53 protein-coding genes are annotated in these 55,059 nt (G+C 43.9%); 31 read left to right on the top strand and 22 right to left on the bottom strand.

Annotated elements, in window-relative coordinates; translation table 11 throughout:
- Positions 1-47: 47 nt before the first annotated feature.
- Positions 48-593: a peptide deformylase gene (locus IM462_RS08280; protein WP_287700750.1), complete on the bottom strand. Its 546-nt coding sequence runs from the start codon at positions 591-593 to the stop codon at positions 48-50.
- An 84-nt stretch (positions 594-677) separates the two neighbouring features.
- Here IM462_RS08280 and dnaA point away from each other — a divergent pair, with 84 nt between their 5' ends.
- Positions 678-2,012 carry a chromosomal replication initiator protein DnaA gene (gene dnaA, locus IM462_RS08275; RefSeq protein ID WP_287700752.1) on the top strand — a complete coding sequence of 445 codons (1,335 nt, stop codon included), beginning with the start codon at positions 678-680 and terminating at the stop codon, positions 2,010-2,012.
- A 133-nt stretch (positions 2,013-2,145) separates the two neighbouring features.
- Here the strand turns inward: dnaA and IM462_RS08270 are convergent, their stop codons facing one another.
- On the bottom strand, positions 2,146-3,096 hold the full coding sequence (locus IM462_RS08270) for a heme o synthase (RefSeq protein ID WP_287700754.1): 951 nt from the start codon (positions 3,094-3,096) through the stop codon (positions 2,146-2,148).
- A 13-nt stretch (positions 3,097-3,109) separates the two neighbouring features.
- On the bottom strand, positions 3,110-4,030 hold the full coding sequence (locus tag IM462_RS08265) for a COX15/CtaA family protein (protein ID WP_287700756.1): 921 nt from the start codon (positions 4,028-4,030) through the stop codon (positions 3,110-3,112).
- A gap of 314 nt (positions 4,031-4,344) precedes the next feature.
- On the opposite strand from IM462_RS08265, the gene IM462_RS08260 reads away from it, so the two are divergent.
- The 3 genes from IM462_RS08260 to IM462_RS08250 all read left to right on the top strand — a co-directional run bounded on the left by IM462_RS08260 (position 4,345) and on the right by IM462_RS08250 (position 7,762).
- On the top strand, positions 4,345-5,310 hold the full coding sequence (locus IM462_RS08260; protein ID WP_110543284.1) for a cytochrome c oxidase subunit II: 966 nt from the start codon (positions 4,345-4,347) through the stop codon (positions 5,308-5,310).
- A 29-nt stretch (positions 5,311-5,339) separates the two neighbouring features.
- On the top strand, positions 5,340-7,016 hold the full coding sequence (gene ctaD, locus IM462_RS08255; protein ID WP_104397273.1) for a cytochrome c oxidase subunit I: 1,677 nt from the start codon (positions 5,340-5,342) through the stop codon (positions 7,014-7,016).
- A 122-nt stretch (positions 7,017-7,138) separates the two neighbouring features.
- Complete coding sequence (locus tag IM462_RS08250) at positions 7,139-7,762, top strand: cytochrome c oxidase subunit 3 (RefSeq protein ID WP_002738397.1); 624 nt, start codon at positions 7,139-7,141, stop codon at positions 7,760-7,762.
- A gap of 142 nt (positions 7,763-7,904) precedes the next feature.
- On the opposite strand, the gene IM462_RS08245 is transcribed toward IM462_RS08250, so the two are convergent.
- A complete protein-coding gene (locus IM462_RS08245; protein WP_149976611.1) occupies positions 7,905-8,267 on the bottom strand; it encodes an acyl carrier protein in 363 nt (120 codons plus the stop codon).
- Complete coding sequence (locus IM462_RS08240) at positions 8,245-10,044, bottom strand: acyl-CoA dehydrogenase family protein (RefSeq protein ID WP_287700760.1); 1,800 nt, start codon at positions 10,042-10,044, stop codon at positions 8,245-8,247. Before IM462_RS08240 ends, IM462_RS08245 begins: the two co-directional genes overlap by 23 nt.
- A 440-nt stretch (positions 10,045-10,484) precedes the next feature.
- Here IM462_RS08240 and IM462_RS08235 point away from each other — a divergent pair, with 440 nt between their 5' ends.
- Both IM462_RS08235 and IM462_RS08230 read left to right on the top strand, forming a co-directional pair.
- Entirely contained in the window at positions 10,485-11,612 is a 1,128-nt protein-coding gene (locus tag IM462_RS08235) for a DUF262 domain-containing protein (RefSeq protein WP_287715059.1), read from the top strand.
- A complete protein-coding gene (locus IM462_RS08230) occupies positions 11,612-12,268 on the top strand; it encodes an MAE_28990/MAE_18760 family HEPN-like nuclease (protein ID WP_287700764.1) in 657 nt (218 codons plus the stop codon). The genes IM462_RS08235 and IM462_RS08230 overlap by 1 nt, the downstream gene beginning before the upstream one ends.
- A 426-nt stretch (positions 12,269-12,694) precedes the next feature.
- On the opposite strand, the gene IM462_RS08225 is transcribed toward IM462_RS08230, so the two are convergent.
- A complete protein-coding gene (locus IM462_RS08225) occupies positions 12,695-12,943 on the bottom strand; it encodes a DUF29 family protein (protein ID WP_287700779.1) in 249 nt (82 codons plus the stop codon).
- A complete protein-coding gene (locus IM462_RS08220) occupies positions 12,883-13,125 on the bottom strand; it encodes a DUF29 family protein (protein WP_287700765.1) in 243 nt (80 codons plus the stop codon). Before IM462_RS08220 ends, IM462_RS08225 begins: the two co-directional genes overlap by 61 nt.
- Positions 13,126-13,514: 389 nt before the next feature.
- Between IM462_RS08220 and IM462_RS08215 the strand changes: the two genes are divergently transcribed.
- Positions 13,515-14,387: an FkbM family methyltransferase gene (locus IM462_RS08215; RefSeq protein ID WP_287700767.1), complete on the top strand. Its 873-nt coding sequence runs from the start codon at positions 13,515-13,517 to the stop codon at positions 14,385-14,387.
- Here the strand turns inward: IM462_RS08215 and IM462_RS08210 are convergent.
- Positions 14,373-14,507: a hypothetical protein gene (locus tag IM462_RS08210; RefSeq protein ID WP_272948742.1), complete on the bottom strand. Its 135-nt coding sequence runs from the start codon at positions 14,505-14,507 to the stop codon at positions 14,373-14,375. The two genes, IM462_RS08215 and IM462_RS08210, sit on opposite strands and share 15 nt — an antisense overlap.
- Before the next feature lie 429 nt (positions 14,508-14,936).
- Here IM462_RS08210 and IM462_RS08205 point away from each other — a divergent pair, with 429 nt between their 5' ends.
- The 3 genes from IM462_RS08205 (at position 14,937) to lpxC (ending at position 19,065) form a co-directional block, all read left to right on the top strand.
- Positions 14,937-15,815: an Hpt domain-containing protein gene (locus tag IM462_RS08205; protein ID WP_287715058.1), complete on the top strand. Its 879-nt coding sequence runs from the start codon at positions 14,937-14,939 to the stop codon at positions 15,813-15,815.
- Positions 15,816-16,086: 271 nt separating this feature from the next.
- Positions 16,087-18,174 (top strand): BamA/TamA family outer membrane protein, encoded by a 2,088-nt coding sequence (locus IM462_RS08200; RefSeq protein WP_287702994.1) that lies wholly within the window; start codon positions 16,087-16,089, stop codon positions 18,172-18,174.
- A gap of 78 nt (positions 18,175-18,252) precedes the next feature.
- Positions 18,253-19,065 (top strand): UDP-3-O-acyl-N-acetylglucosamine deacetylase, encoded by an 813-nt coding sequence (gene lpxC / locus IM462_RS08195; protein WP_287702992.1) that lies wholly within the window; start codon positions 18,253-18,255, stop codon positions 19,063-19,065.
- Here the strand turns inward: lpxC and IM462_RS08190 are convergent.
- Positions 19,046-19,273 (bottom strand): DUF2887 domain-containing protein, encoded by a 228-nt coding sequence (locus IM462_RS08190; RefSeq protein WP_287703000.1) that lies wholly within the window; start codon positions 19,271-19,273, stop codon positions 19,046-19,048. The two genes, lpxC and IM462_RS08190, sit on opposite strands and share 20 nt — an antisense overlap.
- Before the next feature lie 48 nt (positions 19,274-19,321).
- On the opposite strand from IM462_RS08190, the gene IM462_RS08185 reads away from it, so the two are divergent.
- Positions 19,322-19,519: a DNA-binding protein gene (locus IM462_RS08185; protein WP_287702990.1), complete on the top strand. Its 198-nt coding sequence runs from the start codon at positions 19,322-19,324 to the stop codon at positions 19,517-19,519.
- A gap of 17 nt (positions 19,520-19,536) precedes the next feature.
- Positions 19,537-19,902, top strand: a complete 366-nt coding sequence (locus tag IM462_RS08180; protein WP_230401049.1) for a type II toxin-antitoxin system death-on-curing family toxin — start codon at positions 19,537-19,539, stop codon at positions 19,900-19,902.
- A gap of 197 nt (positions 19,903-20,099) precedes the next feature.
- Here the strand turns inward: IM462_RS08180 and gatA are convergent, their stop codons facing one another.
- Positions 20,100-21,551 carry an Asp-tRNA(Asn)/Glu-tRNA(Gln) amidotransferase subunit GatA gene (gatA, locus tag IM462_RS08175; RefSeq protein ID WP_106909165.1) on the bottom strand — a complete coding sequence of 484 codons (1,452 nt, stop codon included), beginning with the start codon at positions 21,549-21,551 and terminating at the stop codon, positions 20,100-20,102.
- 135 nt (positions 21,552-21,686) lie between these two features.
- Here gatA and IM462_RS08170 point away from each other — a divergent pair, with 135 nt between their 5' ends.
- The 3 genes from IM462_RS08170 to hetL all read left to right on the top strand — a co-directional run bounded on the left by IM462_RS08170 (position 21,687) and on the right by hetL (position 23,973).
- Positions 21,687-22,697 (top strand): DUF6398 domain-containing protein, encoded by a 1,011-nt coding sequence (locus tag IM462_RS08170; protein ID WP_287702986.1) that lies wholly within the window; start codon positions 21,687-21,689, stop codon positions 22,695-22,697.
- 197 nt (positions 22,698-22,894) lie between these two features.
- Positions 22,895-23,257: an ArsR/SmtB family transcription factor gene (locus tag IM462_RS08165; RefSeq protein ID WP_016514338.1), complete on the top strand. Its 363-nt coding sequence runs from the start codon at positions 22,895-22,897 to the stop codon at positions 23,255-23,257.
- Positions 23,258-23,310: 53 nt separating this feature from the next.
- Entirely contained in the window at positions 23,311-23,973 is a 663-nt protein-coding gene (gene hetL / locus IM462_RS08160; protein ID WP_287702984.1) for a heterocyst differentiation pentapeptide repeat protein HetL, read from the top strand.
- A 365-nt stretch (positions 23,974-24,338) separates the two neighbouring features.
- Here the strand turns inward: hetL and IM462_RS08155 are convergent, their stop codons facing one another.
- The 3 genes from IM462_RS08155 to IM462_RS08145 form a co-directional block, all read right to left on the bottom strand.
- Complete coding sequence (locus tag IM462_RS08155; protein WP_008206475.1) at positions 24,339-24,476, bottom strand: photosystem II reaction center protein K; 138 nt, start codon at positions 24,474-24,476, stop codon at positions 24,339-24,341.
- A 50-nt stretch (positions 24,477-24,526) separates the two neighbouring features.
- The gene (gene tgt / locus IM462_RS08150) at positions 24,527-25,651 is read right to left on the bottom strand and encodes a tRNA guanosine(34) transglycosylase Tgt (RefSeq protein WP_287702982.1); all 1,125 of its coding nucleotides are present in this window, start codon (positions 25,649-25,651) and stop codon (positions 24,527-24,529) included.
- A gap of 80 nt (positions 25,652-25,731) precedes the next feature.
- Positions 25,732-26,193: a hypothetical protein gene (locus IM462_RS08145; RefSeq protein WP_287702980.1), complete on the bottom strand. Its 462-nt coding sequence runs from the start codon at positions 26,191-26,193 to the stop codon at positions 25,732-25,734.
- A 974-nt stretch (positions 26,194-27,167) separates the two neighbouring features.
- Between IM462_RS08145 and IM462_RS08140 the strand changes: the two genes are divergently transcribed.
- Together IM462_RS08140 and IM462_RS08135 are read left to right on the top strand one after the other, a co-directional pair.
- Entirely contained in the window at positions 27,168-28,808 is a 1,641-nt protein-coding gene (locus tag IM462_RS08140; RefSeq protein ID WP_287704480.1) for a DNA methyltransferase, read from the top strand.
- 179 nt (positions 28,809-28,987) lie between these two features.
- The gene (locus tag IM462_RS08135) at positions 28,988-29,830 is read left to right on the top strand and encodes an Rpn family recombination-promoting nuclease/putative transposase (RefSeq protein WP_287704478.1); all 843 of its coding nucleotides are present in this window, start codon (positions 28,988-28,990) and stop codon (positions 29,828-29,830) included.
- Positions 29,831-29,907: 77 nt separating this feature from the next.
- Here IM462_RS08135 and IM462_RS08130 read toward each other — a convergent pair whose 3' ends face one another.
- Entirely contained in the window at positions 29,908-30,462 is a 555-nt protein-coding gene (locus IM462_RS08130; RefSeq protein ID WP_287704476.1) for a Uma2 family endonuclease, read from the bottom strand.
- 207 nt (positions 30,463-30,669) lie between these two features.
- On the opposite strand from IM462_RS08130, the gene IM462_RS08125 reads away from it, so the two are divergent.
- From IM462_RS08125 to IM462_RS08085, 9 genes are all read left to right on the top strand, one after another.
- Positions 30,670-30,846, top strand: coding sequence for a DUF8621 family protein (locus IM462_RS08125; protein WP_002734354.1), 177 nt, complete (start codon positions 30,670-30,672; stop codon positions 30,844-30,846).
- Positions 30,843-31,901 (top strand): DUF3326 domain-containing protein, encoded by a 1,059-nt coding sequence (locus IM462_RS08120; protein WP_287704474.1) that lies wholly within the window; start codon positions 30,843-30,845, stop codon positions 31,899-31,901. The genes IM462_RS08125 and IM462_RS08120 overlap by 4 nt, the downstream gene beginning before the upstream one ends.
- On the top strand, positions 31,898-32,479 hold the full coding sequence (locus IM462_RS08115) for a CPBP family intramembrane glutamic endopeptidase (RefSeq protein WP_159248382.1): 582 nt from the start codon (positions 31,898-31,900) through the stop codon (positions 32,477-32,479). The genes IM462_RS08120 and IM462_RS08115 overlap by 4 nt, the downstream gene beginning before the upstream one ends.
- Positions 32,480-32,538: 59 nt before the next feature.
- Entirely contained in the window at positions 32,539-32,982 is a 444-nt protein-coding gene (locus IM462_RS08110; RefSeq protein WP_079206944.1) for a DUF3531 family protein, read from the top strand.
- A 201-nt stretch (positions 32,983-33,183) separates the two neighbouring features.
- Positions 33,184-35,538 (top strand): GH116 family glycosyl hydrolase, encoded by a 2,355-nt coding sequence (locus IM462_RS08105; RefSeq protein WP_287704470.1) that lies wholly within the window; start codon positions 33,184-33,186, stop codon positions 35,536-35,538.
- A 296-nt stretch (positions 35,539-35,834) separates the two neighbouring features.
- Positions 35,835-36,686 carry a hypothetical protein gene (locus IM462_RS08100; protein ID WP_287702771.1) on the top strand — a complete coding sequence of 284 codons (852 nt, stop codon included), beginning with the start codon at positions 35,835-35,837 and terminating at the stop codon, positions 36,684-36,686.
- The gene (locus IM462_RS08095; RefSeq protein ID WP_353737361.1) at positions 36,686-38,536 is read left to right on the top strand and encodes a VMAP-C domain-containing protein; all 1,851 of its coding nucleotides are present in this window, start codon (positions 36,686-36,688) and stop codon (positions 38,534-38,536) included. Before IM462_RS08100 ends, IM462_RS08095 begins: the two co-directional genes overlap by 1 nt.
- Positions 38,526-39,623 carry an AAA family ATPase gene (locus tag IM462_RS08090; protein WP_287702767.1) on the top strand — a complete coding sequence of 366 codons (1,098 nt, stop codon included), beginning with the start codon at positions 38,526-38,528 and terminating at the stop codon, positions 39,621-39,623. The genes IM462_RS08095 and IM462_RS08090 overlap by 11 nt, the downstream gene beginning before the upstream one ends.
- 8 nt (positions 39,624-39,631) lie before the next feature.
- The gene (locus IM462_RS08085) at positions 39,632-42,640 is read left to right on the top strand and encodes an SAV_2336 N-terminal domain-related protein (protein WP_287702765.1); all 3,009 of its coding nucleotides are present in this window, start codon (positions 39,632-39,634) and stop codon (positions 42,638-42,640) included.
- Between the two features lie 673 nt (positions 42,641-43,313).
- Here the strand turns inward: IM462_RS08085 and IM462_RS08080 are convergent.
- The 8 genes from IM462_RS08080 to IM462_RS08045 form a co-directional block, all read right to left on the bottom strand.
- Positions 43,314-43,733, bottom strand: coding sequence for a PIN domain-containing protein (locus tag IM462_RS08080; protein ID WP_004269015.1), 420 nt, complete (start codon positions 43,731-43,733; stop codon positions 43,314-43,316).
- A gap of 10 nt (positions 43,734-43,743) precedes the next feature.
- Entirely contained in the window at positions 43,744-43,998 is a 255-nt protein-coding gene (locus IM462_RS08075) for a hypothetical protein (protein WP_002782656.1), read from the bottom strand.
- A gap of 96 nt (positions 43,999-44,094) precedes the next feature.
- Entirely contained in the window at positions 44,095-44,334 is a 240-nt protein-coding gene (locus IM462_RS08070) for a hypothetical protein (protein WP_004163133.1), read from the bottom strand.
- Positions 44,335-44,409: 75 nt separating this feature from the next.
- Entirely contained in the window at positions 44,410-46,356 is a 1,947-nt protein-coding gene (locus IM462_RS08065; protein WP_287702760.1) for a pentapeptide repeat-containing protein, read from the bottom strand.
- A gap of 5 nt (positions 46,357-46,361) precedes the next feature.
- A complete protein-coding gene (locus IM462_RS08060; RefSeq protein WP_002732155.1) occupies positions 46,362-46,646 on the bottom strand; it encodes a DUF2103 domain-containing protein in 285 nt (94 codons plus the stop codon).
- 2 nt (positions 46,647-46,648) lie between these two features.
- A complete protein-coding gene (clpS, locus tag IM462_RS08055; RefSeq protein ID WP_002758084.1) occupies positions 46,649-46,942 on the bottom strand; it encodes an ATP-dependent Clp protease adapter ClpS in 294 nt (97 codons plus the stop codon).
- 55 nt (positions 46,943-46,997) lie between these two features.
- On the bottom strand, positions 46,998-48,131 hold the full coding sequence (locus IM462_RS08050) for a glycosyltransferase family 4 protein (protein WP_002775633.1): 1,134 nt from the start codon (positions 48,129-48,131) through the stop codon (positions 46,998-47,000).
- A gap of 95 nt (positions 48,132-48,226) precedes the next feature.
- Positions 48,227-48,889, bottom strand: a complete 663-nt coding sequence (locus IM462_RS08045) for a 4'-phosphopantetheinyl transferase family protein (RefSeq protein ID WP_287702757.1) — start codon at positions 48,887-48,889, stop codon at positions 48,227-48,229.
- A gap of 110 nt (positions 48,890-48,999) precedes the next feature.
- Between IM462_RS08045 and IM462_RS08040 the strand changes: the two genes are divergently transcribed.
- The 5 genes from IM462_RS08040 (at position 49,000) to IM462_RS08020 (ending at position 54,775) form a co-directional block, all read left to right on the top strand.
- Complete coding sequence (locus IM462_RS08040; RefSeq protein ID WP_287702756.1) at positions 49,000-49,941, top strand: serine hydrolase; 942 nt, start codon at positions 49,000-49,002, stop codon at positions 49,939-49,941.
- Between the two features lie 362 nt (positions 49,942-50,303).
- Entirely contained in the window at positions 50,304-51,653 is a 1,350-nt protein-coding gene (locus IM462_RS08035; RefSeq protein WP_287702754.1) for a ParA family protein, read from the top strand.
- Complete coding sequence (locus IM462_RS08030) at positions 51,654-52,352, top strand: ParB N-terminal domain-containing protein (RefSeq protein WP_287702752.1); 699 nt, start codon at positions 51,654-51,656, stop codon at positions 52,350-52,352.
- 130 nt (positions 52,353-52,482) lie between these two features.
- A complete protein-coding gene (locus tag IM462_RS08025; protein ID WP_287702750.1) occupies positions 52,483-53,175 on the top strand; it encodes a Uma2 family endonuclease in 693 nt (230 codons plus the stop codon).
- A gap of 175 nt (positions 53,176-53,350) precedes the next feature.
- Entirely contained in the window at positions 53,351-54,775 is a 1,425-nt protein-coding gene (locus IM462_RS08020) for an FAD-binding domain-containing protein (protein ID WP_287702748.1), read from the top strand.
- The last annotated feature ends 284 nt before the right edge of the window (positions 54,776-55,059 follow it).

Here is a 55,059-nt window from a genome sequence, read left to right as displayed (position 1 = left end):
CCACGAAAATGGTCAAAGAATTGAGAAAACAAAAGAGTTACCCAGTTTTAAGGCACTAGGCAAGGATGGTTTATGTCGCTTGCTGTTTTACGAGACCAGGTTACTCTATCAACTTTTAACCCGCAATTTGTTAAAGTGATGCGGGCGACAAAATCGCTGAAAACTTGACGAATTTCGCGACCATTGCGATCATAATAGGCCACCTCAATCCACTGATGACGGGGGACAAAACCGCGCCAATTGGGGACACTGAGGCAACCTTCCCAACCCTTGACCATTTCCTCGCTCACCTGCAAAATGCGCGGATTAATCATGGCAGTGGCTGGCATGATCGGAGCGTCGGGATAACGAGGATTGGGGTGAGAAGCAACGATAAACAGACGCAGAGACCGAGCAACTTGGGGGGCGGCGATTCCCACCCCGTGGGCAGCTTGTACGGTGGTAATCAGGGAATCGATCAAATTTTGACAGTCAGCATCGAGAAAATTATCGATCGCTGCTGCTTTTTGCTGTAGAATTGGGTTTCCTAATTGGGTGATTGTTAAAACTTGTGTCATCTGTATAAGGATTAATTGTTTACCTCTGAAAATCATTTTATCTTGAGCGGCAAAATCTCGCTAAACTGATAAGGTTTCCTTGCAGCAGCACTAGAGCAACTTTGTTAATCAAAATTAACCGTGGATAGCAGCGCCCAACAACTTTGGCATAATCTCCTAGAGCGTCTAAAATTACTATTAACCCGTCCCGCTTTCGAGACTTGGTTTCAAACGGCGACGGTTAAAGAATGGCAAAACGATCGCTTAGTAATTCAAGCTGCCAATCCTTTTATTCTTAACCATCTTCAGAAAAATTATCTGTCAACAATTGCTGAAGTAGTGGAGGATATCGTCGGTTATCCCGTCGAGATTCAACTAACGGCACAACAGGGGGATTTGATCGCTATTTTCCAGCCTCACACTAGCTTAGAATTAGAATTATCTCCCGGTAATCAACTTAACCCTAAATATAATTTTTCCCGTTTTGTTGTCGGGCCAACTAATCGCATGGCCCACGCAGCTGCCTTAGCGGTGGCGGAATTACCTGGACGCGAATTTAACCCGCTTTTTCTCTGTGGTGGGGTGGGGTTAGGTAAAACCCATTTAATGCAAGCGATCGGTCATTATCGTCTGGAATTATATCCCCAATCCAGGGTTTTTTATGTATCCACGGAACAATTTACGAATGATTTAATCACCGCTATCCGTCAAGATAGTATGGAAAGTTTTCGTAATCATTATCGTCATGCCGATATATTATTAGTGGATGATCTGCAATTTATTGAAGGAAAAGAATACACTCAAGAAGAATTTTTTCATACCTTTAATACCCTGCACGAAGCTGGAAAACAGGTGGTTTTAGCCTCCGATCGCCTGCCCAAACAGATTCCCAGTTTACAGGATCGTTTAATTTCTCGCTTTTCTATGGGATTAGTCGCCGATATCCAAGCACCAGATATCGAAACTCGTATGGCAATTTTACAAAAAAAGGCCGAGTACGAAAATCTGCGTCTCCCACGAGAAGTTATTGAATATATTGCCGTTAATTATACTTCTAATATTCGCGAATTAGAGGGGGCATTAATCCGGGCTACCACTTATATTTCTATCTCCGGATTGCCGATGACGGTAGAAAATATCGCGCCAGTTTTAAATCCACCAATGGCCAAAATTGCCACTTCTCCTGAGATTATTATGGCGGTAGTAGCGGAAAAGTTTCAACTCTCGATCGCCGATCTAAAAGGAAATTCCCGCCGACGAGAAATTAGTTTTGCCCGACAGATTGGGATGTATTTAATGCGTCAACACACGGATTTAAGCTTACCGCGCATTGGCGAAGAATTTGGCGGCAAAGATCACACCACCGTTATTTATAGCTGTGATAAAATCAACCTTTCCCAGCATCAAGATCGACAATTACAAGAAATCTTAGCCCAACTAATCGAGCGAATTAACTCCCTCAGTCGCAATCAGTAGTCGGGGCGAATTATGAATGATGAATTGGGGAGATGGGGTTTTTCAGTAAACAGTAATCAGTGAACTGAAAACTCACATCTGATAACTGATAACTGATAACTGATAACTGATAACTGATAACTGATAACTGAGATTAACTACAGGAGAATAAACTGGCAATTGTAGCGAGGAGACGAGAGGTCATGGGTAAACTATCGATCACCATAGCTGTACATAATAACATCATGTAAAGAATGGAATATTTAAACAGCGATCGAGCCATGTCCCGATCGAAAGGATTCTGTTTTAATCGCCAAGCTTTTTTCAGGAAAACAAACCCTAAAATTAAAGCCGCTACACCATAAACCACACCACAGGCAGCCAAGGGATAAATCAGGAGGAAAGTGAAAGGAACGACGATTAAAGTATAGAGCCAAATCTGATCGCTAGTGGCTTCTTCCCCTTTAACTACGGGCATCATCGGGATATCCACTTCGGCATAATCATCCTTGATCATTAAAGCTAAAGCCCAAAAATGGGGAGGAGTCCAGAGGAAAATAATGGCGAATAAAATCCAGGGAATCCAACCGAGATCGCCCGTTACTGCCGCCCAACCGACGAGAGGAGGAATCGAGCCAGCCGCGCCACCGATAACAATATTTTGGATACTATGACGCTTGAGCAGATGGGTATAAATCAGCATATAAAATGCGATGCCGGTCATTGCTAAAAATCCGCTCAAAGTATTGACAAAAAAGACAAAAAGTGCTAGGGAAAGAGAGGCTAAAACGAGGGCAAAAATGAGGGCGTGGAGGGGTTGCACGCGACCGGAGGGGATCGGACGGGCGCGAGTACGAAGCATGGTGTGATCGATGTCGCGATCATAGATGCAGTTTAAGGTTTGAGCGGCGGCGGCGGCGAGAGTGCCACCGAGGAGGGTAAGAAAGAGTAAGAGAGGGGAAACCTGACCTTTAGAGGCGATTTCCATAGAAGCGGCTGTAGTAATCAGCAGTAGAGGAATAATTCGCGGTTTGGTGAGTTGATAATAACTTTTAGCGACTTGTAAAAAATTATCGTGGTGGCGAAGGGCTTGAGTTCCAGTCATCGTGATTAAATCCTTAGAGATGGCTTATAGGTGCGAAAGAACGATCGCGAAGGGCAAAAGTGGTAAAAGCGACGAGGGTTGCCACCAATAGCGCACCGATGCTGTGGTGGGTAATGGTTAAGGGTTCCACCTGGAGATGCAGTTTCAGGGTGGCAACGCCCAAAAATACCTGTAGGGCGACTAATCCCCCGGCGCTAAAAGCTAGTTTTTTGAGGAGAGGATGGATAGCGGCAGCTCGCCAAGCGAAGAAAACTAGGGTTAACACCGAGATAGTGGCGGGAAAAACCCCGATAATGTGGCTATTCATCACCGTGCAGAGTTGGGAAACCGTTAAACACTGATGGGCAGCCCAACGGGAACCGACGAGACCGCCGAGGAGACATTGCAGATAAACTAGACCGGTGGCGACCATTCCCATCCAAGTTAGTTTCCCGACCGTACCTGTGCCACGGTAGGGAGTCAGACCGATAGCAATGACGATTAGGGTGGCAAAAAAGAGCAAAGCTGTGGCTAAATGGGCGGTTACGATGTCAAATCGCAGTAATTGGGTGACGGTTAATCCTCCCAGGACTCCTTGCAGGAGAATTAAAGCCAAGGCAGCGATCGCAGATGGCAACAGCCAAGGGGGAAGATGGCGACGATACCACCAAGACAGACCGACGAGAGCGATCGTACTAAACCCGATCAAAGAGGCATCGAGACGATGAAACCACTCCAGAAATACCTGTAGATTCATCTGCTGACTGGGAATCCATTGACCGTAACAGAGGGGCCAATCGGGACAAGCTAAACCGGCGTTCATAACTCTGGTGGCAGCGCCCACCACCATGAGGGCGAAAGTAGCGATCGCAATTTTCCAGACTAAGCGGCGCATCCACACCTGAATATTGCCGGTTTCTCTTAGGGGTGTCGGGTTAAAAACAGATTCGGTCATCGGTTTGCCTGTTCTCAAGGAGTCTGTCATCAAAGATCCTGGCTTGGTTTGCCAGTTAGTTATCACTGTGAATGAGTTTTTTTACGACAGGTAAAACCTTTTAGATATTCTTTAGATTTCTGGCCATTTCCGTTACATTTGTTTACATAAACTCAGAATAAGATATAAAAATTAGTTATTTAAAATACTTTCCCTGAAAACGATCCCAAAGAAAAGATAAAATTCTCAGAAGATGCTGGTTAAATTTCCCATCTATAGGGGAATCATGTTTTAGCCTTGAATAAGTAGCCACTATTGAAAATATTGAAAAGACCGTGAAAATTCCCAGCAGTATCCTGACGCTCGTACTCGGGATCACCTTAACCTTAATTAGTCTCTGGTATGGCCAAAATCATGGCTTAATGCCCGTGGCCGCTTCCGAAGATGCTCAGGAGATAGATAATATCTTTAATCTGATGATGACCATCGCCACGGGACTATTTTTAATAGTTGAAGGCGTGATTATCTATATAGTGATTCGCTTTCGCCGTAAACCGGGGGATCAAACCGACGGGCCGGCAGTGGAGGGCAATGTCCCCCTAGAAATCTTCTGGACAGCCATCCCGACGGTAATCGTTTTTATCCTTGCCGTCTATAGCTTCGAGATTTATAACAATATCGGCGGTCTCGATCCCTTGATTTCCAAGGGTGGCAAAGGAGAAATCGCCCACCACGGTCATCACCACGGCACGATGATGGCCATGGGCGGCGATCGCAGAGTAGCCCTAGGTATCGGCAATTCCTACGATGGTGAAGGAGTTCCCCCCCTAGTGGTCAATGTTAAAGGTATTCAATACGCTTGGATCTTCACCTATCCTGAAACCGGCATTGTTTCCGGGGAACTGCACGCTCCCGTCAATCGCCCCGTGCAACTGAATATGGAAGCGGGAGATGTGATCCATGCTTTCTGGGTTCCCCAATTGCGTCTAAAACAGGACGTTATCCCCGGACAGGAAACGGTGTTATCGTTCACATCCAACCAAATTGGTCAATATCCGATCATTTGTGCGGAACTTTGCGGGGCCTATCACGGCGGCATGAAATCTAGCTTTGTAGTTCACTCCCAAGGGGATTACGACCAATGGGTGCAGGATAACACGATCGCCGAAGTTGACAGCGATCGAACTGTAGCCATGACCACTAAAGATCGCTCTGATAGTCAATATTTGACCCCCTACACCGAAGAAATGGGCATAAACGGTGAAATCCTCGCCCAAGTTGCCCATCAGCAGCAAATGTAATTTTTCTTGTCATCTAAAATCTTGGCCTTATGACAGCATCAACGGAAATAACCACCCCAGCAACCGTTCCCGAGGTGATCCATCACCGCAAGTGGACGGATTACTTTACTTTCTGCACCGATCATAAAGTCATCGGTATTCAATATCTGGTGACTGCCTTTCTTTTCTTCTTTATTGGCGGTGCTTTCGCGGAAGTGCTGCGGACAGAATTAGCCACTCCCGACCCCGATTTCGTCTCCCCAGAACTATATAACCAATTCATGACCATGCACGGAACGATCATGATCTTTCTTTGGATCGTTCCGGTTGGGGCGGGTTTTGCCAATTATCTCATTCCCCTGATGATTGGGGCGGAAGATATGGCTTTTCCTCGTCTTAACGCTGTGGCTTTCTGGCTTAATCCCCCCGGCGGGCTGCTATTATTATCCAGTTTCTTTGTCGGCGCACCCCAGTCCGGTTGGACTTCCTACCCACCTTTAAGCTTAATTAGCGGCAAATGGGGCGAAGAATTGTGGATTTTGAGCCTTTTATTGATCGGGACTTCTTCGATTTTAGGCTCGATTAATTTCATCACCACGATCCTGAAAATGCGGATTCCTGAGATGGATTTGTACAGTATGCCGCTATTTTGTTGGGCAATGCTGGCCACCTCGACTCTGGTACTGCTTTCCACCCCCGTTCTCGCTTCTGCTCTCGTTCTCTTGTCCTTTGATTTAATCGCCGGCACGAGCTTTTTTAACCCTGCCGGCGGCGGCGATCCGGTGGTTTATCAGCATATGTTCTGGTTTTACTCCCATCCTGCCGTTTATATCATGATCTTGCCCTTTTTCGGCACGATATCGGAGATATTACCGGTTCACGCCCGCAAACCGATTTTTGGTTATCGAGCGATCGCCTATTCCAGTCTCACCATCTGTTTCTTGGGTTTAATCGTTTGGGCCCACCATATGTTCACCAGCGGCACCCCCGGCTGGTTACGGATGTTTTTCATGGCGGCAACCATGTTAATCGCCGTTCCCACGGGCATTAAAATCTTTAGTTGGTGTGCCACTCTTTGGGGGGGTAAACTGAGTCTCAATACGTCTTTATTATTTGGGATCGGTTTCCTGTCTTCCTTCCTCATCGGTGGTTTGACCGGGATTATGTTGGCTTCTGTTCCCTTCGATATCCACGTCCACGATACCTATTTTGTCGTCGGTCACTTCCATTATGTACTATTTGGTGGTACGGCAATGGCCCTGTTTTCTGCCGTTTACCATTGGTTCCCGAAAATGACCGGACGGATGTATAACGAGACTCTCGGTCGTATTCACTTTGTTCTCAGTTTTATCGGTTTGAATTTAACTTTCATGCCGATGCACGAATTGGGATTATTGGGTATGAACCGTCGTATTGCTCTGTATGATGTGCAGTTTCAGGATTTAAATGTTCTTAGTACCGCAGGAGCTTATATTCTCGGTATATCGAGTATTCCCTTCGCTATTAATATGGTCTGGAGTGCCTTTAAAGGTCAACCCGCCGGCCGTAATCCTTGGCGCGCTTTAACCCTAGAATGGCAAACCTCCTCTCCCCCAATTATCGAGAATTTCGAGGAAATGCCGATTCTTTGGTCCGGCCCCTACGATTACGGTATTGATATGGAAGAATCGGAAGCAGAGGAATCAGTACAAGATATCCTCGCTGAAGTGGGCGCCGAATCGCAATAATCAGTTATCAGTTATCAGTTATCAGTTATCAGTTCACTGATTGCTGTTTACCGAAAAAAAGCTTCCCACTTCCCACTGAAAAAAAGCTCCCCGTCTCCCGTGTAAACTAAGGACATTCAATCATGCAAGGTTCAACGCTCGAAGATTCTCAACTCTCTGTCAATTATCATCAGGAAACGGTGGAACACGGACATCATGGCCACCCAGATCATCGCTTATTCGGTGTGGTTTTGTTTCTAGTGGCGGAAAGTTCCATCTTTTTAGGCTTATTTGCCGCTTTCTTGTTCTACCGTACCATGTTACCCGTTTGGCCCCCCGCCGGCACGCCAGAATTAGAGTTAACCCTACCGACAATTAACACGATTATTCTGGTGTCCAGTAGTTTTGTTATGCACATAGGACAAAAGGCGATTAAACAAAACAATAATGCCGGTTTACAATTGTGGTTCGGTATTACTGCCCTGATGGGAATTATCTTCCTTTGTGGTCAAGGATACGAATATTATCACGCTGAATTCGGTCTGACAACTAATGTTTTCACCAGCGCTTTTTATGCCTTAACCGGATTCCACGGTCTCCACGTTACCTTCGGTTTAGTGCTGATTCTATCTGTCCTCTGGCGTTCTCGTCAAAAAGACCACTATTCTAGTCAATCTCACTTTGGTGTGGAAGCGGCAGAATTATACTGGCATTTCGTCGATGTGGTCTGGATTATCCTGTTTTTACTGGTGTATATCTTGAGATAATTTTTGTTATTTGGTAGGAGAAAAGGGCGATCGCTTGATCGCCCTTTTTTCTGTATTTCAATTTACAGCAGTTATCCTATAGGTTATACTTCATTTTTATGAGAAATGCCGTAACTGGTAACTGATCACTGATAACTGATAATTAACGACGACCGAATAAACTCCAACCTTTGCCACCACTAACGGCCGGTTCAGCTTTTTCAGCGACGGGAGCAACTTCTGCGGGGTTTTCCTCACCGGAAAGATTAGAAAGATCGTAGTTTTCTACTAGGAAAAGAGACGCTTTTTCAATAGTAGAATGATCCCAGAAAAGGGTGGAAGGTAACTCTTGACCGACCCAATCTTCTAGATCACCCACCATCGTTACCGCATCGATAGAATCTAAACCATAACGGGTTAAAGGTTCAGTCACATTAATCGTTTTTGCATCCAAAGATAACTGATCGGCTAACTGTTTAACTAACCAATTTTGTACGAGATTATTAAGATTGGAGTTGGAGTTCATGGGTTTTTTCCTCGGTAGTTTGTGAAGGGGCTAATTGAAAAGGCACGATCGAAAAATGTTGATTTTCTCGATATAATTTCAGCAATTCTTGGGCAACATTTTCTACATACACCTCAGATAGAGTGTAAGGCAGCGGCCGCAGAGTTCGCAGTAATCGGTGTAAACTCAACACCAACCATTCCCCCCGGGCAAAAAATTCACCCAAGATGGAACGATTATAAAGCCAAGTGTGTAAACAAGCAGAAGCGGCGTGTAAAGTACAGTATTTCTTGGCAATCTCGAACAATTCGGGTGATTGGTCGTGACCATACTCGAATTTCGATTGACTAATCTGTTCATCGTGAGCATTTAGTTCCTCTAAAACTAAATTACCCAACATCAACAGATTTTCTAATACTTCCGGGTCCACCTCCTGAGAATCTTTCAATCCTTCCAGCATATCAAGGGCAATCTCTAAACCCTGTAGGGAATCATCCATTCCCCGGCCAAATAATTCTAAATTATTGGGTTCAAAGGGAGGAACTGACTTTTCTAGGCTAAAAATCGCCTCTAAACGGGTTTTTAACGCCGACATGGTGCGCGAGTTGCGTTTAGCCCGATATTTGGTTAAAGGACGCAATTGTAGGATTAAAGCATGAAGATTGACGATCGAACTGCCGTCAAACATACTGATAATCGAATTATCCCGCAGTAGCTTCTGGAAGATGCCGAATTCGTGTTCTTCTCGCATATAAAAACGCGATCCCAAGACCACATAAACACTATTAACCATCTCCTCCAGACGGACGGTGACAAAATATTTTACCACCGAAGCCCAGACGCTAAACTGTTCGGGGATAATATGAAAACCTCTCGCGGCCGGAATCGTCTCGCAATCACAAATAAGGATGTCAAGGAAAGCATCCACGAGAGTGCGCCGGGGTTGGGGCAAATCCATCACAGTTTTGTTATAGATTACCCGATTAACGGCAAAACCGAGGGTAGTTCTTAAAGCGGTATCGGCTGCCCCGTGGGAAAAAGCAGCGCACAACATTCGGGTAATCTGGAAACCTTTCAGGGCTAATTCTAAACCGTCTCCCTCCTCGCGTAAACGCATGGAATCGGGGACGAAACAATCCTTAAAACCAATGCCACTCATATCCGAGGCCCGCACGCCATGGGTGTATATTTTCGGCAAATTATAGTATTTTTCGGGGTCTAATTGCCGTTTATCGACCATAAATAGGGTTAAACACTTTGGCCCGCCGTTAGCATCGGTTTTCGCCAAAATAAAGGAAACTCCAGAGATAGTCGCCCGGTTAATCGGCCATTTCTCTCCATTGAGAATATAACCTCCTTCCACCTTCGTCGCGGTCAGATCACCATTGATCAGATCGCTGCCGTGTTCCTTTTCCGAGTAACCCAGACACATCGCCCCATAGTCATCCATGATAAAACGGGCGAGCTTCTGTTTCTGTTCTGGGGTTCCCGCCATCCAGTTTAAAAACGACCAGAATAGGGTAGTAAAAGCGATGCCGATAGTTTGATCCCGTCGAGAAAGTACCCGCACAAAAGCGACAAATTCCTCAAAAGAGGTAAATTCACCGCCGCAATCGGTGGGAATGTAGTAGTGTTGGAGTTTCCAGTCGTATAACCAGCGAATTTCCTCGTGGGGAAATTCTTCGCTCTCGTCAATTTCGATCACCCGCTTGTAGGATAGAGGGTTATCGGGATTGAGAGGATCGCCTAAGTCTTTTTCCAGTGCTTCAGCAGTCCAGTATTGCTTAAGCTTTTTCATAGTGCCTCTAGGACAGATACAATGTGCTTTTCGTCAATGCCTTCGGTTAGAAGACCCGACCATGCACAAAAATTAATGACCATTCTAGACTTTTGGCCGTACAATGGCAACAATTCTTAATTTCCCCTTTACCTTAAATGTGCTAGAAACCCCCTGGGTGGGGTGCTAGACTACCCTCTGCGGTAATTATGCCCAAATTGAGGTGATTAAACCGCACAGTGCGGTATTAGGTTTTATTGAGGCGGTGTGAGACCGATGGGGATTGGGATAGTAGGATGGAGGAGGCTGCTAGACCGCAGGAAGGGGTATGATTAATAGTTATGCGGCTCGTTCCCTGTTCATACTTTTTCCTTGAATGTAATATTCAACTGGCAGATTACGATTAGAATGTTTAAGGTATAAGTTTTGCTTGCCATAGGGTTTAGAAGTCTAGGAGCAATATGATGATGGAATCAATAGATGAACGGATAGATGCCAAAATTGGTGAGGTTCGTACTGAATCTATCGATCTCAGCTTTGGAGAAATCATCAGTTTATATTCTCAAAATGAACTCATTATTCAACCGGAATATCAAAGGTTATTCCGATGGTCTAATCAACAAAAGTCTCGTTTAATAGAATCTATACTTCTTGAGTTGCCAATACCACAGATATTTACTATTGAGAACTCAGATGGGGTTTTGGAGTTAATTGATGGCTTACAACGCCTTAGCTCTGTGATTCAATTCATTGATGCCAATGTACTGAATTTCACTGATATAGATGGAGAAAAGCTGAAATCTCTAAAGTTAGAAGGTTGTGATCAGATTTCAGAACTTAATAATCTGACTTTTGAAGATTTATCATTGAGACTCAAGCTTAGGATTAAAAGATCCTCTGTAAGGACAGTAATTATTAAAAGGCAAAGTAATTCTTTTCTGCGTTATGAAATGTTCAAGAGGTTAAATACTGGGGGATCAATTCTAGCTCCACAGGAAATTCGCAACTGTTCTTCTAGGATGTTTGGTGAGCCAGGTATAAAGTTCTATAGGTTTCTCCAAGAAAGATCCTCCTATTCAAACTTTAAGACTTGCATAGATACATTGTCTCAATCAGAAAAAGAACAAAAGGGAGACGAAGAGCTTGTCTTAAGATTTTTTGCCGCAAAAAATGCTCAAGATCTCTTCCGGGGGAGTGTGAGAGATTGGTTAGACACATACATGGAAAATATATTATTTGAAGAAATACAATTTGATTATTCTACTGAAACACAAGACTTTAATAGATTATTTGATTACTTGAGCCAAATTCTTGGCAGTGGTGCTTTTGTTCGATATCGCGATCAATCACCAATTGGTGCTTTAGCTCCAGCTTATTTTGAAGCTGTTACAATTGGCGTGTTTAGGATACTAGAAAGATTAGAGAATCTGGATAATTCTTCTGTTAGGGATGAAATAATCAAAATTGTTCAGTCAAACAGCTTTAAGGATAATATTGGACCTGGAGCTAACTCCAGAACTAAGCTTTATAATAGAATTGGATGTATTCAAGAAGGTTTAAATAAACTCAGCTTGTGGAGTAATTTTTAATGAGCAACTGGGAGAATGAGATCGAGGCTGATCTCAACTGGAGAGAAGGAGAACTGGCTGCAATTAAAATTCAAATATTAACGACTGATAGGGTTAAGCATCCTGTAAGGTATGAAGCTCTCTTGAGAGCTATTACTACTTTGCTATATGCTCACTATGAAGGTTTTTGTAGATTTGCATGGCATTTATACCTCGATACAATTCAAAGGCAAAATATTAAACGCAATCAATGCCGTGAGGAGGTTATAAAGCTATCGCTAAGGAAGCGCTTTAAAGAACTTGGAGGTGATTTGTCAGCAGATGGAGTTTGGAGCTTTTTTTCCAACGAATTGCCAGCTTTAATTAATGAGAATATTGAATTCAATATTCGCTTAGAAGCAGATAGCAATTTAAAGCCTATGCTGCTTAAAAAGAACTCTACAGATGCTGGTTTATCATGCTCAATGGTGGATCAACATGAGCTTTTACTTAAGACATTAGTAAGCAGGAGAAATAATATAGCTCATGGGCAGAAAGAGATAATTCATGATCTGACTGAGTATAACAAGTATGAAAATGCGGCTTTGGAAGCTATGTATGAGCTAGGACTATCTGTAATTGATTGCTTAGATAATCGGAAGTATTTGAAACCATCAAATCCGCCTAGCTCATCATGAAATCTACGCATTTTAATCGCTGTAGGGTGCGTTCCCTAATGTGGCTCCTACTGCTGCACCGATAGTGATTAAACCGCTGACTCATATCATTTTTCAAAAGTGATGACAGACTTAGTTGATTATTCCAAAGTGCAATTCCTCTCTGAGAGCGGAATTGCACTTTCAGATGTTAATCACGACTATTGAAAATTGGTATCAATTTCTTTTTCAACCAGATTTTGGAATACCAGCTATTATACTAAATCCGTTGAGTATAGGCTACATATCAGGAGAGGCACTCATGCAAGAGGCACTCATGCAAAACTGAGAATAAATAATCAGTTTTTAATAACCGGATTTAGTATTAGTTGTTGAGCAACTGAAGTAAGGTGGGCATTGCCCACCCTATTGTTGTATGGATGTAAGTTGGATTGCAAGCTCCAGTTTTTAACCAGGGAACCAATCTTCATCAAGAATTTTCTCAATTGTCCAAGGACAGTCAACTGGTAAAGTTAATCCACTTTTGCGGCTCGCTTTTCCCAGAGCTTTTTGATAACAATAAACAAACCGTTCTAAGGCATGATTGTAGATTACCTTAGAGCGAAACAGCAAGCTCAATTCCAATCTGAAATTATCTATCTCGTCTGTCCAGTGGGGTAGGTAGTAAGGATGATTCCAGTAGGCGTAAAGTAGCAGGTGACTGAGGAGTTGAATAAGAAAAGAAAGCTTTCTGCTTTGTATTTGCGTTCATCCACCATTTCCTCTAATTCCTCGGCTAAAGTTTGCCAATCTAAAGTATTGCGATCAGGCGATCGCAGTTTTGCTGCTTGGTCTTGCAGCCAAGCTACATAGTCTTTTTCATATAGGGTTTCAGCCATTAATTTTACCTCTATACTAATCTTTTTTTATCCTATCAAAATATACATCTCATTGTATAGCTCAAGCACCAAGAAAATGCTCGTTATTGAAATATTACATCCCATCATGCAGTCAATAGACCTCTGGTAAAAATCAAAAATTGTTGTTAGGGTTAGTGCGATGCCGAAGGCACTGCGTAGCAGTACGCCATCGCTGTAGGGTGCGTTCCCTGATGTGGCTCCTACCGCTGCACCGATAGTGATTAAACCGCAAAGTGCGGTATTGGGTTTTATTGAGGGGGTGTTAGACCGATGGGGGTGGGATATTAGGACAGAGGGGGTGGCTCGACCGCAGAGAGCGCTATAATTAATATTTAGATGCCTCCATGGCTAACTTGAAGTGAGAGTATATGTTTAAAGAAACTACTTATTTGCATAAGTTCAGTTATTTTCTTGGATTGGTTCGAGAGATTGGTGACTGGAATTTCCTATACCGCTATGTAATACGAGGATTTTATAAAATAACCAAGCTCAACCAGAAAATGGTTCTATTTAATAATGTAGAAATGACTCTGCCCTATGATAGTCGATTCGGAACGGAAATTTTCCTCAAGGGAAGCAAGTTAGATTGGGGATCTGAAATTATCCTTCATCGGTTCTTAGATATTAATAAAGACTTTATTGATGTTGGGGCTAATATTGGTTATTATAGTTTACTGGCTGCTCCTTCATCTAATCAGGTTTATGCCTTTGAACCCGATCCGAGAATGGTTGAACACTTAAAGAGAAATCTTTCCCAGTTTCAAAATTGTCATATTCTAGAAGAAGCACTTTTTTCCGAGCCTGGCACTATGGATCTTAATTTGAACTCAATGCCTGAACTAAATTCGCTGGTTAGGTATAGTCCCCAAGAGAACAAGGTGACAGTCAAGGTAAATACTTTAGACAAATTGATGTCTGATTATCCGTTACTAAGTGTTTCCTGTATCAAAACAGATGCTGAAGGAGCAGACTTCGATATACTAATGGGTGGCAAAAATCTTCTCATTCGAGATCAGCCTTTGGTCTTGTCGGAAATTTATCCGACAAACAAGCTCCTTGAATTCCTTAAATCTATTGAATTTACCTGTTTTGCTTTCGTCAAATCTAAGGATGAGAATGGAGATAATTTCCAACCAAAATTCATCAAGATTGAAACAAAACCGATCAACTCTCGCATTAAAATGATTTTCTTAGTTCCTCCTAGGCTCTTGTCAAGGTTTGAAGAGCTAAAAGATGTCTAACACTTCGCCACCGCGGACGAAACAGAGCTTATTTCTAGGATAGCGATCATCATAGCTATAGGGTGCGTTCCTTGATGTGGCTCCTACTGCCGGACCGATAGATTTTGGGGAACGCACCATGCTCATTAAACATCTCCAAAAATTATAACCTGATCACAGCCTGCTTTGGGTCTATATACTAACTAAATAGTTCGATAGCTCAAATGTATATCTATCGTTGCTAATTCAATTTCACTGAAAAAATATCAGGGCTCTTCTCGACTTTGTGTGATAATTTTTGCTTATGGAATCTTGAAATGCTTATCGGGCAAGACGTTTAGGGCTATTTTAACGTTCGGCGATGACTTCGGCGTGAGATCAGTAGTTCGACAAGCTCACTAACACGAACGCTCAGTCGAGCCGAGGAAGAAACTATCAGTATAGACCTCGTTTCCACACATAAACCAGAAGAGCTGCCAGTTTTCCTAGCCATTGCCTCATAACTGATATATTTCCTGAAAAACTGGGCAATCTAGGACTAGACAGCATCGTGATAAAGGGGATAAGACTTTGGACTCTGCTAACGCTCAGAAAATTCTCGGCTATTTCATCGAAGAAGCAAAAGAACACCTGGAAACTTTGGAACAGGGGATTTTAGACTTAGGCAATCTCGTCAACAACAATGAACAGATGAACGAGATGTTTCGTGCCGTCCATTCCGTCAAGGGGGGGGCGGCCATGTTAGGTTATGGCAGTATCCAAAAAACTGCTCACCGTCTTGAGGATGCTCTTAAAATACTGAAAGAAAATCCTATAGAAGTCGATCAAAAATTAGAGTCTTTGTTCCTCAAGGGTTATGATCTGCTTCAGATATTGATCGATAAGCTGCAGAGTCCCTTGGGTTTGCAAGGCGAGGAAGCTGACGCTATCGTTAAAAACGGTGAAGCGACTTTTGCCGAATTACACGCCCATCTTCACTATCTTCTGGGCCAAGGAAAATCGACCCCAGCTATTGCGGCGGCCTCTTCTATTTCTATCAGCGTCAGAGATATCCTCAAACAGATGTTACAACTGTTCAAACAGCAAGAAACCAGCGCTTCCCGTCAGCAATTACAAAAATTAATTTTACCTCTGTCTAAATTGGCTTCAGAACAGCAACAATGGCAATATTTAGTTAAAAATGCCCAATCGGCCCTGGCTAACCCCAAACATTCCTATCGTACTCTCGCCCCAGTTATTATTAAGGAATTAAAACAAGCTAGTGATTTATTAGAATGGGGTCGCGGGGAAGAAATCACCGTCAGTCAAGAATTGCAATTATTAGCCACCGCCAAATTACCACAAATCCTGATTACCCTGGAACCAGAATTAGTAGCTAGTACCCTGCTGCAAATGTTCAATCGCCAACAGGTCTCGCAACTGGTACAGTTATTACAAACGAGACGTTAACAGCTGCCCCGGCGTAACTAATTGTGCGCCAACCGAGGTGGCAATAATCCTCGATGGTGAATTGGGATAGAGCCAAACCAGAAAAAGCTAAGATATGGCAAGATAAAAACTTAATGCTGACGGCTGACCAATATCAGACCTAAGGCAGCATCTCTTGAGTCACCGGTCAAGCCGGGATTTACTGAGAGTAAGCGATCTGCTAGAGTTTTAACGTTGGTTAAATTTCTCGGGCAGAGAAAACAAACAAAACCATAATGGTGTTACTGGGTGTGTGGAAGTGCTTAAAAATCTCAATTTTTCGAGGCGATACTCCTCGCTGGCCCTGCTGCTGGCTATTTTCGGATTATTTCACGGGACGGTCATGGCCCAAGAAGAACCCCCAGAGACGGTTTTTCCCCGCGTCGAGCAGCTAGTACAGTCTCCTCCTGCGACGGGAGAAACTACTCCACCCGTGGCACCGGCACCGGAAACCCCGACGGAAACCCCAACGGAAACCCCAACCCCTCCAGAAACTCCCCCAACCTCCCCACCAGCGCAGGCCGAGGAGTCGCGAGTTTTGGTGGCTGAAGTGGTAGTACAAGGGGCCGATCGAGAATTAGAAAATCTAGTTTATAATACCATTCGCACCCGACCCGGACGAAGCACGACTCGATCGCAACTACAAGAAGATATTAACGCCGTTTTTGCCACGGGATTTTTTGCCGATGTGCGTGCAGTTCCCCAAGATACGCCCCTAGGGGTGCGAGTTACCTTTGAGGTGCAACCTAACCCCGTTTTTCAGGGTGTACAGATTCAAATTGCCCCGGAAACCGTGGACAAATCGATTTTACCTGCCGGGGTGGTCGAGGAAATTTTCGCCAGTCAATACGGCAAAACCCTGAATTTGCGGGAATTACAGGCGGGGGTCAAAAAAATCAATGACTGGTACAGCAAAAACGGCTATGATCTAGCCCAGGTGATTGGTGCGCCGCAAGTCACTCCCGATGGTCGGGTGATTCTGGTCATTTCCGAAGGTTTAATCGAAAAAATTCAAGTACGTTATTTTAACGTCGAACAGGAACCGGTCAAGGCTAAAACCAGAGAATTTATCATTACTAGGGAAATGCGCCTAAAAGCGGGGGATATTTTCAACCGCAATACTGCCCAACAGGATTTACAGCGTGTTTTCGGTCTCGGTTTATTCGAGGATGTGCGTCTGTCTTTTTCCCCCGGCAGCGATCCAAGGGAGGTGATTGTTAACGTCGATGTGGTAGAAGGTAATACTGGTTCCCTGGCTGCTGGGGGCGGTATTAGCTCGAATGCGGGCTTATTCGGCACTGTCAGCTATCAACAGCGCAATTTTGGCGGTAATAACCAAACTTTAGGGGCAGAAGTCCAGTTAGGGGAACGGGAATTTTTATTTGATCTGAGTTTTTCCGATCCTTGGATTGCCACGGATAATTTCCGCACTTCCTACACGGTGAACGTTTTCCGGCGACAGTCGATTTCTCTGGTTTATGATGGGGAAGATTCCTCAATTCGGACTCTTAACGACAATGATAGTCCCCGTATCGTCCGGACGGGTGGCGGTATTACTTTTGTCCGTCCTTTGGCCCCTGATGTGTTTACGAAACCAAAATGGGTGGTTTCCCTAGGCTTTAACTATCAACAGGTACAGGTGCAAAATGCCAATGGTGACATCTCCCCTCTGTCTGCACCTCTCAACGGTTTTGGCAGTCAACAACTGTCCTTTAGTTCCTCTGGGATCGATGATCTACTTTCCCTAAATATTGGCGCTATTCAAGATTTTCGCGACAATCCCCTGCAACCCACCAGTGGTTCCTTCCTGCGTCTAGGTTTAGAACAAACTATCCCAGTCGGTTCTGGCAGTATTTTCGGCACTCGTGTTCGGGGTAGTTACAGTTACTTTATCCCCGTTCGCTTTATTAATTCCTTTAATCTCTTTGAAACCGATATTTTTAAAGGTCAGCAATCCCTCGCTTTTAATGTGCAAGCAGGGACAGTATTAGGCGATTTACCCCCCTACGATGCTTTTATTGTGGGGGGTAGTAACTCTGTACGGGGTTACGCCGAGGGAGAAGTGGGTAGCGGTCGCAGTTATTTCCAAGCGACGGCCGAATATCGTTTTCCCATTGTCGCCATTATCGGGGGGGCTTTATTTGTCGATTTCGGCACTACTGTTGGTTCCCAAGGGGATGTCCTCGGTCAACCCGGGATTGTCCGGGATTTACCCGGTACCGGTCTCGGTTACGGTTTGGGTGTTCGGGTACAATCTCCCGTCGGCCAAATTCGGGTTGACTACGGTTTTAATGTCGATGGTGGTTCTCGTCTCCATTTCGGTATCGGGGAACGATTCTAATCAGTTATCAGTTATCAGTTATCGATAAATTTAGTTCTTTTTGTTGTTCACTGATAAAAGCTTTATTACTTGATAATTATGGTTTCTACTATCTCTAAACAATTTGAATTATCGGGAATTGGACTGCATTCGGGGGAGATAACACGGGTGCGCGTCTGTGGGGCAAATCCAGGGGAAGGACGTTATTTTGTCCGCAGAGATCTAGCCAATCAACCGATTATTCCCGCTCTAGTTTCTTCGGTTTACCAAACGACTTTATCAACAGAATTGGGACAGGGAGAAGCAAAGGTTAGAACCGTTGAGCATTTATTAGCGGCCTTAACCGCTTTGGGGGTAGAGGATGCTCGCATTGAGGTGGATGGTGCGGAAATTCCTCTCCTTGATGGTTCGGCCAAAATCTGGGTGGCAGCGATCGAAAATGCCGGTTTAAATAACTCTTTTTCTCCATCAGATTTAACTATTTCTCAACCGATTTGGTTGTACGAAGGAGATGCTTTTGTAGCGGCGATTCCTTCCCCTGAATTACGTTTTACCTACGGCATCGATTTTACCTATAAACCGATCGGTAATCAATGGTATAGTTGGAGTCCTGATCAAGAAAGTTTTCGAGATGCGATCGCGGATGCCCGGACTTTCGGTTTTGCCGATCAAATTGAATATCTGCAAAAGGCTGGTTTAATTAAAGGAGGCAGTTTAGAAAATGCTTTGGTCTGCGATCAAAATCAATGGTTAAATCCTCCTTTACGCTTTGATAATGAGCCAGCAAGACATAAATTATTGGACTTAATTGGTGATTTGAGTTTACTGGGAACCATTCCCACCGCTCATTACATGGCTTTTAAAGCCAGTCATAAACTTCACGTTCAATTAGCTAAAGCAATTCAGGGTTAATTAGGGTTTGCGGCAAAAAGTTTTTCGTGGGGGTAGGGTGGAGGGATTCCCCTTCCCTTAATTCCTCGAGATAAAAACGTAAAATCCTGCCTGAGTTGATTAACTCCCCATAACGAGCAGTCTCTACGCTTTCCACTGAACGCCGAGGATAAATAACTACTCCCTGCCAGTTGTTGCTTAAGTCCGTTTGGTGGAGATAGAGGAAGATCTCACTGAGGTTATAATGTTAAATATTTAGACTATTGAGAGGTTTTTAATGGCTTCCATTACTGTTAATATCTCAGATGAGCAGTTTCGACGATTACAACAGTTAGCTCAGAACAGTCAAGTTTCCCCTGAAGACTTACTCAGTGCCAGCATAGAAGATTGGTTAGCTTGTCCTGAAAACGAATTTACTCAAGCATCAAGCTATGTACTCAAGAAAAACGCTGAACTTTATCGTCGTTTAGCATGATACGCTATCTAACATTAGTGGAAGTCCTCGATTTACATCATCAAATTATTCAACAGTCCCAAGGAGCTATGGGTATTCGTGACCTAGGTTCTTTAGAGTCTGCTATTGCTCAACCACGCATGACATTTGGCGGGCAGGATCTTTATCCGACAATTGTTGATAAAGCTTCAGCTTTGGGATTTTCAATTGTGATGAATCACCCATTTCTTGATGGCAACAAGCGCACTGGTCATGGGGCAATGGAAACATTTCTTGTGTTGAATGGACTGGAGATTAATGCTTTTGTAGATGAGCAAGAACGAGTCATTTTAGCTTTAGCCTCTGGTGAATTAGAACGTGTTGCCTTTACCAATTGGTTACGGCAAAACGTTGGAGCAAGCTAACACCGTGTTGGATTCGACCTTACCAAAGTGATTTATAAAAGCCAAAGTTTGGCGGCTGCCGCTCAACTTAGAATGGGATGACGAATTAACAGCTTTTTCGGTAACTTTTCCCCAATTAAGAGAAGACTTGAGACATTTTCAGTGTTGCTGATTTTTACTTGATGGCTACCGGCAAAAGATAGCCACCAGCAATTGTATCAATTTGTAAAAGATGGTTGACGTTTGTGCCAATCGGTGGCCTGTTCGTAGGCGTGGGCGACGTGAAATAATTGATCTTCGCGCAGCACATTACCCACTAATTGTAAACCAATCGGCAAACCTTGCCCATCAAAACCGCAGGGAAGACTTAACCCGGGTAAACCGGCTAAATTGACGGGAATAGTCATTAAATCCGATAAATACATACTCAGAGGGTCCGCCGTTTTTTCCCCAGCTTTAAAAGCTGTGGTCGGTGAAGTGGGAGAAACTAACACATCTACCGATTGAAAAGCTCGATCGAAATCCTCTTTGATCAAAGTCCTCACCTTTTGCGCTTTCAGGTAATAAGCATCATAATAACCCGCCGAGAGGGTATAGGTTCCCAACATAATCCGGCGCTTGACTTCCGCACCAAAACCCTTGGCGCGAGTCTTGGTGTACATATCAATCAAACTATCGGCATCTTCCCGAATACCGTATTTAACCCCATCGTAACGGGCTAAATTCGCCGATGCTTCCGAGGGGGCGATAATGTAGTAGGTGGGCAATCCGTAACGGAAACGGGGACAGGAAATCTCTTTAATTGTGGCACCGAGGGCCTTTAACTGCGCTAAAGCTTGATTAACTGCCTCGGCAACCACCTGATCCAAACCTTCCCCGAAAGTTTCCTTAATTACGCCAATTTTTAGCCCTTTTAAACTGGTTTTCAGGAATTGGCTATAGTCGGGAATCGGCAGATTGAGACTGGTGGAATCTTGGGGATCGTAACCTGCGATCGCTTGTAATAAAATCGCCGCATCTTCCACAGTACGACCAAAAGGACCAATCTGATCAAGAGAAGAAGCGTAAGCCACCAAACCAAAGCGAGAAACCAAGCCATAGGTCGGTTTTAGCCCAACAACGCCACAAAATGAAGCTGGTTGACGAATTGAGCCACCGGTATCCGATCCTAGGGCCACCACGCATTCTTGAGCGGCCACAGCCGCAGCCGAACCCCCGGAAGAGCCTCCAGGCACCCGGGATAAGTCCCAAGGATTAGCAGTAACGTGATAACCGGAGTTTTCGGTGGAACTCCCCATGGCAAACTCGTCTAAATTGGTTTTACCGACGATAACTGCCCCTAAATCTCGTAATTTTTGGGTAACGGTGGACTCGTAGGGGGGGACAAAATTCTCTAAAATCCGAGAAGCGCAGGTGGTGGGGATACCCTTGGTGCAGAGATTATCTTTTAGCGCGATGGGAATACCTGCTAACAGATGCAGAGATTCACCCCTGGCGATTTTCTCGTCCACTTTTCGGGCTTGTGCGAGGGCTAAATCCGGGGTTAAATGGAGAAAGCTTTTTACTTGTGGTTCGAGCGCTTCGATGCGAGCGAGAAATTCTGTAGCGATTTCGACGGCTGTTTTTTCTTTATTAACGAGTTGTTGATGCAGTTGACGAATCGAAGTCATGTTCAGTTACCGGTTACAACCACCGTCAGGAGCAAGCAACAACCCCGGACAGCAAAGACTATTTTAGCGTCAGTTTGGCCGTCGGTCAGCTAATCCCCTAAAATTAAAGGAAAGCCTCGGAGAAAAACTAGAGTTATGACTTTTAATATCCGACAATTAGATAATTTAGACTACGATGAAGCCGAACCCTTATTAGAAGATTATATTACTGGAGCGATCGAAGAATATATCAATTCGCCAGAAGGACAGGCCTATTATCAAGAAAAACAAGAAGGTGGTGGTTGGATTGCCACCTTTATCGAGTGTGGCTATCTCTATGAAAGTTATACCCTTGCTACCATGACTAAGGCAGATGTGCAGATCTTAATGGAGAAGATTTTACCACGCAAAATTACTGTCCTCGATCCGACGGAAACGGAAGATGCTATCCCTGAATTAATTAGTTTTTGGCAATTTCTAGGACGAGAATATAAATTAACTCAGGCTAAGGCTATTATTAAATATTTAGAGCAATTAGGAGATCGCTTTAGTCAACTGATGAACAATCCCAACAGTGGCGGTTTTATGAAAAATCTCCTGTTACAAGCGCATCAGCAGGGTTTTGATATCACCAGTCAGGAGGGTTTAACAGCTTTTCAAGAAAAATATAATGCTGAACAACGCGCCAAACAGCAAGCGGCAGCAATATTGAAACAAACGCCTCCAGTTGTTCCTAAATCGGAAAATGTTCCCAAGGCAATGCAGGCCAAATATCAAGAAATTATCGATATTACCGATAAATTTGCCGCTCAATATCTTAATGAAGAATACGCCCAACTTATTCGCCAATTAACCGCAACTTTAGCTCGTAAGCGTCCCTCTCCCCTAGAAAAAGGTAAGGCTAATTCCTGGGCTGCTGGCATTACTCACGCCCTAGGAATGGTCAATTTTCTCTTCGATCCTAGTCAAAATCCCCACATTTCGGCCACAGAACTTTATCAGGCTTTTGGGGTTGCTCAAAGTACAGGACAAGCTAAATCAAAACAAGTGAGAGATTTACTGAAGATGTCCTATCTTGACTCAGAATGGGCTTTACCAAGCAATTTGGAGAACCATCCTAGCACTACGGTCCGGCAGTTAATCAGTACCATGCTCGGTGATAATTAGGGTTTGCGGCAAAAAGTCTGTTGGTGGAGTTAGGAGGCACTCTTGCAGCAGTAGATTCCTGAATGACCCAATCTCGATCTAGTTTGCCGACTAGACTCTAGTTACCCTTCCAGTTAAACTATAGTAGTCAATAGTTATAAAGTTTTAAACGATCACCTATTGTCAGCCTTTTTAACTGGTCACTTTATTACCCACCTATGTTAGACAGTTTCTCCCCCCAAACCTCTAGCGTCGTCCTCGCTTCAGTGGCGGACTATTTCAAAGTCCTGTCGGAAGTCAGTCGCCTACAGATTCTCAGTTGCTTGCAATTAGGCGCGATGAATGGTAAAGAAATCGCTGAAGCTACCGGACTAGGTCAAGCCAATCTCTCCAAACACCTGAAAGCTTTAACCCAAGCGGGAATTATCTCGCGGCAACCCCAAGGAGTCAGCGTTTACTATCAAATTACCGACCCCGTGATCTATGATCTCTGTAAGGTGGTTTGCGATCGTATTAGTCAGCAAATGCGTCAACGGGCCAGAGAATTCGAGAGTCTGCCGGCTTTCCATCTCCCTAAATAAAGATTACCAAACCCTTGACATTTTGCCTCAATTATGATAGTGAAAAAATTTCCATGCTCCTAGAAGAACTTTGTCAACGCTATCGGGAGGGAGAAAGAGATTTTCGGGGGATTAATTTGCGGGAAGGCGACTTAACTAATATTATCCTCCCGGGAGTCAATTTTTGCCGTGCTGATCTGCGACAGGCGCGGTTAGGAAAAATACGCCTTGCGCGATCGCTGCTGAGAGAAGCGGATTTAAGTGAGGCGATTCTTTGGGGAGCAGATTTAAGTCAAGTGGACTTTTATCGAGCTTGTTTACGCGATGCGGACTTAAGCGGGGCTAATCTGATCGAAGCCAATTTAGAAGCCGCTTATTTAACCAAAGCCGTCTTAAACGGGGTTAATCTCAACAGTGCTAATCTCCAGCAGGCCCTATTAATCGATGCGGATTTTCGCTCCACTTCCGACCAACGCACGGACTTGGGCAAAACTAACTTTTGCGGAGCCGATCTCAACTATGCCAATCTGAGCGGCTCCCTGTTATATCGAGCTAATTTCGCCGATTGCCGACTTTGCCGGGTTAATTTTCGTGCTAGTCCCGAAAGAGACGGATTTATTACCGATCTCACCGGGGCCAGTTTCCGGGGTGCGGATCTCAGTTATGCCGATTTGCGCGGGGCAATTTTAGAAGATGTGGACTTGACTGATGCTGATTTAACTGGGACTTTGTTTTAATCTGGTAAGCTTTTTGCCGTGACCAGTAAACGGTAAACAGTGAAAAGATGTCATTTCACTTAAAACTCAAATCTGCTCACTGATAACTGCTCACTGATAACTGATAATTAAGGGTCGATTTATTTAAGGCTTGCTGAATAAATCTAAAAACCTTGTTGGATAAGACTTTTAGACTTTTTTTCCCTCAAAAAGTGCCAGCCATTGCGGGGATCGGGGGGAAAATTCTGGAACTTTTTCCCTGAAAATTAGGTAACTGACTACCTCAAAATCGGTAAAACCCCACACCCCACACCCGTTCGGCTGAGCTCACGGCCGAAGCCCACACCCCACACCCTGCCCCCAGGAAAAGCTTTTTGCCGCAAACCCTATTTAAAACCGACGGATGCTTGCCAAACAAAGGCCAGCAAGAGGAAAAATAGGGGAATCAGGGGCAAGACATCGACTAAGGGGTCGAAAATTTGGTATGCTTCCGGCAATTTGGCCAACAAAAGTGCAGTTTCCATCTCTCTATCTACCTTGACAAGAAAATTTTCAAACGTTTCCTGAAATTTTATCACGTTGGGGTAACATCTACGGCATCCTCAAGCCAAGGGGCAAAATCTTGGGCAAAAGTCCCCCCTAGGATAGATTGACGAATTTCACGCGTAAATCTGATTAATTCGGCGATATTGTGCAGAGATAAGAGAATATAACCCAACATTTCCCCCGATTTAATTAAATGATTCAGATAAGCACGGCTAAAGTGTTGACAGGTGTAACAGGGACAAGTCTCGTCTAAAGGGGCGAAATCCTCCTTAAAACGGGCATTTTTGAGGTTCCAACGCTCTCCCCGCACCAAAGCCGTGCCATGGCGACCAAAACGGGTAGGAATGACGCAATCAAACAGATCTATGCCACTAGCGATCGCCTTGGCCATTTCTCCATAGGTTCCCACTCCCATCAGGTAACGGGGTTTATTTTCGGGGAGTAAAGGGGCAGTTATCCGAACAATACGATGAATTAGGCTCGTTTCTTCCCCCACACTCACGCCACCGATAGCGTAACCGGGTAAATCGAGTTTTACTAAAGATTGCGCCGCCGCTGCCCGTAAATCCTCATAGATTCCCCCTTGGACTATGGCGAATAAAGCCTGTTCTTGGGGTCGTTGATGGGCCCCCAGACAGCGCTCTAACCAGCGATAGGTGCGTTCGATGGATGCTTTCATGGTCTCATGACTGACTCCCGTGGGGGGACATTCATCGAAGGCCATAATCACATCAGCACCGAGGGCATTTTGAATCTGAATCGATTTTTCTGGCGTAATTTCGATGATTCTACCGTCCCGGGGCGATCGAAAGGTGACTCCCGATTCTTTAATTTGCCGCAGTTGACTGAGGCTAAATACCTGAAATCCACCCGAATCTGTTAATATTGGCTGATTCCAAGCCATAAACTCGTGTAAACCTCCCGCTCTCTCGATAATACTTTCTCCTGGCTGCAGATGCAGGTGATAGGTATTAGCCAGAATCATTTGCGCCCCCGTGCTGGCGATTTGAGCGGGGGTCAAACCTTTCACCGTGGCCAAGGTTCCCACGGGCATAAAACGGGGTGTTTCTACCGGTCCGTGGGGAGTATGCCAAACCCCAACCCGCGCACCGGTTTGGGGACACCTGGCGGTTAATTCAAAGGAAAATCCCACTGTTTCAGTTATCAGTTATCAGTTATCAGTTATCAGTAACCAGTTATCAGTTATCAGTTATCAGTATTTTTGCTCACCGCCTAAAAGGGGCAATCGTTGTCGTCTTCGTCTTCAAACTGCACATCCCACTTAGCAGAAAGTACCTGAGTAACCATGGCTTCGAGGGTATCGGCATTGAAACGGGCTTTCATCTCGGGGTCTTGCAGTGGATTACTCAGGGGAATTAGCCGTAATTGCCGATTGTCTTGGATCAGATCAAAATAGGTTTCACCGTCGGGAGAGCGGGTTAAACGCAGACAATCGAAGCTATAGGTATTTAGATAAAGACTGTAGTTAGCAACTAGGGTGCTTTGCTGATAATCGGCGAAAACTTCCACTATCCATCCCTCCCCTTCACTCTGAATCACCCCCTCGAGACTATGGATGTAGCGAACTCGTCCGAGATCATCGAGGAGACGACGCATATCTTCTTTAGCGATTACCACGCCAGAATCAATAATACAGGGGGCGGGCAGGGGCTGTGAGGGCGGATGATAGTTCATAGGGATTGCCAGTAAAAAAATTTCCGTTAATAACCCACCGGAGGGGTTTCCACCGATTCCTGTTGCAATTTTTTTCGGGTTACGTCTCGATCTTAACCCAATCCGCTAGAACTTTTCACTGTTACTTAAGATTAAGACCGAAGATCGATGATTAATTTCTACTTACTAAATATTTACCTAAAATGTCGGCTTGAAGGAACCCTCGGTTTTACCCTATCCCTTGTGGGTATCTTTCTTAACAATTTTGTCAGTAAGCACTCCAACCCTTATCGTGACTTGATTTCAGTTTTTTCTTTGTCAGTAAGGGTGTCAACAAGGAATATTACAGATTGTTAACCGAGTCTTGAAAGCCTTGTGCTACAAAGGTTTGAAATGTTAAGAAAGATGTGACTAATGGACAGCTTATCAAGGGGGGCAGGGGGGATCGAACCTAAAATCCATTTTTAATTTAATTAAGTAGGTAGGCGTTAAAAGTTGTCAGACACCCCCCTTATCAAGGGGGGATTAAGGGGGGATCGGCACCCCCCTTATCAAGGGGGGCAGGGGGGATCGAACCTAAAATCCATTTTTAATTTAATTATAACCAGCTACTTAATTCCTCTTGACAAAATCCCAGCACTTGACATATACTTATTTATATAATGGGAATCCGTGCCTGCCTGCGACCCCCTCATTTTCAGGCTAAATAGACTTAGGAAAATTAAATTTATTTCCGTCTCCTGGTGAGACTATTGTGGGCTGCCTCTCAGTGCTTTTACCATTGGTACAATCATATTATTCTGCGGAGCGATTGCAGAGGATAATTTCTCTTGACAAAATCCCACTGTGGGGAAATATCTAGATTAAATTTTGGGCGCACATGATGCGCTTATTGTAATTAGTACAATAATATTATTCTCTGGAGCGATTGTATTCGTCCTCTTTAAGGGGGAATAATAATACAATTGAGAATGCAGTCAATCCCCTTAATCTCTATGGTCAATAAACTATACTACGGTGATAACCTAGAAGTGCTTCGGAAATATATCAAAGATGAATCGATCGATCTTTGTTATATCGATCCACCCTTTAATTCTAAACGCAATTACAACCAAATTTATAACAACTTAGGCAAGGAAGATCAAGCACAAGCACAAGCGTTTGTGGATACCTGGACATGGGATAATCACGCTAACGAAGCTTTAGAAGAAATTCAAAGCAACTATCAAGGTAAATTTACCGGTCAGACTATCGATTTAATTGACGGTTTAACCAAAGTTTTAGGTAAAGGCAGTCTTCTCGCTTATCTGGTGAGTATGACTCTGAGGATTGTGGAAATCCATCGAGTTTTAAAATCTACTGGTAGCTTTTATCTCCACTGCGATCCTACTGCTAGTCATTATTTAAAAATAGTTTTAGATACTGTTTTTTGCTCTCAGGGGGGTGATTATATTGCTGAAATTACTTGGGAAAGAACATCTGCTCATTCAGATTCCAAGACTTTTGCTAATACCACTGATGTTATTTTTTTATATTCCAAGCGAATTTTGATGTTTAATCAACAATTTAAGCCATATTCAGAAGAATATCTGAAAAAATATTATAAGCATCAAGATGGCAAAGGAAGATTTTTAGATAGAGATTTGACTGCTGGGGGACTGTCAGGTGGTGGTTATAACTATGATTGGAAGGGAATTAAAAAGCTGTGGAGATGTCCTATAGAAACAATGCAAAAATACGAAGAAAAAAATAAATTATATTACACAAGAAATGGTACTCCTAGATTAAAGCAGTATTTAGAAGAAATGCCTGGAGTACCACTGACAAATTTATGGAATGATATTCCTCCAATTAACTCACAAGCATCTGAAAGATTGGGTTATCCCACACAAAAACCGGAGGCATTGTTAGAAAGAATAATCAAAGCAAGTAGCAATAAAGGAGATGTAATTTTAGATGCCTATTGTGGGTGTGGAACGACGATCGCTGTAGCAGAGAGATTAGAAAGAAACTGGATTGGAATTGATATAACCTATCAGAGTATTAGCTTAATGTTAAAGCGATTAGAGGACTCCTTTGGTAAAAATGTTTTAGATAAAATTGAACTGAATGGTATTCCCAAAGATCTAGAATCAGCCAAAGCATTAGCCACTAAACCCGATGATCGTACCCGCAAAGAATTTGAGAAATGGGCGGTTTTAACCTATAGTAATAACCGGGCCGTGATTAATGACAAAAAAGGGGCAGATAAAGGAGTCGATGCTATTGCCTATTTTCAGGGAGATAAAGACAACCGGGAGAAAATTATTTTTCAAGTAAAATCCGGTAATGTCAAATCGGGAGACATCAGAGATCTACAGGGAACTATGACACTACAAGGGGCAGCCCTGGGTATATTTATCACCTTGAAACCCCCTAGCAAAGATATGATACAAACAGCCAAATCTGCGGGAATTTATCGCGGTCGTTATATGAGTCAAAGTGTGGATAAAATTGAGATTGTGACAGTACAAGAAATCCTTGAACAAAAAAAACGTCTCGATGTTATCCTCACCTTTGAAGTCCTGAAAGCTGCCGAAAAACAAAGGGAAACCCAAGGACAACAAATGAGTTTAGATATACCCTTCCCCGAATAAATCTCCTTTGTTTAAGTAGCTAGGTATTAAGTAGCTGGTTATAATTAAATTGAAGATAGATTTTGGGTTCGATCCCCCCTACCCCCCTTGATAAGAGGGGATTGAGGGGGGATTGAGGGGGAATAGGGTGATAATTTTGTTAAAATATAGGTCAGCCTTAACCTAGAATTGAATTGAAAATGTATGATTCTACCTGTAAATTTATCGCCCTTGAATATTCGAGAGACTTGGCCACTTGGTTACTGGGTAAACCCTTAGAATTAACAGAAATTAAACCCTCGGAATTATCCCTAGAGCCAATTAGAGCCGATACTTTAATCTTTTTGGAGTCGGAAGAATTAATCTTACATATCGAGTTCCAAACCGACCCTAAAGAAGATATTCCCTATAGAATGCTAGATTATGCCACCAGACTCTATCGACGCTATCCCCGTAAACCTATCCATCAAGTGGTTATTTATCTAAGGAAAAGTGACTCCCCCACAGTCCGACAGAATGATTATAAACAAGGGAAAACCTCTCATCAATTTGAAGTGATTAGACTTTGGGAACAACCCTCGGAACCCCTATTAAAGGCCCCCGGACTGTTTCCCTTTGCCATACTCGCTCAAGCTGAGAAACAAGAAAACTTACTGCGGCAAATTGCCCAAGAAATCGAGCAAATCAGCGATAGTCGAGAACAAAGTAATCTGGCCGCATCTACCGCAATTCTAGCCGGGTTAGTATTAGAGAAAGACATCATCCAACGATTATTGAGGAAAGACATCATGAAAGAATCCGTTATCTATCAAGAAATCTGGTCGGAAGGTTTACAAGAGGGACGACAAGAGGGACGACAAGAGGGAGAAGCTAACCTAGTTTTACGTCAATTAAATCGGCGTGTAGGGGACATTTCCCCCGAATTATTGCCCAATATCCGCAGTCTTGACCTAGAACAGTTAGAAAACTTGGGAGAAGCTTTGTTAGATTTTCAGTCACTACAAGATTTAGAAGAATGGCTGGAAAATTGCCGAGCTAGTTAGTACAAGTAAACTAAATGCTGTCTATCCATTGCCATGGAAGCAGCAAGCTCTCAACTCCCTTGAGAGTAGTTAACACTTTAATCTATTCCGCGGTAGAGATCGGCGATGGCTAACTCTAGGTTAATACTGGGCAGGATCACCCGATCGCCTGTCTCGTAAATAGTCGTTTCCCATATCCCCAGAGAATTACGACGACGGCATTCCACGCGCTGGATTTCTTGGGAAATTAATACATATTCTTCTAAAGTTTCTATCTGTTGATAATCTTGGAATTTTTCGCCCTTGTCAAAAGCGGCCGTACTGGGGGAAAGCACTTCCGCAATTAGTTTCGGATAGCGTTTCAGATAACGATCTTGGCGATCGCGCGGATCGCAGGTAACAAAAGCATCGGGATAGTAATAAAACTGATCTTGATAGTTAACCTTGACATTACCCGAGTAAAACCGACAGTCTGTAGAGTCGCCGAAATGCAGGTTAACCAGAGCGAGTAGATTAAGGGCAATGCGATCGTGATTATCCGTACCGCCGGCCATCGCATAAACCAAACCACGTCGGTATTCATGACGGATCTGACTCTGGCGCTCGATAGCGAGATATTCTTGGGGACTGATGTAGTTGGGAACTGCGATCATAATCTCTAGGGGAAAGCCTAGTATCAATTATAGTACGAGAATGGCTAAGGCTCTCCTATTCTTTGTGTGATCAGTTTAACTTATATGGCGGCGATCGATCTTTGTGTCCTTTGTCTCTTTGTGGTTCCTGACCCAGAGGGCTGATAAACCAGCGCAAGAGGGCAAAATCTTGATAAACTAAGGGGATAACTATCCCAGACAATCCCCATGACCACTCACTTTATTAGTGCCGAAATCGACCTACAGGAAACCCCGCAACAACTGCAGCAAGAAATCGAAAAAGAATTAGCCAAACGCGGTGAACCCTTGCGTTGGGCAATCACAGAAGTGGATACCGAGAATAATCAAGTCAAAGTCGAAGCGATTGTCACCACTGCCTCGTGAATTCCCGTCCCTATACCGCCGTACTAATTATTCCCACCGGCATCGGGGCAGCGATTGGCGGTTATGCTGGGGATGGCATTCCCGTGGCCAGAGCGATCGCCCAAGTTTGCGATCGCCTAATTACCCATCCCAATGTCCTTAATGGCGCACAACTGTACTGGCCCCTAGGCAACACCTACTATGTAGAGGGTTACGCTTTAGATCGTTTTGCCCAGGGGGATTGGGGATTAAGTCCCGTCCATCAAAATCGCATCGGGTTACTATTCGATCGCGCCATTGAATTTGACCTCTTGCAAAGACACCTTCAGGCTGCCGATGCTGTCCGGGCTACCCTGGGCTTAGATCTCACCGATTACGTTATCACCGATGCCCCCTTAAATGTGCAGTTGCGAGAGGCAGCCTCCGGGGCAAGTTGGGGAACAATTGGCAATCCTGACAGCTTGCTGCGGGGAGCAGAAAAACTGATTAACCAGGGCCGGGCGGAAGCGATCGCCATTGTTGCCCGTTTTCCCGACGATCCCGATAGCATTGCCCTGGCTAATTATCGCCATGGTCAGGGGGTGGATCCCCTTGCCGGGGCCGAGGCGGTAATTTCCCATCTGGTGGTGCGACAATTCCAAATACCAGCAGCCCACGCCCCCGCTTTAAGTCCGCTGCCCCTCGATCCGCAACTTTCCCCCAAGGCCGCAGCCGAAGAAATCGGTTATACTTTTTTACCCTGCGTTTTGGTGGGTTTGAGTCGCGCCCCCCAATTGGTCAAGCGGCCTGGTCCGGATGCTATTTGGGGCCGGGAGGTGGACGCGCTGATCGTTCCCGCCAGTGCTTGCGGCTCTAGCACAGTTTTGAGTTTTTGTCAAGAAAAAACTGTACTGGTTGCTGTGCAGGAAAATAGTACAAGAATGAAGGTGGCCCCGGAACCTCTAGGGGTGAAAGCAATTAGGGTACACTCGTATATGGAGGCGATCGGTGCGATCGTTTGTCAACGGGCAGGGGTTAGCCTCGCATCTCTTCGCCCTAATTTAAACTCTTTACGCTGTTTATCCGAGAATCCGTGACTAATTCCCCTAATCCCGAATTTGATCCCCTGACACGCACACAAGTCCTCACCATTATGGCGGTAACGGCGATTATCTTGCTGGTAGTCGCCAAAGTTTGGCAATATTTCGGTGCGATCGCTATTCCCGCCATTCGCTGGACTCTCCCAGATTTCCTATTCGGATTAGCCTTAGCGGGGGCAATTAGTGGAATTAGTGGGCTTCTCTATCGTTTTTGGTCTAGTTATCGCCATAGTGCTAACGCTTACTTAGAATTAGTCATTAAACCTTTAGCTTGGCCCGATTTAATTTGGATTGGATTACTGCCGGGGTTAAGTGAAGAATTATTATTTCGCGGGGTGATTTTGCCAGCTTTGGGTTTAAATATCTTTGGTTTAACCGTTTCTAGTCTAATTTTTGGTATCCTCCATTTTAGCGGTTCCCAACAATGGCCCTATGTTATCTGGGCAACTGTTGTCGGTTTTGCCCTCGGTTATACCGTCATCATCACCGGTAATTTATTAATCCCGATCCTCGCTCATATTATCACCAATCTCCTCGCTAGTTTTCTCTGGAAATTACAGCATAGTAATCAGTAATCAGTTATCAGTAATCAGTTATCAGTTATCAGTGACTACTCCTGTCTCCTATAAAAAAAATGGAAGTGCAATTTCGCGAATTTAATCCTTTTGATGTCTGGTTTTGGCTGGAATTTTCCACAGTTCCCTCGAATATGGAACAGCAGTATGTAGAAGAAGTTTTTGCCTCTTGGTTTTATTTGGGTAAATTAGGGGCTTTCAATGCGGAAAACCTACAGGTACAGGAGGTGGGAGTCGATATTAGTTATATGGAATACGATCCAGATATGGCCGAAAATGCCTTTATGTCACCGATGCACAATATGACCGATTTTGAATACTTAGGTACTTGGGGACGTTGTTGGTTTGATCTCGGTACTAGCGATCTTATTGCTTTAGATATTTTAATCAATGCCTTGACCCAATTAAGTAAGGATTTTGTCGATATTAAACGTTTAATTATCGGGGGAGAAAATCAAGATTGGCCAATTAGCGATCGCAGTAATTATCTCTTTAGCGAATAATTAGGTTTTACTGAAAAAGTTTCTTGGTGGGGTCAGAATTCTCCGAGTCAGGAGTTTATTTTTATTTATTTATTCTCCCCACACCCCACACCCCACACCCCACACCCGTTCGGACTTCGGCGTGAGCTCAGTCGAACGCTGAGCTCACGGCCGAAGCCCACACCCCACACCCCACTTCCCACACCCCACTTAAAAACATCTATGCTTAATCTCGTCTCCCTTCCAGAAATTCCCGCCGCTGCTTGGAAACGTCCTCTAGGCAAAGGTTGGGAAAAACCCTACAGCGTCCGCTATGCCAGCAATTTAGATGATGGTCCTTGGCATGGGATGCCTCTGGGGGGATTTGGGGCCGGTTGCATCGGACGTTCCCCCAAAGGTGACTTTAACCTCTGGCATCTGGACGGCGGTGAACACAGTTTTAATAGCCTTCCTGCCTGTCAATTTAGCATTTTTGAACAAACAGAAGACGGAAGCGCCCAAGCCTACGCTATGGCGACGGAAAGCCCGACGGATGGAACATTATCGCGCTGGTCGTGGTATCCAGCCGAAAAGGGAACATATTCTGCCCTTTATCCCCGCAGTTGGTACGAGTACAAAGATGTTTTTCAGACTCAATTAATTTGCGAACAATTCTCACCGGTTTGGGCGCATAATTATCAAGAAAGTAGTTATCCTATTGCCCTATTTGAATGGACGGCTCATAATCCCACCGATAAACCGATTACTATTAGTATTATGCTGACTTGGCAAAATACAATCGGTTGGTTTACTAACGCGATTAAATCCCCAGTGGTTAAGGTGAGAGATGATGGTAGTCCCGTCTATGAATATCAATCAAAATGGGGGGAAAGTGAGGGTAATTATAATCAATGGATTGTCGATAATTTCCGCGTTGGCTGTCTGATGCGTCGGGATTACGAAAACCCCGGAGAAGGGGATGGACAGATGGCGATTGCCAGTATTACTAATCCGAGTCTAGAGGTATTTTATCTGGGTAAATGGAACCCTGCGGGCGATGGGGGCGAAGTTTGGGACTATTTCGCCATGAATGGCTCTTTACCGGATATTGAGGACGAAACCCCCGCCCAAAAAGGGGAACAAACGGCCACGGCCATGGCGATTCGTTTTACCATTCGTCCGGGGAAAACTCGCAAAATTCCTTTTATTTTAGCTTGGGATTTACCAGTCACCGAATTTGCCGAAGGAATTAACTATTATCGTCGTTATACGGACTTTTTCGGTCGCAATGGTCAAAATGCTTGGGCGATGGTACGCACGGCTTTAAAACACGGTGATACATGGCGAGAAAATATTATTAACTGGCAAAAACCGATCCTAGAACGCACCGATCTGGCCGATTGGTTTAAAATGGCTTTATTTAACGAATTATACCTGTTAACGGACGGCGGCACTCTCTGGACAGCAGCCACGGAACAGGATGCGATCGGTCAATTCGGAGTGTTAGAATGTATTGATTATCGTTGGTATGAAAGTCTTGATGTGCGTCTCTATGGTTCCTTTGGGTTATTGATGTTATGGCCGCGCTTAGAAAAGGCCGTCATGGAAGCTTTTGCCCGGGCAATTCCCAGCAGTGACGACACTCCTCGGATTATTGGATATAATCAAGCTAGTGCCATTCGTAAGGCCAAAAATGCCACTCCCCACGATTTAGGCGCACCCAATGAACACCCTTGGCAAAAGAGCAATTACACCAGTTATCAAGATTGTAATCTCTGGAAAGATTTAGGCAGTGATTTTGTTTTATTAGTATATCGGGATTATTTATTAACGGGGGCTAAAGATGAGGATTTTCTGCGGGAATGTTGGCCGTCAATTGTCCTGACTTTGCAATATTTAAAAACTTTTGACCTTGATAATGATGGGATTCCCGAAAATTCTGGCGCACCAGACCAAACCTTTGATGATTGGCGTTTACAGGGAATTAGTGCCTATTGTGGTGGTTTGTGGATAGCGGCCCTAGAAGCGACGCTTAAAATTGGCGAAATCATTGGAGAAGATACGGCAATTTTTACCAGTTGGTTACAGCAATCTCGCGCTATTTATCATCAGACTCTCTGGAATGGAGAATATTATAATTTAGATAGTGGCAGTGGTTCCGATGTGGTGATGACTGATCAATTATGCGGTCAATTTTATGCCCGTTTATTGGCTTTACCAGATGTGGTAGAAAATCAATACACGCAATCAGCTTTAAGTAAGATTTATCAGGCCTGTTTTCTCAAGTTTCATGGGGGAAAATTTGGGGCGGCAAATGGGTTAAAACCCGATGGTACTCCCGAAAATCCCGAGGCAACTCATCCCTTGGAAGTTTGGGTAGGAATTAATTTTGGGTTGGTGGCTTTTTTATTGCAAATGGGAATGGAAAAGCAAGGATGGCAAATTACAGAAGCGGTGGTGAAACAAGTCTATGAAAATGGCCTACAATTTCGCACCCCGGAAGCAATAACATCGGTGGGAACTTTTCGTGCTTGTCATTATTTGCGCGCCATGGCTATCTGGGCTATCTATGGGGTTTTGACGGAATTTCAGGGATAAGTAGGTAGGCGTTAAAAATTATCAGACACCCCCCTTATCAAGGGTAGATCCCCCCGCCTATCGGCACCCCCCTTATCAAGGGTAGATCCCCCCGCCTATCGGCACCCCCCTTATCAAGGGTAGATCCCCCCGCCTATCGGCACCCCCCTTATCAAGGGGGGCAGGGGGGATCGAACCTAAAATCCATTTTTAATTTAATTATAACCAGCTACTTATTTTATTCTTGTTCTAAAGTGGGAAAAACCGTTTAAAATTGAAAATCAACAGGGATAGGAAAGCCCTGTAACTGGAGGATCATGGCTAAAATTGTCGGTGTTCATGGCATCGCGCAAGAATTTAGGGGTAGCCACACGATTTGTGCTGAGTGGTTGCCAAGTCTCAAGGATGGATTGAAACTCGCAGGAACCGAGTTAAAGTCCGATACTGATTTTCGTTGTGCGTTTTACGGAGATATTTTTCGGGGAAAATCGAAAGCGATCGGCATTCCGAACTACGATGTTAATGATATCGATTCCGATTGGGAAAAAGAATTACTCCAGTTGTGGTGGCAAGAAACGGAACAAGTGGAAAATAATCATCCCAATGCGGATAGCCTTTCGAGAGAAAAATCTACCCCGAAAATTATCCAGAGAGCTTTGTCGGGGTTAAGTGAATCTCGGTTTTTCGGTAGCATTGCCGAGAAATTGGTTATTTCTTATCTTAAGCAAGTAGAGGGCTATTTACACAATCGAAAGCTAAAACAGCAGATTCAAGAGCGAGTAATAGAATGTATCGATGAAGATACGCGGGTACTTGTGGCCCATTCTCTCGGTTCGATCGTCTGTTACGAAACTTTATGTCAGCATCCAGAATGGCCGATTAAAGTCTTTGTCACTCTCGGTTCTCCTTTGGGGATAAGACAATTAATTTTCGATCGACTGCAACCATCCCCCCGCAATAACCTGGGGCGCTGGCCCGGAAATGTGGAAAGATGGGTGAATATCGCGGACGATGGCGATGTGGTGGCGTTGACAAAGCAACTCAACCCTTTATTTGAGGGAACTGTCGAGGATAAGTTAGTTTATAATGGCTGCGAGGCTCACGATGCCAAAAGCTATCTTACGGCGGTTGAAACCGGCGAAGCAATTCGATCGGGGTTAATCGATTGATGGGTAATGGTATGGATGAAGAAATCAAGTATTATCTAATCGCTTGTGGGACAAAGGATTACAACGCATTCGAGCAATTACCCAGCGTCGAGACGGATTTAGAATTGGTGAACAGTCTGTTTACCAGTGGTTTTGGATATGAAAGAGTTCTGCCAAGTTTACACTTGAATCCCACAACTAACGATCTTAAAAAATTATTCCCTAATTGGCTTCGGGATAGAGAGCGGCATGGAACGAAAAATATTCTTATTTTTTACTATTCTGGTCATGGCGAATATTGTCCAGGTGATAGACATTATCTCATACTGGAAGACACAAATAGTGACGATATACCTTCAACGGCTTTACCGACTCAAGACTTAGTTCTTCCTATTAAAAATAACCAAGTAACAATCTCTCAAGTTCTCTATATTATTGACACTTGTTACTCCCAAAGTGGTGCGGGAGATATTATACAATTCGTTAGCAATGCGATCAAACAATATGAAGCGGTTCGAGGAGCTAATATAGCTATTCATGTTATGGCCGCTTGTAGGGCAAAAGATACAGCGATCGAAGGCGTTTTATCCCGATCGCTGCAACAAGCTCTCGATGATATAGAAGCGATCGATTTTTATTCCCACCGTGGATATGTCGATCTAGGTTGGTTGGTTGATAAAATGAACCAGAATGTTGACGGTAATCAGCGTGTTAATTATTCTGCGCTAGGAATTGAAACCTATGCTAGGTTTTTTCCTACTTATCCTAAAGCTGACCAAAAATGGGAAAATCAACGATTTAATTTAATCGAAAAACTTTTCGATATTTTAAATATTAATTCCGATAATAGTTTATTTTTAATCAACTCTTTTCTGTTAGTCTATGAAGATCCCAAATCGTCATCTATTTCAAACATACAAGAGCTTAGAGAAAAACTAAAAGATTTATCTAGTAAGCCAGTTAATAAAGAAATATGTCCTTTAATTTTATTTTCTGAATGGTGCAGGTTGAAGTTATTTAAGGATGAAACCCTAGATATTGCTGAAGATATTGATACTTGGAAAGGTGAAGCTGTTCGATATAGGGATGGTGTGCAGTTAGACACAATCAAGAAATATGCGAGAGAATTGTGGGATAAATTTAATAAAAATATCGAACTAGAAGGAAGAATACAAATTGTAATCTCACCCGCAATTGATAAACATAATAATACTGGCTTACAAACAGAATATTTTCATGTAAATACGATGTTTTTTGTGGGAATAAACAATAAAATTAAGTTATGGAATATCTATAAAAAAGAACAAGGTTTTATGTTAGAAGAAATGCAAAATAGTTTCTATCAGGTAATTCCTGAAATGTTTTACTATTTACCCGATCGAGCAAGACTAGAGATTGAATTTTTCCTTCCATTTGCTTTGCTGAAACACTCCCTAGAAGATATTAAGTTTAGAACCGGTGATGGGCCATCTATCGGATACGAGTATCCTGTTTTTATTAACTCCTTCGATCGCTATTTTGATGAAGATTTCCGAGAAATACGCGACAAGATCGAGGAGATCAAGAGAGCTTTATGGGAAAATAATAGCGATCTTAACCAAAAACATTACTACATCGGAACCGAACCATCGATCGCCGATCTGGAATATATTGTGGAATCCCTGCCGATCGCCGTCTGGAGTCGAAACGCCAATCAACCGATGACAGATAACGATCTAAAACCCTCGGAATGGAGAAACTGGCCCGATAATATCAAAGAATTACGCAGAAACAAGCGAGAAATCGCCCTTTTCTGGGACGATCTATACCCCAAACCCTCCCCGAGACCAAGACCTCTAAACACGAGAGTGGTGGAATCCAATGGCCAATAAACCAGTTACCAAACCAGAAGACCTTCGCATCTATCGGGGTTTGACCCTGAGTGCCGATAGTTTACCCACACCCAAAGAACAAAGAAAACACCTCGATCGCATCCCACCGCCACCCCCTTGGCGCAGTTTTAGCCTGTCCCCGGAAGAATGGACAAAAGCGGCAAAATCGCAGGAAATACCGCCCGAACAGGGAAAAATCGACCCTAGGGCTTTAGGATTCGTCGCGGATAGGAAAGCGGTGGAATTGGTGAATGCTGCCCTCTGTTTGCGTCGTCCCCTACTGATCGAGGGCAACCCCGGCGCCGGCAAGACTTCCCTGGCCTACGCAGTTGCCCGGGAATTGGGATTACCCGGCCCCTACCGTTGGTCGATCGTTTCCCGCACCACCCTTAAAGAGGGTCTTTATGCCTACGATGCGATCGGACGGTTACAGGAAGCTTCCCTACAAAGACAGAAAGTGGGAGAGGGGGGAGAGTACGAGGAACCAGATATCGGCAGCTATCTAAGATTAGGTCCCATGGGGATGGCTTTTAAACAATCCCGTCCCGGACGACCGGCGGTGCTGCTAATTGATGAGATCGATAAAAGCGACATCGATATGCCTAACGATCTCCTCCATATTTTCGAGGAGGGATTTTTTGAAATCCCGGAACTGACACGATTAAAAACCGGCGACCAATCCGTTCTTCCCTATCGCGGTCAACAGGACGACAGCGAGGAGAAAATCAAGATCGATCGAGGTTGTGTGTCCTGCAAGGAGTTCCCCCTAGTATTCATGACCAGTAACGAGGCCCGGGAGTTTCCCCCTGCTTTCCTGCGTCGATGTTTGCGTTTAAGACTCGAACAACCCAATAACGAGGATGATTTCTATCGCATACTAGAGCAACGTTTCCCCCCAGAGAGCCTAAATCAATTGGACGAACCGGCCAGAAATCTGATCCGGGAATTTCTCGATCGAATTAAACGCAAAGACAAACTAGCCACCGATCAACTGCTCAACGCGGTCTATCTGTTACTACAGGGAAACGACCTCACCGACCCCGATAGCAAGCTGCTAGACACCATCTTTAAATCCTTGCAAGGGTAGGGGGAGAGATGGAAGGGAAGAAAGCCATCTGGTGGGAAGACGAGAGGGAAATGGCAGAACTGATCTGGTGCGCTGCTTACCTCGATCGAATTATCGCGCCTTGGTCGATGGAGCAGCCCGGACAGTCGGAAGCAACCTCATCTAATGATAAGGAGGATAACCAGTCATCCGGCAGCGGTGAAAAAACCCCTCCCCCCGGAGCGATCGAGTCAACGATTCCCGTTGTCCATCCCGAAAACATCGATCGCCCGACGCAGACCTCCCGGAAGCGCGATTCGGTCGAGAGCGATCGTTCTTCTCCCGTTCGTGTCCCCGATCCCTTTCCGATACCCGAACCCACCGCCATCAGTAAGGCAATTCTCCCCCTAGCGCGTCGCGTGCCTGGATTACGGGCCGACGAGTTGGATATCGAGGTTACGGTGGAACGGACGGCCGAAGCGGGGGGATTACCGATGCTCGCTTTCCGTCCTCCCCTAGAACGTTGGTTAGAGGTTCACCTGTTGATCGATCGCTCTCCCCCGATGGAATTTTGGGGAGATCTAGCGGGGGGAATGACCACCCTCTTCCGTTGGCAAGGCTTTTTTAGGGATGTGCGGGTTTGGTGGTTCGAGACGGGTGAAAATGAAGCTCGTTTGCTTTCCGGTGCGGGGCAAATCGAACGGAACCCTCGCAGTCTGGTTGCACCCTCTGGAAACCGACTTTTTATTGTCCTAACCGATACTTTGGGGAAAGCTTGGCGATCGGGGTCTGCCTTCGCCACCCTAGCGGATCTGGGAAAAGAACACCCCGTCACCATTGCTCACATTTTCCCGCAGGAGCTATGGCAACGAACCGCTTTAGAGGGAGCGATCCTCCGGCCTTTGATCGCACCGGGTCCCGCTTCTGCCAATGCAATACTGCAAGTGGGGGAAAGACTCCGCACGAAGCAGATTCTCTATCGGTTCCCCATTTTCAATCTATCCCCCGCTCACTTTGCAACCTGGGCGAAATTTATCGCTGGGAGCGGTGGTAACTCCATTCAGGGGGTTTTAATGGGAGCAACAACTGCGGGGGTGAATATGGGTGAAACCGGAGAAGAAGAGGCAGCCGCTCCGGAAGCGGAATCCCCGGAAGAGTTATTGAGAGGCTTTTTAATCGATGCCAGTCCTTTGGCCCGAGAACTGGCTAAAGTGCTGGCGGCCGTTCCCCTGATTCCTCCGGTGATGCGATTGGCACAGCGGCGATTTTTACCCGATAGTAAACATTGGCATCTAGCGGAGGTCTTTTTTAGCGGACTGGTCGAAAAATCTACCTTTAGTCCGGAGGGAGCGACGGTTCCGGATGCTTGGTACGATTTTTACCCCGGCATTCGTCAGCTACTGTTGGCAGATAGTGCCGCTAGACGCACGATCGATATTTGGCGCGGCATCGGCGATTATATTCGCGACCATTACGGCGAATTTCGCGATTTTTCGGCTCTAATCCCCAATCCACAGGGTTCTCTAGCGGATGCAGTCAGCGATCGCTCTCTCTATTTCGCTGAGGTGGACGCGGCTGTTCTCCGCACTTGGGGGGGAGAGTACGCCGGTATCGCCCAAAACATCGAAGCGAAGGTGGCGGGGCGAAAGCGGCAGATCGATCTGAAAATCAATCTCACTCATCTAGAAAAATTACTAACAAACCGGCAATGGCAAGAGGCCGACCGGGCGACAGCCGAAATTCTAATAATAGCGGCGGATCGAGAACGAGAGGGTTGGTTAGAGGCGGAAGATCTGCAGCGATTGCCTAGCGATGTATTGCAGATAGTTGATCGATTATGGCTGGAGTATAGCCTTCAACACTTTGGATTTAGCGTTCAGAAACAGATATGGTCAAGTCTTGGCGGTAATTTAGAACGGGAGGACGAAAAAGTTTACAAGCGATTTGCAGAACTTGTTGGTTGGTACAACCAATCGAGGGATCGTTGGTTAGCTTGGGACGATTATACCTTTAGTCTTGATGCTCCCCGGGGACATCTGCCTAGATATTTGCCCAGTCAATCTCAAAGGATCAGACCTTACCTTTTATCCCGTCCCGATTTGTTTAATCGAGATTTTCAAGATTTCGATATCCCGAGCCCGACTCCTGAAAAACTCCTAAAATTCACCTTCGAGACCCTATACGTCGATAAACGGGGAGAAATTACCAAAAGAGAACCCCTGGAGGCCTACTACTACCAAGAACCCCTAGGGGAGGGCATCGAACCCCTGACTATGGTTGCTATCCCGGGGGGAACTTTCCTGATGGGTTCACCGGGAGAAAAGGACGATAAGAAGTCTGAAAAACCCCAACACCCCGTGAGCGTCAGTGCTTTCTACCTGAGCCAGACTCCGATTACGCGGGCGCAATGGCGGTTCGTGGCCCACCTACCGAGGGAAGGAAAATACCTCGATCCAGAACCTGCGGAGTTTAAGGAAAGCGATAACAACCCCGTCGAGCGCGTGAGTTGGTACGATGCGATCGAATTCTGCGCCCGTCTGTCCCGTCACACGGGAAAAAATTACCGTTTACCGAGCGAGGCCGAGTGGGAATACGCTTGTAGAGCGGGAACAACCACCCCCTTCCACTTTGGCGAGACGATCACGGCAGAACTGGCGAATTACGATAGTTCAACGGTCTATCAACAAGAAAAGGCGAAAAAATCCCCAAAGAAAACCACTCCCGTCCGCTCCTATCCCCCCAACGCCTTCGGGCTGTACGATATGCACGGGAATGTTTGGGAGTGGTGTTTAGATCCGTGGCACAGAGGTTATCAAGGCGCACCGCCCACAGACGGGAGCGTTTGGGACGAGACAAATAATGATAATCGTTATGAAAACTTATTAAATAGTATAAAAGAACTCTTGACAGATAACCGAGATTGTGTATTGCGGGGCGGTTCTTGGTACCTCAATCCAACTTTCTGCCGTTCCGCTTACCGCAGCAACTTCAGCCGCCGCGACTACAACGACTACTACCTCGGTTTTCGGGTGGTGTGCGGTGCTGGGAGGACCCTGTAACCCTTTTCCCCTTTTTTTCCCTTTTTTCCCTCATTCCCTTTTCTGGAATTTTTTTAGGCAAGCTATAGCACAAGTGTATTAGTTTAGGGGGTCAATTACCTGGGGGGTTTGATCCCCCCTGCCCCCCTTGATAAGGGGGGTTTGATCCCCCCTGCCCCCCTTGATAAGGGGGGTGCCGATAGGCGGGGGGATCTCCCTTGATAAGGGGGGTGCCGATAGGCGGGGTGGGGTCGTTTCATTCCCTCAAATGTCATTCTCTCCAATCCAACAGAGTTTTTAGATTTATTCAGCAAGCTCTATCTAGGGTTTGCTGAATAAGTACGGGCGAAGCATTCGGATAGAAAATCTACCTTTTCACCGATAGGTTATTGTCCGAATGCTTCGTCCCTACAGGACGCGGGCCGATGAAGACGCAAGGTTTTGAACGACGATTCTCTCAAAATCTTGCACCTGTTTCGCGAGAAAAGCCCCAAAACCTTTACTTTGCCTACATTTCAAATTTATTCAGCAAACCCTATCTAGCCGGTCTGAGATTAACCCTAGCCAAACTCATCCAACGCTCGCAAAGTTGGGAAGCGCACCTAGTCCAGGGCGATACCCACCGACTACGGCGGGATATCTTTGATTCTTACGAATTCACCAGAATATCGGATATTGTTGTGATCGCCGTCGTTCACTCACCGAAATACAGGTGAACCCGATTGCTCGTCCAGGTTGCCACCCCCGTGCCGAAAAAATCCGCGTCTTCCGTCCAGATCGGGCATTCCAGCAATAAAGCCAGCGCCACGACTGGCCAATCGTCCACATCCCGCGCGGCGATGCGTTTTCTAGCCTCCCCCTCGTAAGAAGCGTACAGGCTGTTATCCACGATCCGCACCCAACCGGTCAAACCTTCCAAGACTGCCATCGCGTCCTCGCTCCCTAGGTCGCGTTTCTCGAAAAGAATCGGTAAATATCGCCTTGCGTCGGCGTAACAGCGATCGGTCGTAAAAAAATCTACCGTGGGAGCGAACCGAGCGATCATCTCCCGTACCTTTTTCCCCAACACGGCACGGATGAGAATATTGGCATCCAGAACGATTCTTTTCGTCATAGCAGAAAGCCTAACGCTCGCCTTCCCGGAGTTGACGGAATTCGCGAACGAGCGCATCTTCAGAAAGTCCCTGTTCGCGTAAAAGCGCATCCAACCTCTCGGCGGCGCGTTTTAACCCGTCGATCTCCGCTTCCGATGGCTCCGGTCGTGCCGGTAAGAAATAACCCACCGTCTGACCCTGGCAAGTGACGGCGATGGGAGTAGTAGAACTCAAATATTTGGCGAGATGATCCCGGAATTCTCCCATTCCGATTTTTTCTAGCATAGACTATTGCTTTTCGCGCTTGTGTACTGTTGTGTAGATAATTTTAGCAGAAAAATCTTAGGTTGGGGACGTGCTAACTCGCTGATAATGTTAGTATCACACAGGAATGTCATTTAAGCTTTCTGCAAATGGATTAGAACGATCTTGGCGAGGAGGAACTTCTATAGTATAGTTTTCTTCAGCACAAATTTGTCGCAATTCTGCTAAAGCTTGGGCTAGGTTATCAAAATCTGTTTGAGTTTCATGGGCAGCTAATTTCTTTTCTAAGAGCAATCTTTCTTCTTCAGAAAGGGATTGTATAATTTGGACGAGAGATTCAATCAATTTGGCATTCATGGTTTTTTCCTCTTTCCACTCATATTTCTGTTACCCAAAACGAAAAGATAACTGCTGTATTTAAATTTTTACAGTTTATTTTAAATAAATCAAGAGATTTAACCCCGGAATTGTGCGCGAGAGAGTCCAGATAAGGAGAGTGATATAAAAGATGCCGATACCCCATTGATACCAAACTAAAAAGGAAATGATAGCGGGTAATTCTCGATCGCGAACTCGCCAATCATTAAAGCCTAATTTTAGCAAATTATTGAGACTTAAATCGTAATAATTTAACCAATTCCAACGCTTTTGCCAAGGAATAGGAGTATAACGATCGCGAAAGAGGGGAAATTCAGGAACCACGGGTAAACGGGTGATTAATAAGCGTAATTGTCGCATACTGCCATCTTGCAGAAAATAGGAACTATCCATTAAATCGTGATAGCGTCCCCGACGATAAAGTTCGATAACTAAAATTAGGGGTAAGGGGACAAGAATTAGGGCAATAGCTGTTAAAGTTAGTAGGGGACGACTGGCAGATTGCAGGATATTAAACACACCAGAAAGGGTGAGAATAATATAGCTAGTTACCATACAAAAGATTTCATAACGACTAGGAATTACTGGTTTAGGAGTGAGACGACGCACGCGATCAATTAACCAAAATAAACAGCCAAAATAGGCAAAAATTATGATTCCTGTCCCGAAAACTAAACTAAAATTTGTACCATCTTGACTTAAGAGTAATAGTAAAGCAAGGAAAGAAGTATGCAGAAAATCAGCTACCCAAGTGAGGTTAATTAGGCGAATAACTGAGATATTATTTAGCTTTTGTTTTAACTGTTGTAATCGCAATTTTTCGGTTTTGTATTCAATTTGATTAGCATCGGCAATTTGTTCTAGGGAGCGAAAATTACGAACTAAATTTCTTAAAACTGTCTCATTTCCTGCTAGGTTTGGTAAATAAATTGCCTGACCAATTACTCCTCTATCTCCCAGTATTTTCGCTTTATCGGAATCAAAAGCTAATCCCGATACACTCAAATAACTATTTTTAGTAAAAGTGGAATTACTAAAATCTACCTGATCTAAAAGTTTCACATCTTGAAAACTAACGACACCATTAAAATAACTAGACCGGAAAGCGCCTGATTTTTCAAAAGTGGCATTTCTAAAGGTTAATAAACTTAAAAATCTACTCTTAGAAAATAGCGGACGATCTCGCCATTGACTTTGGGAAAAATTGGCTTCTTTTTCCCAGAAAGTACGGGTAAAATCTGCGAGTTTATCGTATTTAGTTTGATCAAAATAAGCTTCAGCAGTAAAATGACTGCCATGGAAGTTAGTAATACTTTTAAAATGGGCCGTGCGAAAGATGGCTTTATTTAAAAATTGACTTTGACTAAAATTTACATCTCCCATAAAATTAGCTTTTGTAAATTTTGCCACCCTAGCAAAACGCGATTCTACCCAATTACTTTCACGACTAAATTTTGCTGCCATTGCTTCGACAATTTGCAGAAAAAAAGTCTTAGAAAAGTCCACTTCTCCCATAAATACGGTTCCCTGCAACTTCACAGGTCCGCGAAATACTGTGACATTAAAAACCGGTTCATCGCTATCGAATAAAAAATTTTCGTCCTGTTGTAATAACTGTTCTTCTGTGGGTGATAACAAGGTAGCGAGGGCCACTTTTGTTAAAGGAGTCGGTAAACCCAGACGGGAAGCGATAAAATTGCCTTGAATTAAGGAATTACTAAAATCTAAACCTAGGGGTTGTTTAGCGCGATTAATTTGACCTTGAATCTGTTGATAAAATTGTTCTTGTAGTTCCTTATTTTCATCGCGGATATCGATAACTAAATTGGCTAAATCGATAGTAGTCATCCCTTCTTTAAGGACGGGTGCGCTTAAACGTTCCTGCAATAAAGTTACTGTTAAAGGAACCCTATCCACTACTGCCAAACTAGGGAGAGAATGTAAACAGAAAAACAGAAGAACAATGATTAGTAACCAGCAGCTTTTCAACAACGCACCCACGACAGTTATTTTCCTAAACAAGCTTGGATAGCCATTTCTAAGTCCTCTTGGTTTAAATCGGTAATAACAAAGACTTCCTGAACACTTTTTCCTGTCCTCGCAATCAGCTTAAAACCACCACGAATTGGCACTGATATCCGCAATTGTAACCGCGGACAATGACCTTTTGAGCGAGAAAGTACCCCCGGGGTGACAGTAGTGATTCCTTGATAAGTAATTAACTTTTCTAATACCGCAATCAACCCCGGTATATGAGTAGAATGATTCCAAACTAAGCGACCATTATTCATAATTATGCGGCCTCTAGGGGAGCCATGGTTAATCCTTCCCGTCGCAATTGTTGGTGATAAAGTTCCGCTTGTTCTTGGGGACCTGTCCAGACAATTGCTTGTCCTTGGTAGTGAACTTGATTAGTTAATTCCCAAGCTCGATCGGTGGTCATATCCGGGATATATTTAATTAAACAATTGGCCACATGATCGAAGGTGTTAAAGTCATCGTTGAGAACAATAACTTTATAGTTGGGATAAGTCTTTTTCACCCCTTGGGTGGACTTATCTAAGGTGGTACTAGGTGCGCTGGCCATAAAAGTTACAATAGGTCAAGGTTTTTGCGGTTAAATTCGAGCATTTTGACAACAATTAAGCGGCAAAAGCCACAGAATTATTATTCAAAACTTGGTGATAGTAATTTAATAACTGTTTGGTGGCCGCTTGCCATGCCCATTTTTCCGCTTCTAGACGCGCATTTCGTCGTAATTCCTCTCTTTCTGCCTTGGCGGTTAGTAATCTTTGGGTGGCACTAATTAAACCCTTTTCATCCCTAGGATCGAAGAGATGACCATTAACTCCATCGGTGACAATATCGGGAATTCCCCCCGAATTTGCCGCCACCACCGGACAACCGGCAGCCATGGATTCTAAGAGTACCAAACCGAGGGTTTCTGTGCGTGAGGGAAAAAGAAAAGCATCTGCGGAAGCAAAAGCGGAGGCTAATTCTAACCCCTGTAAATAACCGACAAAATGGGTATTTGTGTCGGCAAAATGACTTGTTAAAGCTTCCCGATGGGGACCATCTCCCACAATGGCAAATCTTGCTTCGGGAATCGCTTCTAAGACTGGTTTAATGCGATCAATTTCTTTTTCGGCCGACACTCGACCAACGTATAATAAGAGAGGACTATCGGGGTTATTTTGGGATAATTTCAGTCTCATAGCCGGGGATTTTAAATGAGGTTGAAATAATTCCGTATCGACTCCCCTTTGCCAAAGCTCGACCTTTTCAATGCCACGACTAGATAATTCTTGTACCATAGCAGTGGAAGTGCAGAGATTTAAACTTGCTTGATTGTGGGCCAATTTTAATAATTCCCAGAGTAATCCTTCTAGGGAACCTAATCCATAGTGTTGTAGGTATTGGGGGAGATGGGTATGATAGGAAGCGACGAGGGGAATGTTCATAGTTTTGGCAAAATAAATGCCTCCCACCCCTAAAACAGCCGGGTTAACCACATGAATAATATCGGGTTTGAACCTCTCTAAAGCTTGACCGACGGAAGGCCGGGGGAAAGCCATTTTTAATTCTGGATATAGGGGTAAGGGAATCCCTGTAACTCCATGAATCTTAGCACCTTTGTACTCCTTTAAACCGCCATCGGGAGAGAAAACTAATACTTGATGACCTAATCTTTGTAGGTGTTCCACGGTATGTTTAAGACGGGTGACAATTCCATCGATTTTCGGTAAGAAGGTTTCTGTAAAAAGAGCAATTCGCATAGAGAAAACAAGGTTAAGTAATAATTAAGGACAAGCTTTTTGAGATAGCTAGGAATAATTACTGAATTTCTCAAGGCAATTAACTCCCCAATTAATCATAGATCAGAAAGGCCAAAGGTTTTAATCACTCGATCGCTACCTTCGATAACCACCGTCGCTCGATAATTATCGCCGATTGCTGCCGTCCATAATTGCCATTCCCCCGCCACATTGTCTAATTTTAAGGGATTGAGGCCCACTTCCACTCGATCGAGTCCCCCGCTAATTCCCGTTCCCAGTGCCTTTAAATAAGCCTCTTTTGCCGTCCATAACTGAAAAAATAGCTTTTCCTTCTCCGCAGACTTTTCAACAAGCTCGTGTTCCCTAGCACAAAAAAATCTTTTTGTCAAGCTATCTAAATCTTTCATCTGGCGCATTTTCTCTAAATCTACCCCAATGCGAGCGGTTAAAGTCAAGCCACAGATTGCCATATCTTCGGAATGGGAGAGATTAAACTGTAATTGGTAGTTAATACTCGGTTTTCCCCGTTCACTGTAGATAAACTCGATTTTTTCGGGACTTATCGCCAAATATGACCCTAAAATCTCGCGTAAACATCCCCTAGCCACCAAAAAACGCCGCTTGTGTTCGGGAAAATGGTAACGATTAGCTCTAATTATTTCATCTTCCGAGAGCAAAGAAGCCAGTTTTTCTAGTCTATCCCCAGAGGGATCAAGACTGATAAAATAGAGATGAACCTCATCGGTAGATATAAACATTAAACTCAGAAGCGATCAAATAATTAATTATCGGTAAATTTTACCTTAAAATGAGAATTGCCGACTCAAGAATTTATCCACCTTCTAACTCTTGACTTTGCAGCACACCTATGAACTTTTTTCATACTGAAGACCATCTCCAACAGTTCGGTACAGATATTTTAGAAACAACTTGGCGAGAATTTCCCCAATTAGCTCAAGAACAAATCGCCCTAACTTGGATAGTATATGATCCTCCTGTTATCGTCAACACGGGGGGAGCAATTTCTCACGAAGAATTCTGGAAATATTCCCCCCGCGGCTTTAGTTATCGCGGACAAGAAAGAACCTATCCCGCTAGTTTAGTGAAATTGTTTTATCTGGTAGCAATTCATGAGTGGTTAGAGGGGGGAATGATTGCCGAAAGCAGCGAATTAAATCGCGCCATTCGTGACATGATTGTTGACTCTAGTAATGATGCTGCCAGTTTAGTTGTAGATCTGGTTACGGGAACCACTAGCGGTCCAGAAATTGCCGCCAGTCCCTTTGAAACTTGGAAGCAACAACGCAACATAGTTAATCGTTATTTTCAATCCCTAAATTGGCCGGAATTAGCGACAATTAACGTTAATCAAAAAACTTGGTCTGACGGTCCCTATGGACGTGAACGCGCTTTTTTAGGGGAATTAATGGAGAATCGCAATATGTTGACTAGCAATGCAGTGGCGCGTTTAATTCATACTATTGTTGGGGGGATTGCGGTTTCTTCCCAACGTTCTCAAATGATGATGTCTTTACTAAAACGAAGTCTTAATCCTGCTGATTGGACAAGTCAAGGAGATGAGACACAAATCTTAGGATTTCTGGGACAAGGATTACCAGAAAATAGTCAAATTTGGTCAAAAGCTGGTTGGACAAGTCAAGTACGTCACGATGCAGCTTATATTGAAATTCCCCATCATACTCCCTATCTATTGGTGGTATTTACCGAGGGAAAAGATAACAGTCAAAATCGCTCAATTTTACCTTTTATTTCCCAGAAAGTAGCCGAGAAAATTATGCAGATCCATTAATTTAAGCTGTGGGTAGGATGGGTTTCTCTGCTTGGTGCATCTTAATTTTGTAGAAGTATCTATATCACATTTGGGATCACGCGATATTACATTTGGGCGCACACAATATTACATTTGGGCGCACACAATATTACATTTGGGCGCACGCGATGCGCCCCTACTATTGGGGCGATAATGTTATTGTAGGGGCGAATTGCATTCGCCCTCTTTTAATAACTTCTGCTGCTCACCATAAGTGAGAGATGGGGTTCGTTCTTGCAGCTGAAATACTCGATTAAGTTTAGTCTGTGCTTCACCTTGACGAGAAGGACTGTAATCATTTAAACTAACAATAAGTTGTTCTTAAGTATTTCCTCAAATGTGTGACTTTCAACCCTCGCCATTGTCATAACGAAAGGGAAGTGGAGAGTAAATTAATTGTCCAGTATTTACTCCCCAAACTAGGCTACAATCCCGAACATTGGTATCAACAAGTTAGCTTCGGTAAAGTCCGCTTAGATTTCCTTGTTTCCGCTCAAAAACCTATCAACAAAAAGCAGTTTTTACCCTCTCACTGTCTAATTATCGAGGCTAAAAATCCCAGAGAAAAGCTCATCAATCATCGTCACCGCTTAGGTTATTATCTCAACTACTTTAAAGTGCAGTGGGGATTATTAACCAATGGTTATGAGATTCAACTTTATCAAAGAAAACCCGATAAAATTTATCCAGTTTTTAGATGTTCTGGGTTAGAAATTGCCTCTCACTTAGAACAGTTAAAATCTCTGATTGGCTACGAAACCTTATCCCTAGGCATTCCACCGCTCAATTCTCCAACAATCAACCACAGAAACCTCATGAAAACCATCGCAATTTATCATCATAAAGGTGGTGTTGGTAAAACCACCGTCGCTACCAATCTAGCGGCAGCTTTGAATAAAAAAGGCAAGCGAGTATTATTGATTGATATTGATGCTCAAGCTAACAGTACCTTTGCCGTTGGTTTAATTAAGTTTCAATTCGATGATGACGATGATTTAAAAGATAAAAATGTCTTTCATTTGCTAGATAACAGTAACCGCATTTTTATTGAAAATATCGTCAGAAAGTCTCAAGGATTCAATCATCCAGAAATTGATGTTATTCCCTCTCACATATCTTTAATTGCTAACCAAGCTAAAATTAAAGATAATGCGGCGGTATTTGCTAGATTGGCCAGAAAATTAGAGAAAGTAAAGGATCAATACGATATTGTAATTATTGATGCACCTCCCGCACTTGATTTATATGCACGCATTGCTTTAATTGCAGCTGACTATCTAATAATTCCTTCAGATCTTAAACCATTTTCTAATCAAGGATTAGATAGCGTTAAAAACTTTGTTCAAGAGGAAATCAATGAAAGTCGTGGAGATTTGGGTAAACCAACCCTACAAATTTTAGGCGTTTTACCTTCCAAAATTTCCACCCATGCTCAATACTTAAAATATAATTTTCCCAAACAAAAACAAGTGATTCCAGACAAATATGGTTTACCTTTGATGGAATCAATTATCTCGGAAAGAATGGCTTTATCTCGCTGTATAAATCAATACGTTACCGTGGGAGATTTAGAAATTCCTGCTCCCCAATCTATAATTGATTATGCAGAACATCAAGCTGATGCGGGAGTATCAGCAGCAGAATTTGAAGCCTTAGCACTGGAAGTTTTAGCTAAAATAGGAGTTAAATAAATGTGGAAATTTTTACGAGTCGATATTACTGATATTAATCCTTCCCTTCCCAGAGAAACCTTCTCCGAAACTGAATTGGAGAATTTAGCCAATCTTATTATTGAAATGGGTGGACTTATTCGCCCTGTTATTCTCAAAAAAGCTGATAATAAAAAAGTTGATGAACGTTATAATATTATTAGTGGAGATTTAGAATATTATGCTTCTGTTATCGCCAATCAGAAAGTTCCTGACATCGAGATGATTAACGCTTTTGTAGTTGATAAAGAAGCGGAGAGTATCGCTTTACAGCAAATACAGTTATTATCTCCTTCTCCTGGGTTAATTACCAAGCCCGAAAAAATAGATAATCCTCTAGAATTGAGGGTGAGTAATCTTGAAAAACGATTAGAAACTCAGTTACAAGCAATCCGAGAGGAGTACCAAAAAGAAATCAAAAGACTGGAAGAAAAAATTATTATTTCTGCTGCTCCTCCTCCTCCTTCTCCTCCTTCTAAGTCGATTTTAGAGCTTTTGAATAGCTGTGATGCTAATCAACTTAAAAAAGCAGGAATTCCCGCTACATCTGTTAACGATTTTCTGAAAAAACGTTCAGAAAAGCCCTTTGATTCTTTGGAAGATGTCCTAAATCGCCCAGTGTCAGGAGTTAAAGAGAAAAGATTAATTAAACTTATCGATTATTTGCTGACTTCTAATTGATTTTTGTGGGTGTGTTGAGCTACTTTAACACACCCTACCGATGGGTGTTATAATAATGGAAGATCAGGAAAAAATTCCGATCCGATAGCGGGCAAAGATTAACTAGAAGACGGGTGAAAAGAGAAAACTTATGACAACTACCCCAGTAATAGCTGATTCTTTAACAATTCCTCCCCTAGAAAACGGCGATAAATTAACTCGATGGGAATTTGAACGACGTTATCAAGGGATGCCCCATCTCAAAAAAGCGGAATTAATTGAAGGAATTGTTTATATGGCATCTCCCTTGAGAATTACCCAACATGGTGAACCCCACGCGCATATTATGTTATGGTTGGGTTTTTATAAAGCTTTTACCCCCTATCTGCAATTAGGGGACAATTGTACCGTGAGATTAGATATTGATAACGAACCCCAACCGGATGCCCTATTAAGAATTGACAAGGGAGGACAATCGACAATTAGTCAAGATGATTATGTAGAAGGAGCGCCGGAATTAATTGTCGAAATTGCCGCTTCTAGTGCTTCCTACGATGTTCATCAAAAATTAAATGTTTACCGTCGCAATCAAGTCCAAGAATATCTAGTCTGGCGGTTTTATGAACAAGAAATTGATTGGTTTCGGCTACAGGCAGGAGAATATATTAAACTAGAACCCGATAGTGAGGGCATAATGCGCTCCCAAATCTTCCCCGGTTTATGGCTAGATAAAAACGCTTTATTAATGGGCGACTTAGGAAAAGTTTTATTGATTTTGCAGCGGGGGTTAGAAACAGCAGAACATCGAGATTTTGTCAAGAAATTAACTGCCAATTACAGCTAGATTGTAAAATTAGACAATTATTCTTGATCCACTGTCCTATAATTACAGAAAGAGTATTTTTGACTTGAATTTGTTCTTAACTGTACCCCACATTTCGACAAGCTCAATGTAAAATAATCTCGCCCCTGATAATCTTCACTTCGACAAGCTCAGTGACCACTCATCACCTTACTTTATGTCAAATCTAATCCTTTTCTGGCATCGTCGCGATTTACGTCTCTCGGATAATATTGGACTGAGTAAAGCTAGGGAGCGCAGTCCGAAAATTATCGGGGTTTTCTGCCTCGATCCTGCTATTTTAGAGAGGGATGATATCGCCCCTGCTAGAGTTGCCTATCTCCTCGGTTGTCTAGAGGAATTAGAAAAAAATTATCGCCAAAAAGGTAGTCAATTACTGATTATTCGCGGCAACCCCAGTCAAACACTCGTCAACTTAGCCGGCAATTTATCGGCAAAAGCAGTTTTTTTTAACCTCGATATCGAACCCTACGCGCGTCAACGGGATCAACAGGTAATCGCCGCTTTACAAAAAAAAGGAATTGAAGTAGAAACCTTCTGGGATCAACTTCTCCATGCCCCCGGACAAGTCCTCACCCTCTCAAAAAGTCCCTACACCGTATATACTCCTTTTTGGAAAAATTGGAGCCAATTAACCAAAGCCAGCCCCACAACCCTAGAAAACCTGCAAGGATTAGAGGAAAATGAGGGGGAGAAACTCACAGAAACTATTAACTTACCAACCCTAGAAAATTTAGGTTTTACTTGGCAAAACCCCTTACCCCTCACTCCCGGAGAAAAGGCCGCCCATAGCAGATTAGAAGAATTTTGTCAAGGGGTTATTAACAATTATCAAGAAGATCGTAACTTCCCCGCTTTCGATGGCACCTCGCGCTTGAGTGCCGCTTTAAAATTTGGGGCGATTGGCATTCGCACAATTTGGACGGCAACCCTAGAATTATTAGAAAATTGCCGGGCAGAGGAAGCAAAAAATAGTATTATCACTTGGCAGCAAGAGTTAGCTTGGCGGGAATTTTACCAGCATTGTCTCTATTTTTTCCCAGAATTGGCGGTCGGTGCTTATAGAAAAGAATTTCGTCATTTTCCTTGGCAGGATAACGAAGAACATTTTCAAGCTTGGTGCCAGGGAAAAACCGGCTATCCGATCGTTGACGCGGCCATGCGACAATTAAATGAAACGGGATGGATGCACAATCGTTGTCGCATGATCGTGGCGAGTTTTTTAACCAAAGATTTAATTATTAACTGGCAAAAAGGCGAAAAATACTTCATGCAGAAACTTTTTGATGGCGATTTAGCCGCTAATAATGGTGGTTGGCAGTGGAGTGCCTCTAGTGGCATGGATCCGAAACCTTTAAGAATTTTTAATCCCGCTAGTCAGACACAAAAATTCGATCCGGAAGGGGAATATATTCGTCAATGGTTGCCGGAATTAGCCTCCGTAGATACGGAATATTTAGTAACTGGGAAAATCCCCCGTTTAGAAAGACATCGTTGTGGTTATCCTGAGCCAATTGTCGATCATAATCAACAACAAAAAGAGTTCAAACGACTCTATAGTAATCAGAAGCCAAAACAATAACTAGGGTTTGTGGCAAAAAGTTTTTAGTGGGGACAGGGTGACAGGGTAACCATAAGGGTGCATCTCATTTTTGTAAATCTACTAATTTAGGATTTTTCAGGGGAAACTTTCTCCTAAAATTGGGGGTTACTTTCGGTTTTATTACTCAATCCAAGCTTTTGGGGGGTTCTACCCCCCAAACCCCCCGTTGGGGGCGTGGCGCGGTCACTGAGCGTGTCGAAGTGCCGCCCCCAAACCCCCCGCGCATTAGCTTTTCGGTGGGATGCTTACACGCGATTGTTCAT

The organism is Microcystis sp. M144S2 (assembly GCF_020246065.1).
Lineage (GTDB): Bacteria > Cyanobacteriota > Cyanobacteriia > Cyanobacteriales > Microcystaceae > Microcystis > Microcystis ichthyoblabe_A.
The sequence above is the reverse complement of the archived record's forward strand: the minus strand, read 5'-3'. Positions and strand labels throughout refer to the sequence as shown.

Excerpts from the sequence above, each read along its gene's own strand:
- IM462_RS08280 (WP_287700750.1), bottom strand. The coding sequence starts at position 593 with ATGATTTTCAGAGGTAAACAATTAATCCTTATACAGATGACACAAGTT.
- IM462_RS08270 (WP_287700754.1), bottom strand. The coding sequence starts at position 3,096 with ATGACTGGAACTCAAGCCCTTCGCCACCACGATAATTTTTTACAAGTC.
- IM462_RS08265 (WP_287700756.1), bottom strand. The coding sequence starts at position 4,030 with ATGACCGAATCTGTTTTTAACCCGACACCCCTAAGAGAAACCGGCAAT.
- ctaD (WP_104397273.1), top strand. The coding sequence starts at position 5,340 with ATGACAGCATCAACGGAAATAACCACCCCAGCAACCGTTCCCGAGGTG.
- IM462_RS08250 (WP_002738397.1), top strand. The coding sequence starts at position 7,139 with ATGCAAGGTTCAACGCTCGAAGATTCTCAACTCTCTGTCAATTATCAT.
- IM462_RS08245 (WP_149976611.1), bottom strand. The coding sequence starts at position 8,267 with ATGAACTCCAACTCCAATCTTAATAATCTCGTACAAAATTGGTTAGTT.
- IM462_RS08240 (WP_287700760.1), bottom strand. The coding sequence starts at position 10,044 with ATGAAAAAGCTTAAGCAATACTGGACTGCTGAAGCACTGGAAAAAGAC.
- IM462_RS08235 (WP_287715059.1), top strand. The coding sequence starts at position 10,485 with ATGATGATGGAATCAATAGATGAACGGATAGATGCCAAAATTGGTGAG.
- IM462_RS08230 (WP_287700764.1), top strand. The coding sequence starts at position 11,612 with ATGAGCAACTGGGAGAATGAGATCGAGGCTGATCTCAACTGGAGAGAA.
- IM462_RS08220 (WP_287700765.1), bottom strand. The coding sequence starts at position 13,125 with ATGGCTGAAACCCTATATGAAAAAGACTATGTAGCTTGGCTGCAAGAC.
- IM462_RS08215 (WP_287700767.1), top strand. The coding sequence starts at position 13,515 with ATGTTTAAAGAAACTACTTATTTGCATAAGTTCAGTTATTTTCTTGGA.
- IM462_RS08210 (WP_272948742.1), bottom strand. The coding sequence starts at position 14,507 with ATGGTGCGTTCCCCAAAATCTATCGGTCCGGCAGTAGGAGCCACATCA.
- lpxC (WP_287702992.1), top strand. The coding sequence starts at position 18,253 with ATGGTTTCTACTATCTCTAAACAATTTGAATTATCGGGAATTGGACTG.
- IM462_RS08185 (WP_287702990.1), top strand. The coding sequence starts at position 19,322 with ATGGCTTCCATTACTGTTAATATCTCAGATGAGCAGTTTCGACGATTA.
- gatA (WP_106909165.1), bottom strand. The coding sequence starts at position 21,551 with ATGACTTCGATTCGTCAACTGCATCAACAACTCGTTAATAAAGAAAAA.
- IM462_RS08170 (WP_287702986.1), top strand. The coding sequence starts at position 21,687 with ATGACTTTTAATATCCGACAATTAGATAATTTAGACTACGATGAAGCC.
- IM462_RS08165 (WP_016514338.1), top strand. The coding sequence starts at position 22,895 with ATGTTAGACAGTTTCTCCCCCCAAACCTCTAGCGTCGTCCTCGCTTCA.
- hetL (WP_287702984.1), top strand. The coding sequence starts at position 23,311 with ATGCTCCTAGAAGAACTTTGTCAACGCTATCGGGAGGGAGAAAGAGAT.
- IM462_RS08155 (WP_008206475.1), bottom strand. The coding sequence starts at position 24,476 with ATGGAAACTGCACTTTTGTTGGCCAAATTGCCGGAAGCATACCAAATT.
- IM462_RS08145 (WP_287702980.1), bottom strand. The coding sequence starts at position 26,193 with ATGAACTATCATCCGCCCTCACAGCCCCTGCCCGCCCCCTGTATTATT.
- IM462_RS08140 (WP_287704480.1), top strand. The coding sequence starts at position 27,168 with ATGGTCAATAAACTATACTACGGTGATAACCTAGAAGTGCTTCGGAAA.
- IM462_RS08135 (WP_287704478.1), top strand. The coding sequence starts at position 28,988 with ATGTATGATTCTACCTGTAAATTTATCGCCCTTGAATATTCGAGAGAC.
- IM462_RS08130 (WP_287704476.1), bottom strand. The coding sequence starts at position 30,462 with ATGATCGCAGTTCCCAACTACATCAGTCCCCAAGAATATCTCGCTATC.
- IM462_RS08125 (WP_002734354.1), top strand. The coding sequence starts at position 30,670 with ATGACCACTCACTTTATTAGTGCCGAAATCGACCTACAGGAAACCCCG.
- IM462_RS08110 (WP_079206944.1), top strand. The coding sequence starts at position 32,539 with ATGGAAGTGCAATTTCGCGAATTTAATCCTTTTGATGTCTGGTTTTGG.
- IM462_RS08105 (WP_287704470.1), top strand. The coding sequence starts at position 33,184 with ATGCTTAATCTCGTCTCCCTTCCAGAAATTCCCGCCGCTGCTTGGAAA.
- IM462_RS08100 (WP_287702771.1), top strand. The coding sequence starts at position 35,835 with ATGGCTAAAATTGTCGGTGTTCATGGCATCGCGCAAGAATTTAGGGGT.
- IM462_RS08095 (WP_353737361.1), top strand. The coding sequence starts at position 36,686 with ATGGGTAATGGTATGGATGAAGAAATCAAGTATTATCTAATCGCTTGT.
- IM462_RS08090 (WP_287702767.1), top strand. The coding sequence starts at position 38,526 with ATGGCCAATAAACCAGTTACCAAACCAGAAGACCTTCGCATCTATCGG.
- IM462_RS08085 (WP_287702765.1), top strand. The coding sequence starts at position 39,632 with ATGGAAGGGAAGAAAGCCATCTGGTGGGAAGACGAGAGGGAAATGGCA.
- IM462_RS08080 (WP_004269015.1), bottom strand. The coding sequence starts at position 43,733 with ATGACGAAAAGAATCGTTCTGGATGCCAATATTCTCATCCGTGCCGTG.
- IM462_RS08075 (WP_002782656.1), bottom strand. The coding sequence starts at position 43,998 with ATGCTAGAAAAAATCGGAATGGGAGAATTCCGGGATCATCTCGCCAAA.
- IM462_RS08070 (WP_004163133.1), bottom strand. The coding sequence starts at position 44,334 with ATGAATGCCAAATTGATTGAATCTCTCGTCCAAATTATACAATCCCTT.
- IM462_RS08060 (WP_002732155.1), bottom strand. The coding sequence starts at position 46,646 with ATGAATAATGGTCGCTTAGTTTGGAATCATTCTACTCATATACCGGGG.
- clpS (WP_002758084.1), bottom strand. The coding sequence starts at position 46,942 with ATGGCCAGCGCACCTAGTACCACCTTAGATAAGTCCACCCAAGGGGTG.
- IM462_RS08050 (WP_002775633.1), bottom strand. The coding sequence starts at position 48,131 with ATGCGAATTGCTCTTTTTACAGAAACCTTCTTACCGAAAATCGATGGA.
- IM462_RS08045 (WP_287702757.1), bottom strand. The coding sequence starts at position 48,889 with ATGTTTATATCTACCGATGAGGTTCATCTCTATTTTATCAGTCTTGAT.
- IM462_RS08040 (WP_287702756.1), top strand. The coding sequence starts at position 49,000 with ATGAACTTTTTTCATACTGAAGACCATCTCCAACAGTTCGGTACAGAT.
- IM462_RS08030 (WP_287702752.1), top strand. The coding sequence starts at position 51,654 with ATGTGGAAATTTTTACGAGTCGATATTACTGATATTAATCCTTCCCTT.
- IM462_RS08025 (WP_287702750.1), top strand. The coding sequence starts at position 52,483 with ATGACAACTACCCCAGTAATAGCTGATTCTTTAACAATTCCTCCCCTA.
- IM462_RS08020 (WP_287702748.1), top strand. The coding sequence starts at position 53,351 with ATGTCAAATCTAATCCTTTTCTGGCATCGTCGCGATTTACGTCTCTCG.